This window comes from Planotetraspora silvatica, assembly GCF_016863315.1.
In the GTDB taxonomy this organism is placed as follows: domain Bacteria; phylum Actinomycetota; class Actinomycetes; order Streptosporangiales; family Streptosporangiaceae; genus Planotetraspora; species Planotetraspora silvatica.
On the sequence record NZ_BOOQ01000048.1, the window covers coordinates 54,960 to 111,159 of the forward strand.

Annotated in this window: 51 protein-coding genes and 1 pseudogene (1 of these 52 running past the window's edge); 18 read left to right on the plus strand and 34 right to left on the minus strand. The window is 69.5% G+C overall.

The features are described from left to right. Nucleotides 1–37, minus strand: partial view of a carboxymuconolactone decarboxylase family protein gene (locus Psi02_RS32015; RefSeq protein ID WP_203979573.1) — the start only. The gene continues 554 nt to the left of window position 1, outside the view; the window shows 37 of its 591 coding nt (coding positions 1–37); it begins with the start codon at nucleotides 35–37; its stop codon lies off the left edge, out of view. A gap of 40 nt (nucleotides 38–77) precedes the next feature. Continuing rightward, nucleotides 78–887 carry a class I SAM-dependent methyltransferase gene (locus tag Psi02_RS32020; RefSeq protein WP_203979574.1) on the minus strand — a complete coding sequence of 270 codons (810 nt, stop codon included), beginning with the start codon at nucleotides 885–887 and terminating at the stop codon, nucleotides 78–80. Nucleotides 888–1,031: 144 nt separating this feature from the next. Between Psi02_RS32020 and Psi02_RS32025 the strand changes: the two genes are divergently transcribed. Further along, a complete protein-coding gene (locus Psi02_RS32025) occupies nucleotides 1,032–3,500 on the plus strand; it encodes an ATP-binding protein (RefSeq protein ID WP_203979575.1) in 2,469 nt (822 codons plus the stop codon). A 19-nt stretch (nucleotides 3,501–3,519) separates the two neighbouring features. Here the strand turns inward: Psi02_RS32025 and Psi02_RS32030 are convergent, their stop codons facing one another. From Psi02_RS32030 to Psi02_RS32055, 6 genes and pseudogenes are all read right to left on the minus strand, one after another. Further along, entirely contained in the window at nucleotides 3,520–4,053 is a 534-nt protein-coding gene (locus Psi02_RS32030; protein ID WP_239095336.1) for a GNAT family N-acetyltransferase, read from the minus strand. Next, nucleotides 4,050–4,640: a helix-turn-helix domain-containing protein gene (locus Psi02_RS32035; protein WP_203979576.1), complete on the minus strand. Its 591-nt coding sequence runs from the start codon at nucleotides 4,638–4,640 to the stop codon at nucleotides 4,050–4,052. Before Psi02_RS32035 ends, Psi02_RS32030 begins: the two co-directional genes overlap by 4 nt. Before the next feature lie 443 nt (nucleotides 4,641–5,083). After that, nucleotides 5,084–5,814 (minus strand): annotated as a pseudogene (locus Psi02_RS32040) (DUF7873 family protein). A gap of 521 nt (nucleotides 5,815–6,335) precedes the next feature. Continuing rightward, a complete protein-coding gene (locus tag Psi02_RS32045; RefSeq protein WP_203979577.1) occupies nucleotides 6,336–9,401 on the minus strand; it encodes an AfsR/SARP family transcriptional regulator in 3,066 nt (1,021 codons plus the stop codon). Between the two features lie 230 nt (nucleotides 9,402–9,631). Further along, nucleotides 9,632–10,495, minus strand: coding sequence for a TIGR04222 domain-containing membrane protein (locus Psi02_RS32050; protein WP_203979578.1), 864 nt, complete (start codon nucleotides 10,493–10,495; stop codon nucleotides 9,632–9,634). 100 nt (nucleotides 10,496–10,595) lie between these two features. Then, on the minus strand, nucleotides 10,596–11,696 hold the full coding sequence (locus Psi02_RS32055) for a hypothetical protein (RefSeq protein WP_203979579.1): 1,101 nt from the start codon (nucleotides 11,694–11,696) through the stop codon (nucleotides 10,596–10,598). 185 nt (nucleotides 11,697–11,881) lie between these two features. Between Psi02_RS32055 and Psi02_RS32060 the strand changes: the two genes are divergently transcribed. Further along, nucleotides 11,882–12,598 carry a DsbA family protein gene (locus Psi02_RS32060; RefSeq protein ID WP_203979580.1) on the plus strand — a complete coding sequence of 239 codons (717 nt, stop codon included), beginning with the start codon at nucleotides 11,882–11,884 and terminating at the stop codon, nucleotides 12,596–12,598. A gap of 22 nt (nucleotides 12,599–12,620) precedes the next feature. On the opposite strand, the gene Psi02_RS32065 is transcribed toward Psi02_RS32060, so the two are convergent. The 3 genes from Psi02_RS32065 to Psi02_RS32075 all read right to left on the minus strand — a co-directional run bounded on the left by Psi02_RS32065 (nucleotide 12,621) and on the right by Psi02_RS32075 (nucleotide 14,373). Next, nucleotides 12,621–13,130 (minus strand): DinB family protein, encoded by a 510-nt coding sequence (locus Psi02_RS32065; protein WP_203979581.1) that lies wholly within the window; start codon nucleotides 13,128–13,130, stop codon nucleotides 12,621–12,623. A 155-nt stretch (nucleotides 13,131–13,285) separates the two neighbouring features. Continuing rightward, on the minus strand, nucleotides 13,286–13,861 hold the full coding sequence (locus Psi02_RS32070; protein ID WP_203979582.1) for an LLM class oxidoreductase: 576 nt from the start codon (nucleotides 13,859–13,861) through the stop codon (nucleotides 13,286–13,288). After that, complete coding sequence (locus Psi02_RS32075; RefSeq protein WP_203979583.1) at nucleotides 13,852–14,373, minus strand: hemerythrin domain-containing protein; 522 nt, start codon at nucleotides 14,371–14,373, stop codon at nucleotides 13,852–13,854. Before Psi02_RS32075 ends, Psi02_RS32070 begins: the two co-directional genes overlap by 10 nt. A gap of 80 nt (nucleotides 14,374–14,453) precedes the next feature. On the opposite strand from Psi02_RS32075, the gene Psi02_RS32080 reads away from it, so the two are divergent. Continuing rightward, nucleotides 14,454–14,921, plus strand: a complete 468-nt coding sequence (locus tag Psi02_RS32080) for a MarR family winged helix-turn-helix transcriptional regulator (protein ID WP_203979584.1) — start codon at nucleotides 14,454–14,456, stop codon at nucleotides 14,919–14,921. 229 nt (nucleotides 14,922–15,150) lie between these two features. Further along, nucleotides 15,151–17,475 (plus strand): SulP family inorganic anion transporter, encoded by a 2,325-nt coding sequence (locus Psi02_RS32085; RefSeq protein WP_239095339.1) that lies wholly within the window; start codon nucleotides 15,151–15,153, stop codon nucleotides 17,473–17,475. Nucleotides 17,476–17,557: 82 nt separating this feature from the next. On the opposite strand, the gene Psi02_RS32090 is transcribed toward Psi02_RS32085, so the two are convergent. Continuing rightward, a complete protein-coding gene (locus tag Psi02_RS32090; RefSeq protein ID WP_203979586.1) occupies nucleotides 17,558–19,117 on the minus strand; it encodes a M28 family metallopeptidase in 1,560 nt (519 codons plus the stop codon). A 147-nt stretch (nucleotides 19,118–19,264) separates the two neighbouring features. Between Psi02_RS32090 and Psi02_RS32095 the strand changes: the two genes are divergently transcribed. Together Psi02_RS32095 and Psi02_RS32100 are read left to right on the plus strand one after the other, a co-directional pair. Then, the gene (locus Psi02_RS32095; protein ID WP_239095340.1) at nucleotides 19,265–19,630 is read left to right on the plus strand and encodes an ArsR/SmtB family transcription factor; all 366 of its coding nucleotides are present in this window, start codon (nucleotides 19,265–19,267) and stop codon (nucleotides 19,628–19,630) included. Continuing rightward, nucleotides 19,627–20,322 (plus strand): cation efflux transmembrane domain-containing protein, encoded by a 696-nt coding sequence (locus Psi02_RS32100; protein WP_203979587.1) that lies wholly within the window; start codon nucleotides 19,627–19,629, stop codon nucleotides 20,320–20,322. The genes Psi02_RS32095 and Psi02_RS32100 overlap by 4 nt, the downstream gene beginning before the upstream one ends. A 49-nt stretch (nucleotides 20,323–20,371) precedes the next feature. Here Psi02_RS32100 and Psi02_RS32105 read toward each other — a convergent pair whose 3' ends face one another. From Psi02_RS32105 to Psi02_RS32165, 13 genes are all read right to left on the minus strand, one after another. Further along, nucleotides 20,372–21,211 (minus strand): SMP-30/gluconolactonase/LRE family protein, encoded by an 840-nt coding sequence (locus Psi02_RS32105; RefSeq protein ID WP_203979588.1) that lies wholly within the window; start codon nucleotides 21,209–21,211, stop codon nucleotides 20,372–20,374. A 12-nt stretch (nucleotides 21,212–21,223) separates the two neighbouring features. Further along, entirely contained in the window at nucleotides 21,224–22,171 is a 948-nt protein-coding gene (locus Psi02_RS32110; RefSeq protein WP_239095341.1) for a sugar kinase, read from the minus strand. Next, complete coding sequence (locus Psi02_RS32115; RefSeq protein WP_239095342.1) at nucleotides 22,168–22,791, minus strand: bifunctional 4-hydroxy-2-oxoglutarate aldolase/2-dehydro-3-deoxy-phosphogluconate aldolase; 624 nt, start codon at nucleotides 22,789–22,791, stop codon at nucleotides 22,168–22,170. Before Psi02_RS32115 ends, Psi02_RS32110 begins: the two co-directional genes overlap by 4 nt. A 47-nt stretch (nucleotides 22,792–22,838) precedes the next feature. Further along, nucleotides 22,839–23,984: a galactonate dehydratase gene (gene dgoD / locus Psi02_RS32120; protein ID WP_203979590.1), complete on the minus strand. Its 1,146-nt coding sequence runs from the start codon at nucleotides 23,982–23,984 to the stop codon at nucleotides 22,839–22,841. A 2-nt stretch (nucleotides 23,985–23,986) separates the two neighbouring features. Continuing rightward, a complete protein-coding gene (locus Psi02_RS32125; RefSeq protein WP_203979591.1) occupies nucleotides 23,987–24,685 on the minus strand; it encodes a FadR/GntR family transcriptional regulator in 699 nt (232 codons plus the stop codon). 87 nt (nucleotides 24,686–24,772) lie between these two features. Continuing rightward, the gene (locus Psi02_RS32130) at nucleotides 24,773–25,603 is read right to left on the minus strand and encodes a carbohydrate ABC transporter permease (protein ID WP_203979592.1); all 831 of its coding nucleotides are present in this window, start codon (nucleotides 25,601–25,603) and stop codon (nucleotides 24,773–24,775) included. Further along, a complete protein-coding gene (locus Psi02_RS32135) occupies nucleotides 25,600–26,532 on the minus strand; it encodes a carbohydrate ABC transporter permease (protein WP_203979593.1) in 933 nt (310 codons plus the stop codon). The genes Psi02_RS32130 and Psi02_RS32135 overlap by 4 nt, the downstream gene beginning before the upstream one ends. Before the next feature lie 2 nt (nucleotides 26,533–26,534). Further along, a complete protein-coding gene (locus Psi02_RS32140) occupies nucleotides 26,535–27,824 on the minus strand; it encodes an ABC transporter substrate-binding protein (protein WP_203979594.1) in 1,290 nt (429 codons plus the stop codon). Between the two features lie 227 nt (nucleotides 27,825–28,051). Next, nucleotides 28,052–29,050, minus strand: coding sequence for a LacI family DNA-binding transcriptional regulator (locus Psi02_RS32145; protein WP_203979595.1), 999 nt, complete (start codon nucleotides 29,048–29,050; stop codon nucleotides 28,052–28,054). 67 nt (nucleotides 29,051–29,117) lie between these two features. Then, on the minus strand, nucleotides 29,118–30,503 hold the full coding sequence (locus Psi02_RS32150) for a GH1 family beta-glucosidase (protein ID WP_203979596.1): 1,386 nt from the start codon (nucleotides 30,501–30,503) through the stop codon (nucleotides 29,118–29,120). Continuing rightward, a complete protein-coding gene (locus Psi02_RS32155) occupies nucleotides 30,500–31,333 on the minus strand; it encodes a carbohydrate ABC transporter permease (protein ID WP_203979597.1) in 834 nt (277 codons plus the stop codon). The genes Psi02_RS32150 and Psi02_RS32155 overlap by 4 nt, the downstream gene beginning before the upstream one ends. Further along, nucleotides 31,330–32,289, minus strand: a complete 960-nt coding sequence (locus Psi02_RS32160) for a carbohydrate ABC transporter permease (RefSeq protein ID WP_203979598.1) — start codon at nucleotides 32,287–32,289, stop codon at nucleotides 31,330–31,332. The genes Psi02_RS32155 and Psi02_RS32160 overlap by 4 nt, the downstream gene beginning before the upstream one ends. A 73-nt stretch (nucleotides 32,290–32,362) precedes the next feature. Continuing rightward, nucleotides 32,363–33,655, minus strand: a complete 1,293-nt coding sequence (locus Psi02_RS32165) for an ABC transporter substrate-binding protein (protein ID WP_203979599.1) — start codon at nucleotides 33,653–33,655, stop codon at nucleotides 32,363–32,365. A gap of 357 nt (nucleotides 33,656–34,012) precedes the next feature. Between Psi02_RS32165 and Psi02_RS32170 the strand changes: the two genes are divergently transcribed. The 4 genes from Psi02_RS32170 to Psi02_RS32185 all read left to right on the plus strand — a co-directional run bounded on the left by Psi02_RS32170 (nucleotide 34,013) and on the right by Psi02_RS32185 (nucleotide 39,558). Continuing rightward, complete coding sequence (locus tag Psi02_RS32170; protein ID WP_239095343.1) at nucleotides 34,013–36,187, plus strand: discoidin domain-containing protein; 2,175 nt, start codon at nucleotides 34,013–34,015, stop codon at nucleotides 36,185–36,187. Between the two features lie 101 nt (nucleotides 36,188–36,288). Beyond that, the gene (locus Psi02_RS32175) at nucleotides 36,289–37,602 is read left to right on the plus strand and encodes a DUF1996 domain-containing protein (protein WP_203979600.1); all 1,314 of its coding nucleotides are present in this window, start codon (nucleotides 36,289–36,291) and stop codon (nucleotides 37,600–37,602) included. Nucleotides 37,603–37,787: 185 nt separating this feature from the next. Further along, a complete protein-coding gene (locus Psi02_RS32180) occupies nucleotides 37,788–38,801 on the plus strand; it encodes a sulfite exporter TauE/SafE family protein (protein ID WP_203979601.1) in 1,014 nt (337 codons plus the stop codon). Continuing rightward, a complete protein-coding gene (locus Psi02_RS32185; RefSeq protein WP_203979602.1) occupies nucleotides 38,773–39,558 on the plus strand; it encodes an aminotransferase class IV family protein in 786 nt (261 codons plus the stop codon). Before Psi02_RS32180 ends, Psi02_RS32185 begins: the two co-directional genes overlap by 29 nt. A gap of 112 nt (nucleotides 39,559–39,670) precedes the next feature. On the opposite strand, the gene Psi02_RS32190 is transcribed toward Psi02_RS32185, so the two are convergent. Continuing rightward, nucleotides 39,671–40,267, minus strand: coding sequence for a DUF4142 domain-containing protein (locus Psi02_RS32190; RefSeq protein ID WP_203979603.1), 597 nt, complete (start codon nucleotides 40,265–40,267; stop codon nucleotides 39,671–39,673). A 133-nt stretch (nucleotides 40,268–40,400) separates the two neighbouring features. Between Psi02_RS32190 and Psi02_RS32195 the strand changes: the two genes are divergently transcribed. Both Psi02_RS32195 and Psi02_RS32200 read left to right on the plus strand, forming a co-directional pair. After that, nucleotides 40,401–40,544, plus strand: a complete 144-nt coding sequence (locus Psi02_RS32195) for a hypothetical protein (RefSeq protein WP_203979604.1) — start codon at nucleotides 40,401–40,403, stop codon at nucleotides 40,542–40,544. Nucleotides 40,545–40,660: 116 nt separating this feature from the next. Further along, a complete protein-coding gene (locus tag Psi02_RS32200; RefSeq protein ID WP_239095344.1) occupies nucleotides 40,661–41,476 on the plus strand; it encodes an SAM-dependent methyltransferase in 816 nt (271 codons plus the stop codon). Between the two features lie 12 nt (nucleotides 41,477–41,488). Here Psi02_RS32200 and Psi02_RS32205 read toward each other — a convergent pair whose 3' ends face one another. Further along, a complete protein-coding gene (locus Psi02_RS32205; RefSeq protein ID WP_203979605.1) occupies nucleotides 41,489–41,863 on the minus strand; it encodes a luciferase domain-containing protein in 375 nt (124 codons plus the stop codon). A 239-nt stretch (nucleotides 41,864–42,102) separates the two neighbouring features. Between Psi02_RS32205 and Psi02_RS32210 the strand changes: the two genes are divergently transcribed. Next, on the plus strand, nucleotides 42,103–42,378 hold the full coding sequence (locus Psi02_RS32210) for an isoamylase early set domain-containing protein (RefSeq protein WP_203957554.1): 276 nt from the start codon (nucleotides 42,103–42,105) through the stop codon (nucleotides 42,376–42,378). Nucleotides 42,379–42,414: 36 nt separating this feature from the next. On the opposite strand, the gene Psi02_RS32215 is transcribed toward Psi02_RS32210, so the two are convergent. From Psi02_RS32215 to Psi02_RS32235, 5 genes are all read right to left on the minus strand, one after another. Continuing rightward, a complete protein-coding gene (locus Psi02_RS32215) occupies nucleotides 42,415–43,275 on the minus strand; it encodes a metal ABC transporter permease (protein WP_203979606.1) in 861 nt (286 codons plus the stop codon). Then, nucleotides 43,272–44,159 (minus strand): metal ABC transporter permease, encoded by an 888-nt coding sequence (locus tag Psi02_RS32220; RefSeq protein ID WP_203979607.1) that lies wholly within the window; start codon nucleotides 44,157–44,159, stop codon nucleotides 43,272–43,274. The genes Psi02_RS32215 and Psi02_RS32220 overlap by 4 nt, the downstream gene beginning before the upstream one ends. Continuing rightward, entirely contained in the window at nucleotides 44,156–44,926 is a 771-nt protein-coding gene (locus Psi02_RS32225) for a metal ABC transporter ATP-binding protein (RefSeq protein ID WP_203979608.1), read from the minus strand. The genes Psi02_RS32220 and Psi02_RS32225 overlap by 4 nt, the downstream gene beginning before the upstream one ends. Further along, on the minus strand, nucleotides 44,923–45,885 hold the full coding sequence (locus tag Psi02_RS32230; RefSeq protein WP_203979609.1) for a metal ABC transporter substrate-binding protein: 963 nt from the start codon (nucleotides 45,883–45,885) through the stop codon (nucleotides 44,923–44,925). Before Psi02_RS32230 ends, Psi02_RS32225 begins: the two co-directional genes overlap by 4 nt. A gap of 188 nt (nucleotides 45,886–46,073) precedes the next feature. Further along, on the minus strand, nucleotides 46,074–47,183 hold the full coding sequence (locus tag Psi02_RS32235) for a glycerophosphodiester phosphodiesterase (protein ID WP_203979610.1): 1,110 nt from the start codon (nucleotides 47,181–47,183) through the stop codon (nucleotides 46,074–46,076). Between the two features lie 185 nt (nucleotides 47,184–47,368). Here Psi02_RS32235 and Psi02_RS32240 point away from each other — a divergent pair, with 185 nt between their 5' ends. Further along, nucleotides 47,369–47,923: a hypothetical protein gene (locus Psi02_RS32240; RefSeq protein ID WP_203979611.1), complete on the plus strand. Its 555-nt coding sequence runs from the start codon at nucleotides 47,369–47,371 to the stop codon at nucleotides 47,921–47,923. Between the two features lie 140 nt (nucleotides 47,924–48,063). Here the strand turns inward: Psi02_RS32240 and Psi02_RS32245 are convergent, their stop codons facing one another. Continuing rightward, nucleotides 48,064–48,855, minus strand: coding sequence for a DUF72 domain-containing protein (locus Psi02_RS32245; RefSeq protein WP_203979612.1), 792 nt, complete (start codon nucleotides 48,853–48,855; stop codon nucleotides 48,064–48,066). 108 nt (nucleotides 48,856–48,963) lie between these two features. On the opposite strand from Psi02_RS32245, the gene Psi02_RS32250 reads away from it, so the two are divergent. Together Psi02_RS32250 and Psi02_RS32255 are read left to right on the plus strand one after the other, a co-directional pair. After that, nucleotides 48,964–49,509 carry a type 1 glutamine amidotransferase domain-containing protein gene (locus Psi02_RS32250; protein WP_203979628.1) on the plus strand — a complete coding sequence of 182 codons (546 nt, stop codon included), beginning with the start codon at nucleotides 48,964–48,966 and terminating at the stop codon, nucleotides 49,507–49,509. 120 nt (nucleotides 49,510–49,629) lie between these two features. After that, the gene (locus Psi02_RS32255; protein WP_203979613.1) at nucleotides 49,630–50,508 is read left to right on the plus strand and encodes a sugar kinase; all 879 of its coding nucleotides are present in this window, start codon (nucleotides 49,630–49,632) and stop codon (nucleotides 50,506–50,508) included. A 96-nt stretch (nucleotides 50,509–50,604) separates the two neighbouring features. Here Psi02_RS32255 and Psi02_RS32260 read toward each other — a convergent pair whose 3' ends face one another. Next, nucleotides 50,605–53,289 (minus strand): GcvT family protein, encoded by a 2,685-nt coding sequence (locus Psi02_RS32260; RefSeq protein ID WP_203979614.1) that lies wholly within the window; start codon nucleotides 53,287–53,289, stop codon nucleotides 50,605–50,607. Between the two features lie 72 nt (nucleotides 53,290–53,361). On the opposite strand from Psi02_RS32260, the gene Psi02_RS32265 reads away from it, so the two are divergent. Both Psi02_RS32265 and Psi02_RS32270 read left to right on the plus strand, forming a co-directional pair. Further along, nucleotides 53,362–54,282, plus strand: a complete 921-nt coding sequence (locus tag Psi02_RS32265) for a phosphotransferase (RefSeq protein WP_203979615.1) — start codon at nucleotides 53,362–53,364, stop codon at nucleotides 54,280–54,282. A 10-nt stretch (nucleotides 54,283–54,292) separates the two neighbouring features. Then, nucleotides 54,293–55,843, plus strand: coding sequence for an amino acid permease (locus tag Psi02_RS32270; RefSeq protein ID WP_203979616.1), 1,551 nt, complete (start codon nucleotides 54,293–54,295; stop codon nucleotides 55,841–55,843). Nucleotides 55,844–56,200: the final 357 nt, after the last annotated feature.

Here is a 56,200-nt window from a genome sequence, read left to right on the forward strand (position 1 = left end):
TAGGGTCCGGAGGCCGGAGAAAGCCGCTTCTGTCCATGGCCGTAGGTTCCCCTCGGGTCGAGGCCCGTGCAACCATCTCAGGCTCGCCGGACACCGACCGCTTCCAGGTACTCGGCCTGAGCGACGACCGTGCCGTCATCGGCCCGGTTGTACTCCCGGGCCACCTCGGCGAGTTCTTCGGAGAAACGGTCCAGGTCCTGGCCCGGCAGGGCGCCGGCCAATCTGGTGATGGGTCCGTAATACCGACGGAACCATTGGGAGTAGTGCTCGGGCGAGTGGTACCGGAACGCGTACTCCCGCGTGGTGAGGCCGGTCCACTCCACCCGATCCCCGAAGAGTTCGGCCAGGTGATCCGGGGAGCCCCACAACGTCGCCGGTCGCACTCCGGCCGGCGGCGGCGCCCATCCGCCCACCGTTCTGAACAGCCGGCCGATCATGCCGCCCGGCGTCCAGCTGGCCAGCGCGATCTTCCCTCCCCCGGCCGTCACGCGGACCAACTCGTCGGCGGCCCTCTGGTGATCCGGCGCGAACATGACCCCCACCGTGCTGAGCACCAGGTCGAAGGACTCGTCGGGGAACGGCAGCCGTTCGGCGTCGCCTTCGGTGAACGTCACCGTGAGGTGCTCGACCGCCGCCCGTTCCCGGCCCTGGGCCAGGAGGTTGGCGGCGTAGTCGACGCCGGTGGCCTCGGCGAACCTGCGGGCCGCCGCGATCGCCGCGTTGCCCTGGCCGCAGGCCACATCCAGCACCCGCTGTCCGGCGCGTACGTCCGCCGCCTCCACCAGTTGTTCGGCGATGATCTGAAGGGTGTTGCCGACGCGCGGGTAGTCACCCGTCTCCCAGCCCGCCCGTTGTGTCTTCTTGATCGACTCGAAGTCGACGTCCATGCGTTCCTCCTCGGGTGGCGCCACCGGCGGCGGCGCTCTCTCCGCATTCGATCCCGAGTCCGCGCCCGGCACATCCGTGCTCAGTACGGAAGTCAGGTCCGTGGAATTCGGGAGGACTCGTCCGTACGGAGTGATACTCACTCCATGGGGCCAGATGTCTTGCCGGATCCGCTGCGCGCGGCCGGAGTGACGCCACGAGAGCTCGAGGTCTTCTGGCTCGTCGGGGACCGCCTGCACAACAGGGAGATCGCCGACAGTCTGCGGGTGTCGGAGCGGACCGTGGAGAGCCATGTGTCGTCCCTGCTGCGCAAACTCGGCGGCGCCGACCGCCGGGCCCTGGTCGGCGCGGCGGCCCGGCTTCAGACGCGACGGAATTCCGGCGACGTGCTGCCGCGACCCCTGTCGTCCTTCGTCGGCCGGATCCGGGAGACCGCGGACCTGTTCCGGCTCGTCGGCGACCACCGGCTGCTGACGTTGACCGGTCCCGCGGGAGCGGGCAAGACGCGGCTGGCACTGCACGTGGCCCATTCGCTGACCACGCTGCCGCCCGCGATCCTGGTCGATCTGGCGGCCGTGCCGCCCGGTGACGCCGTGGAACGAGCCTTCGCGGACGCCCTCCAGGTCTCCGGCGACGAACGCCGGCTTCACGTCCTGCTCCGCGAGACGCTCTCCGGCCAACAGCGCTGGCTGGTCGTGGACAACTGCGAGCACGTGGCCGCCAACGCGGCGTCGTTGCTCGCCGACCTGCTGGCCACCACCGACCTCCGGGTGCTGGCGACCAGCCACGGGCCCCTGGGCATCGCCGGGGAGGTCGTGTACGAGACCTCGCCCCTTCCGCTCCCCGAGGAGTCGGACGATCCGTCGGCCGTGCTGGACGCGGCCTCCGTGCGGCTGTTCGCCGATCGCGCGGCCGCGGTCTCCCCCGACTTCCGGATCACTCCGGAGAACGCCCGGCATGTCGCGATGATCTGCCGTCGGCTGGACGGCCTTCCGCTGGCCATCGAACTCGCCGCCGCCCGGATCCGCTTCTTCTCGCCGGTCGAACTGCTCGCGCGCCTGCACGACCGGTTCGCCCTCCTGACCGATGGCGCCCAGGGCGCTCCGAGCAGGCATCGCACGCTGGAGGAGGCCCTGCGGTGGAGCTACGAACTCCTCGGCGACGACGAACGGCTGTTGTTCGAGCGCTGTTCGGTGTTCCCCGGCGAGTTCGACTACGACACCGCCGTGGAGATCCTCGCCTATCCCCCGTTGGACTCCTCCGACCTCGTACGGCTCTTCCCGCGCCTCCTGGATCGTTCCCTCATCTCCCGCCGCCGCGGGGATCAGGTCACCGAATACCGCCTGCTCGACAGCGTCCGCCAGTTCGCACACCGCCAACTGGCGGCACGCGGCGCCGCCGACACCGCACACGAGCGGCATGCCCGCCACCATCTCGACCACGGCGTGGCCGTGCTGGCCGATCTGCGCGGGCGGGACCAGACCGCCGCGTTGCGCTGGTTCGACCGGCACTGGGCGGATGTGCGTACCGGGATGAGGTGGGCCCTCGAGCAGGGGGACACCACAGCCGCGTGGAGGTTCCTCGCTGGAGTCGGCACGGGATGGGAGATCCTGGGCGCACGCGGCGAGCTGTTCGACTGGCTCGAAAGGCTGCTCGAGCATCCCCTGCCGCCGGACATCCTGGGCATCCGGGCCGCCGTCACCTGCTCCATCCTGCTGGCCTATCAGGACACGGGCCGGGCACGGGAGTTCGCCGACCACGCGTGCGAACAGGCCGAGCACGGCACCGAGCGGGATCAGGCCCTCGCTCTGCTCGCGCTCGGCTGGGCGACGGTGCACGGCGTCCCCCGCTCGGCCGCGCTCGGGCCCCTGGAACAGGCGACCTCACGTTTCGAGCGACTGGGCGACGGATGGCATCGCGCTCTGGCGATGTCCTGCCTGGGGCTGGCCACTCCGGACATCACCACCGGCCTGCAACAGATGTCGGACGCCGCCGCCCTGTTCGGCCGGCTCCACGACCGCGTCAAACGCGCCAACTGCCTCAACCAGATGGCCATCCGCGCGATCGAGAACGGAACCCGTCTCGACGACGCGGCGGCCTGGCTGACCGAGGCGCGACAATTGGCCCGGTTGAGTGGAAACGATCATGAACGGCTTCACGCCGAGGTCTTCCAGGCCAGTCTCGAGCAGCACCGGGGGGACCACGCGGCCGCGCGGACCCGGTTCGACGGCCTCGTCTCCGAGTTCCGCCGTATCGGCGACCGCCGCTGCACGGCCCGGTGCCTTCTCGGCCTCGGCCGCGCCGCGGCGTACGACGGCGACCACGAGCGGGCCCGGTCCCATCTCGCGGACGGTGTCGAGATCGCCGTCGGCCTCGGCGACCACCGCGCCACCGTGACCGGCCTGCGCCTGCTCTCCGGCGCCGAACATGCGACCGGCGACTCCAGACGCGCCGCCGTCCTGCTCGGCGCCGTCGAACGCCTCGATCCCGGCCACCGGGATGAACGCATGACCACCCTGCGGACGACTCTGCGCGGCGAGCTCGGTTCCGCCGGTTTCGCCGCGGCCCTCGAGTCGGGACACCGGACGCCGCTCACCAGCCTGCTTCTCCACTGACCGCGTCGGCCAGGAGGACTCAGGTGAGCTGCTTGTAGAAGAAGCTGCAGTCTTCGAGGACGCCGTCCGGGCTGGTGGCGTAGTCGGGGACGACGCCGAACCGCGTCCAGCCGGCGGAGTCGTAGAGGTGGTCCGCCGGGCTGCCGGTCACGGTGTCCAGGAGCAGGAGGGTCGCTCCCGCCTGCGAGGCGGCCTGTTCGGCGGTGGCGAGGAGCTCTCGGGCGAGTCCCCGTCCACGGGCGTCGCGGTGGACCATGAGCTTGATGATCTCGGCACGATGCCGGCCGTTCGGCTTGGGTTCCAGGGCGAGGCTGATGGTCCCGGCGACGCCGTCGGGACCGTGGGCGGCCCAGATGATGAGGCTGCCCTCGGTCACGGCGGGCCGCCGCGCCCGCCACCAGGCCGCCGCCGCGTCCTGGTCGAACGGGATGAGGAAGCCGAGGGAGGCTCCCCCGGCGACGACGTCCACGAGGAGGTCGGCCAGGCTCTTCACACTGCGATCGAAGTCATCGGCGGACAACCGGGTGATGGTGTGCAACGGGATTCCTTTCATGGCAGGACGATCATCAGGGCGTAGCGGACCGGATCAGGGCCGGGACAGCGGAACCGCGACCGGTCCCACAGCCGGAATCGCAGGCAGTCCCCCGCCCGGATCTCGTGCACGCCGCCGCCCGCGGTGATCTCCAGCACGCCCTCCAGCACCCAGACGTGCTGCTCCAGACCCGGCACGGGCGGGCGGTCGTACGAGATGTCCGCGCCGGGCCGCAGCAGCGCCTCGACCAGCTCACCGCGTAGTCCGGGGTGCGGCGGGGAGACCGACCGCCGGGTGAAACCCGAGCCCTCATCCCGCCACACCATCTGCTGTCCGGCACGCACCAGTTGCGGCGGCTCCTCCTCGACCTCGGCCAGCAGTTGCGACATCGTGCGCCCGTAGGCCGCGCACAACCTGTTCAGCAGGGCCGCGGTCGGGCTGATCTCCGTGCGCTCCAGCCGCGACAACGTCGAACGGCTCACGCCCGTCCGCTGTGCCAGCTCATCCAGGGACCAGCCGCGCTCCTCACGCAACTGCGCGAGCCGGCCGGCCAGGCGGGCCTCCACCTGGCCGTCGACGGCGCTCCGCGATGCGGCTTCATCTCTCACATCAGAGACGATATCCCATATCTGAGACACCGCTCAGTTGGGGGCACCCGCGGAAAAGGAGCGACCCCCGGGAACCTGTCCATGTCCCGGGGGTCTGTCGATGCCGCCACATCACGGTGCCGGCGGCGTTTAAGAGAGTGGATCAGTCCTCACGATGTGCGCTCTGCCATTGAGCTACCGCGGCATGCGTGGAGCCGCGCGCCGGACTCGAACCGGCATCTCAACAATCACAGTCCACTCCCGGTCGATCCGGCACTCGACGGCGATGCTGAATCTGGAGCGAGAGTCTGAGTTTGACCGGCTGCCTCTACCAATTGGGCTACCCGGGCCCGCGTGCCCGGGGGAGGAATCGAACCTCCGCTGAAACCGTCGTTCAGGCTGAGCTTCATCTTCAGTTTGCGCTCCTTGCGCACCCATCCACACAGGGATGGGGGTCTGTGGGGCTACCCCAGCAGGTAGCCGAACACGGCGTCACCGATCCGGCGGTCGACGACCTCCGTGCCGTTGGCCTCCTCACGGGCGTACTTCACCGCGTCCTGGAGCTTCTGCACCCTGCCCAGAAGCTCGTTGACACGCCGCTGCGGCAACGCGCCGGAAAAGGTGACCTTGGTCCAGTAACCGACGACGACGTCCTCGTTGTAGACCTGCACCTGGGCCGGGTGCTTGTCGGTCGCCTCGGCGAGCACGTGGTTGCGCGGAACCTTCTTCGTCCGCGTCGTCTTCACCGGCTCCGTGCGCCAGGTGTCGGTGTTCTCATCGAGCGTCCACGTCTCGGACGGGTCCAGTGTGGGCAGCTTGCTGATGAACGTGTGCAGGTCGACCAACTGCTTCTCCAGGAACAGCAGGTACGTGACCGGGACATCGTTCAGGAGGGTCTCGCCGTCCACCGTGACGCTGGCCCTGGCCGAGCAGTTCGCCCAGTCCTTTGTCGCCGTCACGTCGAACAACCGCGTCAGCGCGACCCCTACGTCCTTCAGGACGTTGCCACCTGCACCTGCACCCTGGTCGACTCGGGCGGAAGCTGCTCGCCCTCGTCGTCGATCGGTTGGTACGACCGCGAGATGCCCGACAGAAGGGGGCTCTTCTGGATGGTGTGGTAGGCGTCGGTCACCTTGCGCTGGGCGTCGGCCTTGACGCCTTTCTCCACGGCGAGGATCTGGTTGAGCTTGGTCACGGGGGTTTCCCTTCCGTCGAGACACGGCGGGCGACGCCGGCCGACGGATCAGTTGCGGCATTTCGAGCCGCCAGTACAGCCGACCAGCGGATCTTGCGTCAACACATATACGCCGGACCGGAGCCGAGGCCGAACTCCGGAGCCTCACGCCGCGCCCAACGCAAGCGAACCGCCCGTGTCGGCCAACGGCTGACCCAGGCGCCACAGACGGGAACCTTATCGACGGCTTGATCGATAAGAAGACCCGGCGCCTTCGCAGGCGACGGCATCCGCTCCGCCGTACGGCCCGGCAGTCGTCAGTCAGCGGCCGTGGATCAAGCCACAGGGCCTGCGGGTCGGATCAGACGGCCGTGGTCGATGCCCCTTAGCCGCTGCGTTCACGTTTCTCACGGAAGTCGTCCGAGATTCCATGAGAAACGAAAACGCGGCCCCTTGCCCCCTCATCCGCAGGCCCTGGCGCCAGACTCCGGTCTCCTGCGAGATGAGGGCACGAGCCCGCCCCATCAGCCGGCCCGGCCGCCTCATCGCGTGGCGTCGGCGGCGGCGGCGTTGGCCGGGGCGTCGGCGGCGGCGTTGGCGTTGGCCGGGGCGTTGGCGTTGGCGTTGGCGTTGGCGTTGGCGTTGGCGTTGGCGAGCATGGCCAGAGCCCTCGACTCGAACAGCCGCGAGTCCACCGCCCGGAACAGGTCGAGGGCGCGGTGCAGATGCAGCATCGCCTGCGGCGTCCCTCCCTTCGCGAGGAAGTACTCGCCGAACGCGAGCGACACCCGCCCCTCGATCAACCGGTCGCCCGCGGACTGGGCCGACCGCAGCGCGCTGTCGAGCGTGGTTCCGGCCTCCTCCAGACGCCCCGTCCGCGTCCACGCGATCCCGAGACCCCACAGCGCGTACGCCTCACCGATCGGATCGCCGATGTCCTGGACCTTGGACAGCGTCTCGGCGAAGGTGTCGGCGGCGACCAACGGCTGGTCGAGCTGGAGATACGCCTCGCCGAGGCGATGCAGGACCTGCGCCTGGACCCGGTTGTCCCCCATGCGCCCGCCCAATTCGCGCGCCTCGGCGAGCATCGTCAGGGCGGCCCCGGCGTCACCGCGCTCCAGGCTGATGTGCGCCAGGCCGTGCAGCACGTAGGCGACGGCGACGAGTTCGCCCTGCCGGCGGAAGACGTCGAGCACCTTCTCGTAACGGGCCGCGGACGCGTCCAGATCGCCTCTCAGCCTGTCGATGTAGGCGAGATTCCGGACCGCGCGGGCCTCGTTGTTCTCGTCACCGACGCCGCGGAACAGGTCGGCGGACGATTTCAGTGCCCGGCGGGCCTCCTCGTGCCGATGTTCGCCTATGTGCAGCCCACCGATCGAATAGAGGATCGTCGCCAGACCACGGTCGTCACCTGCCGCCCGGACGGCCTCGAGCGCGACCTGGTGCGTCTCCCGCCAGTCGCCGAAGTAGGCCCGCGCCTCGTACCACGTCGCCGCGGTGTCGGCGAGGTCCCAGCAGGCCGCGCTGAAGCCCTCTCGTGCCGCCTGGCCGATGGCCGCGGCGAGGGTCTGACGCTCCCGTTCGAACCATTCCCACGGCGAGGACACCAGCCGGGCGGTCACCCGCGAGGGCAGTGACCACCGCAGTGCGTCGCTTCTGACCCCCTCGTAGTCGCCGCCGTACGCCCGGCGACGCGCGTCGTCGGCCAGGAACAGCAGTGCGCCAAGAGCCCTTTCCAGCGCGGCGGCACGGTCGGCGGCGTCCTCCTCCGCCGTGACCCGCTCGCGGGCGAACACCCGGATCAGGTCGTGGAGCCGGTAGTGGCTGGGAGCACCCTGCCCGACCGCGACGGTGTCCACCAGGTGCGCCTCGGCGAGATCGTCGAGCAGATCCTGTCCCGTGGCGTACGGCTGGTCGATCAGCGCGGCGGCGACCCAGCCGGAGAAATGGGAGAAGTCGAGCAGGGCCAACCGGCGGAAGAGCCGCCGGGCGTCGTCGCCCAGGCCGTCGTACGTCAGCGAGATGCTGGGCCGGATGCCGAGCCCTCCGTGGTCGAGTTCGTCGAGTCGGCGAGCCTCGTCCTCCAATCGCTCGACCAACTGCGCCACCTGCCAATGCGGCCGCGCGCCCAACCGCGCGCCGGCGATGCGCAGGGCGAGCGGCAGATGACCGCACAGCTCGGCGAGCTCGGCCGCGCCGCGCTCCTCCGCCCTCATCCGTTCGGCTCCCGCGATCCGGGCCAGCAGTTCGACCGATTGCGCGGAATCGAGGACGTCGAGCTCGACGTGCTCCGCGCCCGCAAGCCCGGCGAGACGGTTGCGGCCGGTGACGAGCACCGCGGCCGGCGGGGCTCCCGGAAGCAGCGGGCGGACCTGGCTCTCGTCTCCCGCATTGTCGAGCACGACCAGGACCTTGCGATCGGAGAGCAGGTCCCGGTACATCTCGGCGCGCGCCTCGAGCCCGTCGGGCACTCCGCTTCCGGGAACGCCCAGAATGCGCAGGAAGCGTTCCAGGATCTGCGCGGGATCGGCCCGGGTGCGCGCCTGCCCGTGCAGGTCGGCGAAGAGCTGGCCGTCGGGGAACCGGCCGGCCAGGCGGTGCGCGACGTGCACGGCCAGAGCGGTCTTGCCCACGCCGGGTTTGCCGCTCACAACGGTGATCGGTACGGCCGGCCCCTCTCGGCTCTCACCCGTCCGGGAGAACCTCCGCTCCATCGCGCGGACCTGGGCGGCCCGGCCGGTGAAGTCGGCGATGTCCGTGGGCAGCAACCGCGGTACGGCGACGGACGGGGGGCGGCGGCCCGCCCCGGTGAAGCCGGGCTGCGTCGCCGGGAGCTGCAGCCGGGCGTCGCCGACGAGGATCGCCCGCTCGAGCTGCTGGAGCCACGTGTTGGGCTCGATCCCCAGCTCGTCGACCAGGAGGCGCCGGGCCCGCCGGTAGACCTCCAGCGCCTCCGCCTGACGCCCGGACCGGTAGAGCGCGAGCATCAGCTGCCCGTGGAGCCGCTCGCGCAGCGGATGAAGCGCGACGAGCTCGGCCAGCTCGGCCAGCAGATCGTAGTGACGGCCCTGGGCCAGCTCCAGCTCGACGCAGTCCTCGATGACGCTGACGCGCTGCTCGTCCAGCCTGGTCGCGGCCGAGCGCACGATGTCTCCGTCCAGACCGTCGAGAGCCGGTCCGGACCACATCGCCAGCCCCTCCCGGTAGCAACCGGCCGCCTCGTCGTACCGGCGGTCGTCGCGTAAACGGCGGCCCCGCGCCACCAGGTTCTCGTAGCGCCGCAGGTCGATGTCGTCGTCGCCGGCCTCGATCACGTAGCCATGGGAGCGGGTGGCGATCAGGTCGGACAGTCCGTACGCGCCGAGCAGACGGCGCAGGGCGGAGATGCAGATCTGCACCTGGCCGCGGGAGGTGGGGGGCGGGTCGTCGCCGTAGAGGGCGGTCATCAGCCGCTCGACGGAGACCGAACGGCCGGCCTCGATCGCGAGCGTCGCGAGCACGATCCGCCGCCGCCGGCCGCCCAGGTCCACACGTTCGCCGTCGACGCGGACCTCGAACGGGCCCAGAACGCTGAACTCGATCCGAGAGACCCCTGATGCGGCACTCATGACATCCAATTCCGGCGACGTGAGTTCAAGCTCCAAACATAGCCCGGCCGGATGCCGGCGTGAACGCGAGCGGGGGATTCCCACTTCCATTCATGAGAATGAGGAGGGCCGGCCCACGCAATTTCCGGCTCGCGAATTGCGCATTCAGCGGGATGCGCATTCGCGGCGCGGCGAAACGTCAGCCGTGGAGTTTCCGCAGGCCGACGATCGTTAACGCGGACGCGATCCGGTCAATACGATCCCGTTCCGTACGGAAGCCCGCCGGTGTGATCGCCACTTCCACCGTCGTGGCCGTCCGGGGGAAGCCGCGTCGGCTTCCAGGCCCAGGAGCCGTCCGCGTCCAGAGGGATCACGTCCACCGTGCCGAGCCCTCGCCGTACCTCGAGTTCGTCCGCTGCCGAGCCGCCCTGCAGGGCCACCGCGACGTCCGGCATCCCCCGGAGGTTCCCCTCCCTGTACCGGGTCAGTGCGCGTACCAGCACGAACTGCCCCGCGTCGGTCAACGGGACCCTGCCCTTCGCGCGGGCGACCCGCCACGCGACCTCGCCGGCGACCACGGCGACGAGGGCGATCACCGCGCTCAACGGCTGCCGCTCGAAGGCGGCGAGCACCACGACGCCGCAGGCGATCCCCGTGGAGAGCCTCAGGAGCCGCCGGCTCCAGCCGGGGGCGCTGTAGCCGGGGGGCAGCAGCAGTCTCTGGCGGGTGAGCCGGTCCGGCAGATCGGCGATCGCGGCGCCGCCGTACATCCCGGCGCACAACTCGCCGACGGTGAGGCGGCCGTCGCGGGACGCCAGGATGGTCACCGCGGCGTCCTCGACCGCGTTCGTCCTTCCTCCGGCCGAGGCGAGTTCGATGTCCCCGTCGGCGCCGAGCCGTACGGCATCAGTCCGGACCAGGGCCGTCAGCGCCGTCAACACGACGCGTCGCGGGCCGCCCGCGAGATAGGCCAGTTCGTAGAGACCCGGATGACGTTCGACGGCGCCGCGCGGCACCTGGCGTGAACGGCGGCGCGCTTCACGATCCGTCAGCACGAAGAGGACGACCGTGAAAGCGGAGCCGAGGGACAACAATTCGACTGACAGCTGCGACATCCGGTCACCTCGCGCCCGCTGCGAATACACCCCCACAACGCGCGCAGAATGCCGATCGGTTCCAGCTCCGGCGAAGCGCCGATTTCCGGGCGGAACCCTCTCAGTCGTGGCGCTGTGGGGCCGGGATCGCCTCGCCGGTGTCCTTCCAGACGTTTCCGCTGTTCTGCGACAGGAACGACTTGGTGCTCAGCAGGATCGGGCACTGGTAGAACGAGTGCCGGCCGAACCGGTTGCCCACCACGCGGATCCCCGAGATCGAGGTGCCGGCGTCCTTGTGGCTGAAGTTCAGGGTGCAGCCGCCGCCGTCGAGGAAGTTGCCCTCGATGAGCGAGTCCCGCGCCGAACTCTGGTAGGCCGCGTTGGCGTCCTTCAACCCCGACATGTCGATCGTGTTGTGCCGGAGCGTCACCCGGGCGATGTCGCCGAACGACTGCACACCGTCGTTGTGCGTGGCGCCGCCGCCCTGGTTGGGGTCGCTGCCGAACCGTTTCATGTCGTGGATGTAGGAGTCCTGGACGAGCGTGTCGCTGAAGGCCTTGACGCCGTCGACGCTGCCGTGGATGTCGGAGCGGTAGATCTTGGTGTTCTTCGCCCAGATGCCGTCGATGGTCGCCGACGGGTTCGACGGCACGAACTCGGAGTCCTCGACGATCGTGCCGCTCCCGTCCTCGGTGTCGAGCAGTGCGGCGTTTCTGCTCGTGGCGCGTCCTCTGAACACGCAGTTCCTGAAGGTGATGTCGTTTCCCGTCACCTTCACGAATCCGTGGAAGTCCTTCCCGACGACGGTCTGCCCGTTGCCGGAGAAGACCTGGTCACCGGTGACGACCGTCAGCGGCGTCCCGTCTGGCACGCCCGTGGTGGCCGCGCTCGGCAGGCCGGACGGGGACCTTCGGGCGAGAGCGCGCCGGGCATCGGGGGTGGGCTTGACCTTCGGCTTCCTGGTCCGCGCGTGCCGAACCGAGGACGTGGCCCGGGGCAAGGGCGTGGCCTCGCCGGAGGTCTCCGCTTCCGGGACGGCGTTTCCGCCGCCGAACGTCGCCTGGTCCCTGGTCTCGGCCGTGGAGGCGCCACAGCCGGAGAGCAGGATCGCGGTGATCACGATCGCCACGCCCGTCGCGCTCGCCGACCTGACGGACGCGCCCTTCCGCCGTGTACGGCTGAACGCTCCGGGGCGGCGGCCGGGCATCACAGATCCGTACATCAACGCACTCCCGGCATTAGGCAACCGAACGATCGTAACCATCTGGTAGCGCTACGAAAGCGGAATCACGGATACCCGGCCGGGCCACGGACAGCACGAGCGGCCGACGCCGAGCCGGGCGCGGACGACGGCGGATATCCCATTAGGGTGCTTTCCGAACGAACATTATGGAGAGGCAGCCGGTCGTGAACTCTGTGGATGTCCCGTCGAGCCGGAGTAGAACACGCAGGTACTCGGCCATGCTCGTCGCCCTGGCGGTGATCGTGGTGTCCCTGGCGGCCAACCTGTCCCCGCAGCAGCCCGCCGCCCCGGCACGCGCCGACGCGATCGAGCAGTTGGTCACCCTGCGCCCGGACGGCAGCGTCATGGTGGCCCGGCCCGGCGTGGTGCGCCCTGTTCTCGAGGTCTACGAGGACTTCCAGTGCCCCGTGTGCCAGGAGTTCGAGCGGGGGAACGGCAAGGTGGCCAGGCAGGCCGTGCTCCGCGGAGAGATCGCGCTGCTCATCCATCCCATGACGATCTTCAGCGACTCGCCGATGCACGAGAACTCGCATCGGGCGCTGTCGGCCTCGTTGTGCGTCACCGACCCGGAGAAGTGGCTGGCCTACCACGACGCCCTCTACGCCGGTCAGCCGGAGGAGACGCAGGACGGCGGGTTCGCCATCCCCGATCTGGTGGCCCTCGCGGAGAAGACCGGCGTCCCCTCGGCCGGCTTCGCGGAATGTCTCACGTCCGAGGACACCTCCGACAAGGCCGACGAGATGTCCAGGGCGGCCTTGCGGGACGCGGTGCAGGGCACTCCGACGGTCCGGATCGACGGACAGGACATCGACTGGAGCGCCCCGTGGGGCGGCGCGGAGCCCGAGGGTGGCGCGAAGCCCGAGCAGGCCACCACCGTCTGAGCCGTGCGGCCCCGGCGCTCCCCTACGCCGTGGCGGTCTCAGGATGATCGCCGGTGGCTCCGTCGATCAACTCCCGCAGGATGTCCATGTGGCCGGCGTGCCGGGCCGTCTCCTCGATCATGTGGATGAGCACCCAGCGCATCGACACCGCGGCGCCGTGCCACGCCGTGCCGACGCCGTCGATCTCGACCTCCTCGATGACCTTGTCCGCCGCCGCCCGCGCCCGTTCGTAGAACGCCAGGATCTGCTCGGTCGTCTCATGCGGCAGCACGCGTATGTCGGCGTCTCCGTCCTCCTCGTCGAACGGGAGCGGCTCGGTCTCACGGCCGAAGGTCTCGCAGAGCCAGCCGTACTCCACACTGGCCAGGTGTTTGACGAGTCCGAGCAGGTTCGTCCCCGACGGGGTCATCGGCCGCCGCAACTGCTCGTCATCGAGGCCCCGTAACTTCCAGACCACCACGTCGCGGTGTCGGTCGAGGCTGACGTGCATGCTCTGCTTCTCGTCAGCGTTGTACGGCACGTGTCGCGTCATGGGGCCGGACGCTAACAGCCCCCGCCGACAGCCTTCCACCCGATACCCCGCCGGCTCGCCGGCTCGCCGGAGTTCACTCGGGAGCGGACCCACACGGGGGTGTCTCAGCGGTCGGCACGAGATCTCCCGATGGATCGACATGTCACCGGCCGGCCTCAGTCCTCGTCGAGCAGGGCGCGGACCCTCGGCACGACCTCCTCGGCGTACACGCGGAACTGCGTGGCCGACGCGGCCGACACGGCCGTGGGCCAGAAGACGAACGTGTCGAAGCGCAGCCGGGCGGCCCAGTCGGCCAGGGTCTCGGCCCACATCTCGACGGGGCCGTTCAGCCCCTGACCGCCGGTCTCGGGCCCGATCCTGCCGAGCACGTTGTAGATCCGGCGGATCCGGTTCGGATCGCGACCGGCGTCCGACGCCGCCCCGTCGATGATCTCCTGCAGCGGCGGCACCTCGTCGGGCGAGATGTAGATGTTCAGCGGGCACACCCATCCGTCGGCCAGGTGACCGATGAGCCGGAGCATCCGCGGCTTCTGCGCGCCCACCCACAGGCCGATCTCACGGGTCGGCGGGGGTCCGGGCTGGTAGCCCCGGATCCGGTGGTGGTCGCCGAGGAGGGCGAGCCCGGCGGCGTCCGCGATCCGGGTGAGGTTCGTGATCTCGTCGATGGCCGCGGCGTCGGGCGTGACCGACACGCCGAACAGGACAGGCGGGCGGGAACCGTTCACTGCCATGGCCACTTTCTCCACTTCCGCAAGGTCGGGTTGATCGACTTCTCCTCGAAGTCGAGATGCTCCAGCAGGTGTGTGCCGAGGTCGGTGAGCGCGTCGACCAGCCGCCGGCGGGTGCCGGCGTTCTGACCGTCGCCGAGCGCCTTCGTGAGGTCCTCGACCGTGTCCAGGAGGACGGCCACCTTCTTGTGGTCGGATTCCAGGCGGTCCACCGTCCGCCCGAGCGACGGGTCGGCCCGGCGCAGGGCGGGGAACAACATCGCGCTCTCGGAACCGTGGTGCTGGTGGACGAACTGGCAGTACTGCAGGCAGTTGGCGCGCAACTGCCACAGCGGCCCCCGCGTCTGCAGGGAACGGATCGTCGTGGTGATGTGCGCGGACGTGGCGCCCGAGGCGACCCGGGCGGCGAGCGCCTGCACGGTCCGGAGATCTTGCCGGACCATGCCGTGAACCCAGGCGAGCTCGCGCACCAGATGCTCCCCGGGCGCCCCCGGCGAGACCTTGCGTTGAGTCATACCGCGGACCGTACCAGATAGTTGAACCTCCTCAACTATTTGCATTCTATCGATCATTGATCGTCTGTTACCATACGGGCATGGCACTCGAGGACGCCCCGACGGCGACGAGCGGCACCGACCGGCTCGGGTTGCTGCTGGCCCGGCACGGAGCGATCACCAACCTCCGCATCCGTGACGCACTCGGCGCCAACGGGCTCACGTCACGCCAGGGGATCGTGCTGATGAACCTGGCGAGCGCGGGACAGATGAGCCAGCAGGCCCTCCTGGAGGCCCTCGAGGTCGATCCCAGCGTCCTCGTCGCGATCCTCAACGAACTCGAGCGCGACGGGCTCGTCGAACGCCGTCGCGATCCCGCCGACCGGCGGCGTCACATCGTGGAGATCACACCGGCAGGAAGAACGGCCATGACCGTGGCCGAGGACGCGATCGCGGCCGTGGAGCGCGACCTGTTCGCCGATCTCGACGACGAACAGGTCGCCCAGCTGCGCCGGCTCCTCTCACGGGTCAGGACCTCGCCCAACGATCCGGCGTGCACGGAGGCCTGACCACCTGGCGGGCGGGACGTCGCGAAGACCACCGGAGAGGGCGGGCGGACGCGTCCGGACGGGCCCACAGGCCGCACCGTCGACACCGGCGGCCCCGCTGGCCGGGGAGCCGAAGCCGATCTCTTACCTGTCCCTTCTCCGTGGCTTGCGAAATTCCTGGTGATCTGTGTCGTAAGTTCATTCAGTGACCTACTGTGTCGGAGTAAATCCAAAGAGTTACTGGTTGTCCGTGGTGCGGAATGACGTTCCCGCGTCGCTTGTGGTGTTCCTCGTCGCGGTTCCGTTGTCGCTGGGCATCTCGGTCGCGTCCGGAGCACCCATCGCGGCCGGCCTCGTGGCCGCGGTCATCGGCGGAGTGGTCGCGGGTGCCATGGGTGGATCGGTCGTCCAGGTCAGCGGGCCCGCGGCGGGGCTCGCGCTGGTCGTTGCCGAACTGGTCCACAAGTTCGGCTGGCGGGCGACCTGCATGATCACGTTGCTCGCCGGACTGCTGCAACTGCTGCTCGGCCTGGCCCGCGTCGCGAGGGCGGCGCTGGGCGTCTCCCCGGCGGTCGTCCACGGCATGCTCGCCGGAGTGGGCATCGTGATCGCGTTGTCCCAGGTGCACATCGTGCTGGGCGGCAAACCCCAGGGCTCCGCCATGGAGAACGTCCTCGCCCTGCCCGCGCAGATCGTCGACCACCACGGGCACGCCGTCCTGATCGGCCTGCTCACCGTGGGGGTCCTGCTGGTGTGGAGACGGCTGCCGAAGGTCAGTGTCGTGCCCGCACCGCTGGCGGCGCTGCTGATAGCCGCGGTGCCCGCCGCCCTGCTCGGCTGCCTGACCAAGATCGACCTCTCCGGCGGCTTCTCCTCGCTCCAGCATCCGCTGCTGCCGCAGGGCGAGTGGTTCGCCGTCGTCTCGGCCGTCCTGCTCGTCGCCCTCCTCGCGGGCGTGGAGTCGTTGCTCACCTGTGTCGCGTCCGACCGGATGCACTCCGGACCGCGGGCGAACCTCGACCGGGAGCTCACCGCGCAGGGCGTGGCCAACGTCATCTCCGGCGCGTGCGGCGGGCTCCCCGTTGCCGGCGTGGTCGTGCGGACGACCACCAACGTCCGGGCGGGAGCGCGCAGTCGCTGGTCGGCGGTCTTGCACGGCGTCTGGATCCTGGTGTTCGTCGTGGCATTCGGCTGGATGATCGGGCTCATCCCGTTGGAGGCCCTCGCCGCGCTGCTGATGTTCATCGGCGTTCAGATGGTCAACCTCGGCCACGTGCGCAACCTCCGCACCCATCGGGAGATGCCGATCTACTTCGTGACGATGGCCGGCGTCGTGGTGATCGGGCTGGCGGAAGGCGTCGCCATCGGCCTCGCACTGGCGGCGCTGCTCGCACTCCTGCGGCTCACGAGGGTCTCGGTGCGGGTGCGGGCCGCCGACGAGCGCTGGAGGGTCGCCGTCGACGGCTCGCTCACATTCCTCGCCGTCCCCCGGCTGACCAGGTCGCTGGCCGCGGTCCCCGCCGGAGCGGCCGTCGACCTCGACCTCAACATCGACTACATGGACAACGCCGCCTTCGAGGCGCTACAGGCCTGGCGGCTGGAGCACGAGCGCGGCGGCGGCACCGTCGACGTCGACGAGGTGCACAGCGAGTGGTACGTCAACGCGGTCAGCGGCACGCGGACGTCTCGGGGAAAGACGCACATGCGCCACGACCAGTGGTGGCTGCCCTGGGCCTACCGTCGTGGCGGCCTCGACCCCGCTTCGCCGTCCGGCGCTCCGCTGGAGCCCGGACACGCGGCCGGCAGGGGTGTCCACGATGCGGCGCCGCTGACCGACGACAAACGGGCCGACGACAAACGGGCGGACGACAAACGGGCGGACGAGCGGGCAGACGACGACGCGGCGCTGCCCGGCCTGATTGAAGGCGCGCGCGAGTTCCAGCGGCGGACGGCGCCGCTCATGCGCCCGCTGCTGCACGGGATGGCCCGCGACCAGGCGCCCTCTCACCTGTTCATCACCTGCGCGGATTCGCGGATCGTGCCGAATCTCATCACCTCCAGCGGACCCGGAGACCTGTTCACCGCGCGCAACATCGGGAACCTGGTGCCCCGCGCCGCGAGCGCGCCGCCCGACGAGTCGGTCACCGCCGCGATCGAGTACGCCGTGGGCGTGCTGGAGGTGCAGACGATCACCGTGTGCGGCCACTCGGGATGCGGCGCGATGGCCGCCCTGCTGGGGAAGACGCCCGACCTGCCCGGGCTCCGCGGCTGGCTGCGCCATGGCAGCCTCAGCCTGGACCGTTTCCGGTCCTTCGAGGAGTCAGAGGCGGCAGGAGAGCCAGCGGCGGCAGGAGAGCCGGAAGGCGCGCCCGACGGGAACCGGCTCGACATGCTCTGCCGGATCAACGTGATCCAGCAGCTGGACAACCTGCGCACCCATCCACTGGTCGACGACCTCGTCCGATCGGGACGGCTCGAGCTGACCGGCCTCTACTTCGACATCGGGACGGCACGCGTGCACGTGCTCGACGACGACGGCTTCACTCCGGTTCCCGAACGGTCCGCCACGGAGTGAGCGACGCGAACGTGGTCATGCGCTCGGGGAAAACGCATGACCACGTGATGCGCAGAGACTACCGAATCGGTTATCGAGTGGATTACCGGGCGATCCCTCCGGCCACCTGCACGCCGGACACCTGAGCGCCCTTGGCGCGCGCCGCCGCCGCGGCGGGCCGTACGTCAGGTCCGGGCAGGTTGCCACTGAACGCGTAGACGACCGCCGCCGTGACGATGGCGCCGGTGTTCAGCGCGAGCGCCTTGTCGTTGATGTTGGCGATGGTGTCGCACGCCTGGTGGTAGCAGGCGTCGTAGGCCGCGCCCGCCGTCCCGCCGAACAGCGCCTGCTCCTCGGGCGTCTTGATCCCCTCGGCTCCCGTGAACAGGCCGCCCGAGGGAATGCCCACGGCGATGAACGGCCCGTAGTCGGAGCGTCCGTCGAAGTCGGTGCCCACGTGGCCCTGCCGGAGGGTGTTGAAGTACTTCTCGAAGAGCTTCTCGATCTCGTCGGAGCCGGCGGGACCCGCGGGCGAACCCGTCGCGTCCGAGTCGTCCCCGTCGTAGATCTTGAGCGCGTAGTTCGGCGAGGCGACCATGTCGAAGTTGAGGTACAGCTTGATCTTGGCCGCGTCGGCGGGCGACAGGCTCGCGACGTAGTGGTCGGAGCCGAGCAGGCCCAGCTCCTCCGCACTCCAGAACGAGAAGCGCAGCTTGTTCCTGGTCGGGATCTTGCCGAGGGTCTCGGCCACCTCGAGGATCGCCGCGCTGCCCGAACCGTTGTCGTTGATCCCTGGGCCGGCGAGGACGCTGTCCAGGTGGGCGCCGAGCTGGACCACCTTGTTCGGGTCGCCCCACTTGGAGTCCGCGATGACGTTCTGGGTGGTGCGGATCTCACTCGTGGTGTCGGTCTTGATGCGCACCACGGTTCCGGCCGGGCTCGCGAGGTCCTCTCCGATGGTGAAGCCGACGCCGACCACCGGGATCGTGACCGTGGGCGCGCTCAGCGTTCCCTGGAGGGTCTCCGTGCGGCCCGGCTGGCCCTCGTTGAAGATGATCGCTCCCGCGGCGCCCGCGGCCTGCGCGTTCTCCGCCTTCACCTGGAAGTTGCAGGTGCCGCGCTGCAGCAGGGCGATGTTGCCGGGCGCGAACGAGGCGAAGTCCGCCGGCTCGCACCCCGAGGTGCTGCTCGGCACGGGGGCCGGCGGCAGCACCAGGTCGACGTTCTGCAGGGTTCCCGTCACGTCGCCGGACCCGGAATAGGTCATGGTCGCGAACTCCCCGACCGCGCTCCCGTCAGGAGGGGTGGGGGCGTAGGTCCTGGCGTCCGGCGCTATCTGCTGCAGCGTCGCGGTCGAGTGCTCCTCGTAGAAGGGGAACTCGAAGGGCTGCACCGTCACCTTGTAGCCGGCCTTCTTCAGCTGACCCGCCACATAATCACGGGAGGCGGCGAATCCCGGCGTTCCCGCGGCGCGGGTTCCGTTGTTGGCGTTGGCTATCGCCTGCAGCTTCTGCAGGTGCTGCTTCACTCCGGGGGCAGAGATCGATCGCGCCAGCAGCGCGGGGTCCGGATCGGCACTGGCCGGTCCGGCGAGCGCCAGAGGGAGCAGGAGCGCGGCGGTCGCGGCGGCGATACCGGCCCTGCGGCTTACGGGGATGCGCATTGGTCCTCCTTTGGATCCAATGACGGGATATCCACCTACCTTGTCCAAGGGAACCTAACCTCAGTCATGACTCCCGTGAAGGGCCCCCGGCCACCCGATCGACGATTCAGCTTGCACTGAATTCAGTGGCTGGTTTATCGTTAAAGAGTGCCTGCCACTTCTCCCGGTCCCCGCGTCGCCGTGGACGCGGACGCGCTGGCCCGTGTCGGCGTCGCCCTCGCCGACGCCACCCGGCGCCGTCTCCTCCTCACGCTGCTCGAAGGCCCGGCGTTCCCCGCCGACCTGGCCGAACGGCTCGAGCTGACCCGCGGCAACGTCTCCAATCATCTGTCCTGCCTGCGCGGTTGCGGGCTCGTCACGACCACGCCGGTCGGCCGGCGCGTGCGCTACGAACTCGCCGATCCCCGTCTCGCCGGCGCGCTGGCCGACCTGGCCTCGCTCGTGCTGGTGGTCGAGCACGACGAATGCCCGCCCGGCTCGCAATGTTGCGACGACGTGAGGCCGTCGCCATGACGGCGGCCTCGATCGGCCCCTCGCCGGCCCGGCGCCTGGCGCTGGCGCGGCGGATCCGCCTGCTCGTCGCGGCGACGATCACCTACAACGTGGCCGAGGCCGCGGTCGCGCTCACCGCCGGGACCGCCGCCTCCTCGGCCGCGCTGGTCGGGTTCGGGCTCGACTCGACCATCGAGGTCGCCTCGGCCCTCGCCGTGGCCTGGCAGTTCTCCGGCGCCGACCACGAGCGCCGGGAACAGGCCGCCCTGCGGATCATCGCCCTGTCGTTCTTCGCCCTGGCCGCATACGTGTCCTTCGACGCCGTCCGCGCGTTGCTCGGAGCGGGAGAGGCCGGGCACTCCACGACGGGGATGGTCCTCGCGGCGCTGTCCCTCGTGGTCATGCCGGTGCTCTCCCGGGCACAGCGCCTGGCCGGGCGTGAACTGGGCTCCGCGAGCGCGGTGGCCGACTCCAAGCAGACCCTGTTGTGCACCTACCTGTCCGCAGTGCTGCTCGTCGGGCTGGCACTGAACAGCCTGTTCGGCTGGTCGTGGGCCGACCCCGTGGCCGCCCTCGTCATCGCGGCCGTCGCGGTCAAGGAAGGCCGCGAGGCGTGGCGCGGCGACGCCTGCTGTGCCGTACCGGGTACCGCGGGAGCGGAGCCGCAGGAGGCCTGCGCCGGAGGATGCGCCTGCTGCGGGGAGCCCGCGTGAGGCGCTGATCTTTCCCAGGTCCGGCGTGGGTGCCGGAGCCGGGGAAAGGTCAGCCGAGCAGAAAGCGGCTCGCCGGCCGGCCCTGCGTGACGCCGTCCGTCGCGTAGACCGCGCCCGCCCCCTGCTGGAGCGGGTCGAGCCCGTACGCGGCGGTGGTGACGAGCAGCCGGCCGTCCACGAGGCAGACGCTGGTCGACTGCGGGGTGGGCACGGGCACGACACGGTCGAGGCGGCCGTCGGGCGCGTACCGGTGCACGGCGGATCCGCCCCACACCGCGACCCACAGATGGCCGTCCTCGTCCACCGTCATCCCGTCGGGGCTGCCGTCCGCGATCGTGGCGAAGATGGACGGTTCGCCGAGGTCGCCGGTGATCGGGTCGACCGTGTGGCGGTAGATGCAGCCCTCGGCGCTGTCGGCGAGGTACATGGTCCGGCCGTCCGTCGTGAAGGCCGGGCCGTTGGGGATCGTCAGGCCGGTGCGGACGGTGGTCACGCTCAGGTCGGCGTCGACGCGGTAGAGCGCCCCCGCCCCCGGGGTTTCGTCGTACGGCATGCCGCCCGCCCAGAACCGGCCCGCCGGGTCGCAGACGGCGTCGTTCACGCGGTTGCCCGCGGGCATCGGCTGATCGATCCAGTCCAGCGCGCCCGTCGCCTGATCGAGCAGCGCGAATCCCCGGCCGGCCGCCGCGATCCAGGTGCCTGGACGGCCCGCGACCGGTGCGACGGCGCCGAGCGGCACATCGAGCCTGAGCAGTTCCTCCGCCGGTCCCGGCCGGTCGGCCGGGGCGCTCAGCAGCCTCCCGGCGAGGATGTCGACGAAGACGAGCCGTCCGTCGACCCATCTCGCCCCCTCGCCCAGCTCACAGGAGGTCGGGCACCAGACGTCCATGTCTCACCTCGTTCAGCGCAGCGTGGATCCGGGCAGAGCGTCGAGCAGCCCGAGTTCGGCCCGGGTGGGCAGTCCCTCCCAGTCGCCGGGAGAGGCGACGGCGAAGGCTCCGGCGGTGACGGCCCGTTCGAGGCGTCCGGCCAGGTCCAAGCCGTCGAGCAGGCCGGACAGGTGGCCGGCGACGAAGGCGTCCCCCGCGCCGACGAGGTCCGTGACGGGCACCCGCCGGGCCTTCGCGTGGAGGGTCTCCGCGAGGGTGTGGCCGGTCGCGCCGTCGGCTCCGCGTTTGACCACGACCTCGGACACCCCCGCGTCCAGGAGCGCCGCAACCCGCTCGTGCTCCGTCGCGGCCGAGGCGGGGGCGACCAGTTCGAGCTCGTCGTCGGACGCGATCACCACCGACAGCAGGGACGCCAGCGGGCGCAGGACCTCGGCGGCCGCGTCGCGTGTCCACAGGCGCGAGCGATGGTTCACGTCGAGGCAGACGCGCACGCCCGCGGCCGCCGCCGTGCGCACCGCCGTACAGACGGCGTCGGCGGGCCCGGGGCCGAGCGCCGGCGTGATGCCCGTGACGTGCAGCAACCTGGGGGGCGGGTCGAGCGCGGGCAGCACGTCGGCGGCGTCCAGGAACGAGCCGGCCGATCCCGCCCGGTGATAGATGACCCGGGTCAGGTCACCGATCCGCCGCTCGAACAGGATCAGCCCTGTGGGCCCCCGGCCGTCCGCGCGTGCGTGGGAGACGTCGACCCCTTCCGCTCGGAGCGTGCGGAGCACGAGCTCGCCCGTCTCGTCCGTTCCGACGAGACCGGTCCACCGGACCCGGTGGCCGAGGCGGGCGAGGCCGATCGCGACGTTGGACTCGGCCCCCGCGACCGACAGGCGCATCGTCCCGCCGAGCCTGATGGGATCGCGGGCCCGCAGAGCGGCCATCGTCTCGCCGAAGGTGGCGACGTCGATCACAGCGTGTCCAGGAAGCTCTTGATCCGTTCCTTGAGCGCGCCGAGGTCGCCTCCGGCCGCGGCGTCGCCGACGAGCGGAGAGCCGACGCCGACCGCGACCGCTCCCGCATCCAGGTATTCGCGGGCCTCCGCGACGCCGACGCCGCCGACCGGCACGAACGGGACCTGTGGGAAGGGATCACGCAGTGCGCGCAGGTGACGCGTTCCCCCCAGGGAGGCCGGGAACAGCTTGATGGCGGTGGCTCCCTCGCTGAGCGCGGTCACCACCTCGGTCGGGGTCAGCGCGCCCGCGAGCACGGGCAGCCCCAGCTCGCGGCCGGTGCGCACGGCCTCGCTCACCGCCGGGGTGACGAGGTAGGACGCGCCCGCGTCAGCCGCCGCGCGGACGTCGCCGGCGGTGACCACCGTCCCCGCGCCGAGGCCCGCCGACTCCCCGAGCGCCGCCCGCGCGTCACGGATCACCCGCACCGCGCCGGGAGTCACGAGAGAGACCTCGATCAGCTCGACGCCCTCCTCGGCGAGCGTGATCACCGTGCGCAGCGCGGCGTCCGCGTCCGTCCCGCGGACGATCGCGAGCAGGCGCCGCTCGGTCAGCGTCGCCAGAAAGCTCTGTTCCTTCACCGTTCCATCCGTTCCGCGGCCGATAGGAGCCGCCAGGTCCGCACCCGTCACCATTCGGCGAGCCCGCCGTCCTCGTGCCGCCAGACCGGGTTGCGCCACGCGTGCCCGGTCTCGTCCGCCCGGCGTACGGCGGCCTCGTCGATCTCCACACCCAGCCCCGGCGCCTCCGGCCGCGCGGCATGGCCGTCCACGAAGCGGAAGACGGCGGGGTCGACGACGTAGTCGAGCAGGTCGGCGCCCTCGTTGTAGTGGATGCCGATCGAGTGCTCCTGGATCAGGAAGTTCGGCGTCGCGAAGGCGACCTGCAGGCTGGCCGCCAGGGCGATCGGCCCCAGCGGGCAGTGCGGAGCGAGCTTGGCGTCCCACACCTCGGCGAGCGCGGCGATTCTGCGGGTCTCGGAGATGCCGCCCGCGTGGGAGAGGTCGGGCTGCACCACGGCGACCCCGGCCTCCAGAGCGGGCCGGAAGTCCCACCGCGAGTAGAGCCGCTCCCCCGTGGCGACGGGGACGCTGCTCGCGGTCACCACGTCGCGCAGCAGGTGCGGCCGGTCGGGCAGGATCGGCTCCTCGGCGAACATCGGGTGGTATTCCGCGAGGAGCGGCAGGATCCGGCGCGCGTCCGCCGCGGACACCCGGCCGTGGAAGTCGACGGCCACGTCCCGCGCCGGGCCGAGCACCTGCCTGGCCAGCGCCAGCCGGTCCACCACCGCCGCGACGTCGGCCGCGGTCGCGAGGACGGACATCCGGCCGGCGGCGTTCATCTTCACCGCGGTGAAGCCTGCCTCGATCCTCTCGGTGATGCTCTCGGCCAGTTCGGCGGGCTCGTCGCCGCCGACCCAGGCGTACATGCGGACCCGGTCGCGGACCGGGCCGCCGAGCAGCGCGTGGACCGGGGCGCCGTAGGCCTTGCCCGCGATGTCCCACAACGCCTGGTCGAGGCCGGCCAGCGCGCTGGACAACACCGGTCCTCCCCGGTAGAAGCCGCCGTTCGCCATCACCTGCCAGTGGTCCTCGATGCGCAGCGGATCCTGCCCGACCAGGTATTCCGCCAGCACGTGCACGGCCGCGCGCACCGCCTCCGCACGGCCTTCCACGACGGGCTCACCCCAGCCGACGACGCCCTCGTCCGTCTCCACGCGGCAGAACAGCCAGCGCGGCGGAACGAGGAACGTCTCGATCCTGACGATTTTCATCGTCACCCCCGATTCTTGATCTCTTGTTCGTCCTTGGCCGCCTGCTCCAGCAGGACCCGCATCGCACGCTCGGCGCCGTCGGCGTCGGCGTCGCGGACCGCGTCGAGCACGGCCTGGTGCGGCGGCAGGAAGTCGTCCTGATGCCCTTCCGCGTGGACGAGCAGGTCACGGGCTCGCAGCCCGATCTCGATGATGTACTCCATCCGGATCAGGAGTTCGTTGTGCGAGGCCTCCAGAAGCTGGCGGTGGAAGGCCAGGTCGGCCTCGACGATCTCCTTGGCCCCCGCCCCCGGGCTGACCGCCGCGAGCGTGGCCGTCAGCCGGGCGACGTCCTCCTCCGTACGGCGGGACGCCGCGAGCCTGGCCCCGGCAGGCTCCACGATGATCCGCACCTCGTACAGGTCGTCGAGCAGCCCGGAGCCCGCGGGGTCCTCGAACTGCCAGCGCAGCAGGTCGGGGTCGAGCAGGCTCCACTCGGAGCGGGGGCGCACGAAGGTGCCGCGCTTGGGCCTGGCGTCCACCAGTCCCTTCGCGGCGAGCACCTTCAGCGCCTCGCGCACGACCGTCTTGCTCACGTCGTAGGTGATCTCCAGCGCCTCCATGTCGAGGGTCGAGCCGGGGGCCTCCTGGCCCGTGACGATTCGCCGGCCGATCGCCTCGACGACCTGCCCATGTACGCCACGGCCCGGATAGACGCTCAATTTCGCCGTCCTCGTATGGGGGAATCTGTGATCATGCGGAATCTTCCACCGCGCTCCAGCCGCCGTCCACCAGGACGGCGGGCGGTGTCATTTGGAGGATCCGATCAGCAGTCCCGAGATGAAGTAGCGCTGGAAGCGCAGGAACACGATCACGGTCGGGATCGCGGCGATCACGGTGGCCGCCGCGATGACGTTCCAGGAGGAGACGAACTGCCCCTGCATGCCGAGGATCGCCGGGGTGACCGGCAGCTTCTGCTCGTCGCGCAGCAGGGTGATGGACCACAGGAGGTCGTTGAACGTCCAGGTGAAGGCCAGCGAGCCGAGCGCCGCCATCGCGGGCTTCGTCAGCGGCAGCACGATCCGCAGGTAGACGCCGAACGTGGTGGCGCCGTCGATCTTCGCGGCGTGCGTGACCTCCTCCGGGATCCCCCGCATGAAGCCGTGCAGGACGAACGTGTAGAAGCCCAGGCCCACCGCGGTCAACACGACGATCATGCCGATCCGTGAGTCGAACAGCCCGAACTGCTCGGTCAGCTTCAGCACCGGGATCAGCAGCAGCTGGGCGGGCAACAGGTTGCCGGCGAGCATCAGCAGCAGCAACGTCCGGCGGAACGGGATGCGATGCCGGGCCAGGCCGTAAGCCGCCATCGACGCGAGCAGCAGCGTCACGACGACGACGGGGACGGTGATGATCAGGCTGTTCACGATCGAGTGCCATTCGCCCGACGCCAGCGCCTGCCGGTAGGGGTCGAGAGTCAGGCCCTTGGGCACACTCGCGAGCCCCGCGTCGGCGAGGTCGTCGAAGGTCCGCAGCGAGGTGACGACCACCAGCGCGAGCGGGACCACCCACAGGGCCGCCAGGATCGACATCCCCCCGTGGAACAACCACGGCCTGACCCGGGAGTTCGTGGCCGTCATGCGGTCTCCTCATCACGCAGGCTCCGGACGAGATAGACGACGATCGTCCCCACGGTGAGCAAGAAGATCACCACAGCGAGGGCCGAGCCGTAGCCGAGCTGCGATCCGAGCAGTCCGGTCGAGAACTGGTAGGTGCTCAGCAGCTCGGACGAGTGGTACGGGCCGCCCTTGGTCAGCGCCCAGACGATGTCGAAGGAACGCAGCGCGTCGATCACGGTGACCGCCAGCACGACGGTGGTGATCGGGCGGAGCTGCGGCAGCGTGACATGGCGGAACCGCTCGAAGGCGGTGGCACCGTCCACCTTGGCCGCCTCGTGCAGCAGGGGGTCGACGGTCTTCAGCCCCGCGAGGAACAACACCATGATGTAGCCGATCTGCCGCCAGAGCGCCGGGACGATCAGGGCGTACAGCGCCGTCTCCGGCTCGCCGAGCCAGATCCGCGCCTGATCCTCCAGCCCCACCGCGGAGAGGATGCCGTTGACCACGCCCTCCGGCTGGAAGATCATCCGCCAGACCAGGGCGGTGACCACCATGGAGAACACCACGGGCAGGAAGAAGATCGCCCGGTAGACCCCGATCCCCTTGCGCGGCTTGTCGAGCAGCAGCGCCAGTCCCAGGCCGCCCAGCACGGAGAGCCCGCCGAACAGCACGAGCCACAGGACCGTGTTGCGCAACGCCAGGCGGAACGTCTCGTCCGACCACATCCTGGTGTAGTTGTCCAGGCCGACGAACTCCGGCGGCGCGATGCCGTCCCACCGGGTCAGCGAGATGTAGACGCTGTTGAGCGCCGGCCAGAAGGTCCAGAGCATCTCCAGCGTGAACGGGATGAGCACGAACGCGAGGAGGACGACCGCGTCACGGGACCCACGGCGGGCACCCTTGGAAAGGGTGCCCGCCCTCGTGGGAACGGCCTTGGGAACGGCGGCCATCGTCAGTTACCGCGCGCCTTCGCGGAGTCGCTCTGCCACTGCTTGAGGATGTCTCCCGCCTCGGCGGGCTTGTCGATGAACCGCACGAGCGCCGTGGTGAGCGCGTTCAACTGGTCGTCGTTGGAGTCGCGGTTGAAGAACTGGGTGACGTCGGCGGCCGAGGCCACCATGGCCCGGCCCTTCTCCAGCAGCGGCGTCGACACGGGGGACTTGGCGTTGCTGTTGGCAGGGATGAGGGTGCTGCCGGAGGTCTTGAGGTAGAGCTCCTGGGCCTGCGGGGTGGCGACGTACTTCAGGAACGCCGCGGCGCCCTCCGGGTTCGCGGTGCGGGCGCTGGCGATGAAGCCGTCCAGCGGAGCCTCCTCCGCGACGGGCACGGCGGCGTCGATGATCGGGAACTGGAAGAAGTTGACGTCGGCCTTGACGTCCGCGGGCGTCGCGTCGCCGAGGAACGTGCCGGCCAGGAACATCGCGTCCTTGCCCTGCTGCCACTTCGCCGACCCCTCCTGGAAGGCGAGGCCCTTGCCCGCCGGGTCGAGGTACGGCAGGACCTCGCGCCAGGTGTCGAGCACCTTGGCGACGCGGGGGTCGGTGTAGGACTCCTGGCCGGCGAGCAGCGCCCGGTGGAAGGTCGCGCCGTTGATGCGCAGGTTGAGGTAGTCGAACCACGACGCGGTCAGCCAGGCGGAGTCGGCCAGCGGGAGCGCGATCGGGCTGACGCCCTTGCCCTTCAGGGTCTTGCACAGGGCGATGAACTCGTCCCAGGTCTTCGGCTCAGCGACGTCCCACTTCTCGAACTGGGACGTGCGGTAGAACATGCCCCACCAGTAGTAGTTGGTCGGGACGAAGATCTTCTTGCCGGAGGCGTCCGTCGAAAGGTCCGCGAACTGCTTGCTGTAACCGTCCGCGGGGAAGGCCGACGTCGCGTCGAGCAGCAGGTCCTGCTTGGCGAAGTTGCTCGCGATCTCACCGGCGAACCAGGTGAGCACGTCAGGCGGCGTGGCCAGGGTGAGGTCGGCGCGGATCTGCTGCTGGAAGGCGGCCGGCTCCATCGTGTTGAGCGTCGGCTTGTACTGCGGATTCACCTTGACGAACTCGTCCAGCAACGCCTGCATGGCCTTGCGGCCGCCGTCGCTGGTCTCGCGGGACTTCAGCTGCAGCGCGGTGGACTTCGCGCCGGATCCCGCGGCCGGCGAGGGGGTGCTGGTCGCGCACGCGCTCAGGGCGGACGCGACGCCGAGCGCGCCGACACCGGCGAGGAAACCGCGTCGGCTCACGATGGGGTGACTCACAGGTGACCTCCGTAGGGGCCGGTTGAGGGGGGCAGGGGGTCCGGCCGGGACAGAGCAAACCCTGGCACTCCAGCTCGAGCATCGTCAATAACTATTCATAAGAAATGAAAATTGAGACCTCTCACGGGCGCGCATGAGTTCGCCGCGTGATGCCGATCACAGGCAGGGAGAAGCCGGTGAGGCGCACACAGCGCACACCGCGCACACAGCGCACACAGCGCACGGCCCTAGGTGGACTCTCTGACCACGAGTTCGGTGGGGAGGATGACCGGGACGGCGGGCTGCCCCTTGAGCAGGGCGAGCAACAGCGTGACCATGGCCGCGGCCTGCTCGGGGAACGGGTGACGCATGGTGGTGAGCGGCGGCTCGGCATAGCTCGCCGCCTCGATGTCGTCGAAGCCCACGACCGCGACGTCGTCGGGGACCCGGCGGCCCGTCTCACGCAACGTGCGCAGGGCGCCGATCGCCATCAGGTCGTTGGCGGCGAACACCGCGTCGAGCCCCGGATCGTCGCGCAGGAGTTGCCGCATCGCGGTCGCGCCCGACTCCCTGGTGAAGTCGCCCACGGCCACGATGGAACGGCGGTCGGAGTCGCGCAGGACCGTGCGGTAGCCGGTCAGGCGGTCCTGCCCGGCGATCATGTCCGGCGGGCCGGCGATGGTGGCGATGCGCCTGCGGCCCCGTTCGAGCAGGTGCCGGACGGCCGCCTCCGCCCCTCCGACGTTGTCGTTGTCCACGTACGGCAGGGCGATGTTGACGGCCGGCCTGCCGTACGACACGACGGGGACGCGCATCCGCGCGAGGGCGGCCGGGATGGGGTCGGCGCCGTGCATCGAGATCAGCATGACGCCGTCCACGTGCCCGCCGGTGAGGTAGCGCTCGACCCTGCCGTGGCTCGTGCGGTCGCCGACCAGCATCAGCACGACCTGCTTGTCCGCCGCCTCGAGCTCGGCGCTAGCCGAGCGGATGACCGTGGAGAACATCGGGTCGTCGGAGAAGACCCTGGTGGGCGGCTCGGAAACGACGAGGGCGACCGAGTCGGTCCGCTGCGTGACGAGGCTGCGTGCCGCCAGGTTGGGAACGTAACCCAGCTCGTTGACGGCACGCAGCACCGCGTCGCGGATCCCCGGCGTGACCGTGGTCTCTCCGTTGACGACCCTGGAGACCGTGGCGCGGGAGACACCCGCCCGCGCGGCCACGGCCTCCAGCGTGGGCCGCTTCGTCATGCCCTCTCACGGGTCACGGGCTCGTCGAGCATGCTCACCGTCTCCCTCGGCGTCCAGAGTGGGTGGCTCAGGCCAGCCCGTTGCGTTCGATGACCCCCCGGTACCACAGCGCGCTGTCCTTCAGCAGGCGGCGCTGGGTGCCGAAGTCGACCCGCACCAGGCCGAACCTACGGTGGTACCCGTCGTGCCACTCGAAGTTGTCCAGCAGCGACCACACGAGGTAGCCGCGGAGGTCGGCCCCGGCCTCGATCGCGGCGTGCGCGGCGCGCATGTGCCCGTCCAGGTACGCCACACGGTCGGCGTCGTGGACCTGGTCGCCGACGACGACGTCGTCGAAGGCCGCGCCGTTCTCCGTGACGATCAGCCCGACCTCGGGGTAGTCGTGCGAGAGCCGTACCAGCAGTGATGACAGGCCGTCAGGACTGATCGGCCAGCCCATCGCGGTGGTCGGCTCGTCGGAGCCGTCGAACCCGATGCCCTCGCTGCCGGGCCAGGCCGGGTCGGCCGGCTCACCCGGCTTCGCGATGACGTAGGTGGGGTTGTAGTAGTTGATGCCCAGCAGTTCGATCGGCTGGTGGATCACGTCCAGGTCGTCGTCGTGGATGTGCCCGAGGCCGGCGCGGCGCTCCATGATCTCGAGCAGTTCCGTGGGGTAGACGCCGCGCAGCGCCGGGTCGAGGAACTGGCGGTTGAGCAGGATGTCGGCCCGGTTCACGGCCTCGGCGTCCGCCTCCCCCGCTCCGTGCGTGATGACCGGCGACAGGTTGAGCGTGAGAGCGATCTCCTCGACGCCCGCCGAACGCAGGGCCGACGTGGACAACCCGTGGGCGAGCAGCAGGTGGTGCGCGGCCCGCAGTGCGTCCGCGGCGTCCGTACGGCCGGGCGCGTGCACGCCGTTGCCGTATCCCAGGAAGGCCGCCACCCACGGCTCGTTCAGCGTGGTCCAGGTCTTCACCCGGTCGCCCAGCCGGGCGTGTACGGCCAGGGCGTAGTCGGCGAAACGGTAGGCCGTGTCCCGGTTGGGCCACCCGCCGTGGTCTTCCAGGCTCTGCGGCAGGTCCCAGTGGTAGAGCGTGACATAGGGGTCGATCCCGGCATCCAGCAGCCGGTCGACGAGCCGGTCGTAGAAGTCCAGCCCTCGCGTGTTGGTCGGCCCTGAGCCGTCGGGCTGCACCCGCGGCCAGGAGACGGAGAACCGGTAGACCCCGAGGCCGAGGTCGGCCATCAGCCGCACGTCGTCGGCGTAGCGGTGGTAGTGGTCGCAGGCCACGTCGCCCGTGTGGCCCGTGGCGACCCTGCCGGGAGTGTGCGAGAAGGTGTCCCAGATCGACGGCCCCCGGCCGTCGTCCCGTGCTGCGCCTTCGATCTGGTAGGACGCGGTGGCCGCGCCCCAGAGGAAACCATCAGGGAAGACCAGCGTCTGCCCCCGAGTCTCGACGGTGGTGATCGTCATCCCTTGACAGCTCCTTGCATGATTCCTCCGATGATCTGCTTGCCGAGCAGGGCGAAAACGATGACGAGCGGCAGCGTGCCGAGCGTGGTGCCGGTCAGGCTGAGCGCGTAGTCGCTGACGTAACCCGCGGCCAGCGTGGACAGGGCGACCTGGACGGTGGGGTTCTCGGGGGTGAGCACGACCAGCGGCCAGAAGTAGTCGTTCCACGCCGACATGAACGTCAGCATGCCCAGCACCGCCGCCGCCGGACGGGCCACCGGCAGCACCACGTGCCAGAACAGGCCCCAGGTCGTGCAGCCGTCCACGCGGCCCGCCTCCAGGAGCTCGGTCGGCAACGCCCGGGACAGGAACTGCGTCATGAAGAACACGCCGAACGCGTTGACCAGGGCGGGGACGATGAGCGCGTACATCGATCCGGTCCACTCCAGCTTCACCATGATCAGGTAGAGCGGGATGATGCCGAGCTGCGTGGGGACCATCATCGTGGCCACGGTGATCAGCAGGAGCGCGTTGCGCCCCCGGAAGCGCAGCTTGGCGAAGGCGAACCCGGCGAGCGTGGAGAAGAACATGACCGCGATCGCGATCGACCCCGCCACCAGGACGGAGTTCAGCAGCGCCAGCGCGAACGGGACGGTGTCGAAGACCTTCTCCACGTTGGCGACGAAGTTGCCTCCGGGCCAGAGCGGCGGCGGCACGTCGGCCAGCGCCGAGTTGTCGCGGGAGGCGACGACCACGCTGTAGTAGAGCGGGAGCGCCGAGAAGAACACCACGGCGATCAGCGTGAGGTAGGTGAGCGTACGGGCCTTGCCCGAACCCAACCGCGGGATCATGTCAGGTTCCCCCCCGAGCGGCGGGTGAGCAGGTAGTTGATGCCGGCGGCGATGACGATGAAGACGAACATCATCCAGGAGATCGCCGAGGCGTAGCCGAAGTCGAGCTTCGCGAAGTTCTCATAGATGAACAGCGAGAGCGTCTGGTACTGGCGGTCGGGGCCGCCGGTGGGACTGTAGGTGCCGAACAGCAGCGGCTCCGCGACGACCTGCATCGCCCCGATGGTGGAGGTGACGACCACGAAGACGATCGTGGGCTTGATCATCGGAATGGTGATCTTCCGCAGCTGCGTGAATCCGGAGGCGCCGTCGATGGTGGCGGCCTCGTAGAGGTCGCGCGGCACGGCCTGCATGGCCGCCAGGAAGATCAGTGCGTTGTAGCCGGTCCAGCGCCACATGATCATGGTGGAGATGGCCACGTGCGAGCTCGCGGTCCCGGCGTTCCAGTCGATGGCGCCGACGCCGAACCACGACAACACCCAGTTGATCAGCCCGTAGTCCCGGCCGAAGAGCTGGCTGAAGATGACCACGACGGCGACGACGCTGGTGACGTTCGGGAGCAGCAGCGTGACCCGGAAGAGCGTCTGGGCCCGGAGCGGGCGGTTCAGCAGGTGCGCCAGCCAGATCGCCAGCAGCAACTGCGGGACCGTCGACACCAGCCCGATGGACACGGTGTTGAAGGTCGCGTTCCAGAAGTACTCGTCGCCGAGCAGGAAGGCGAAGTTGTCCAGGCCGACGAACTTGTGGACGTCGGACAGCAGCGTCCAGTCGTGCAGGCTCACCCAGGCCGTGTAGACCAGGGGGAACAGCCCGAACGCGCAGAACACCAGCAGGAACGGCATGACATACGCGTACGGCGAGGCCTTGACGTCGAGCCGGTACGCGAGTTGCCGGCTGAACCGTTCAGACCTGTGGCGCGGGACCGCCGTCGGACGGTCGGGGGCGCGGGTGGCCACGGCGGGTCCTCTCTTGGTTCGTGAGACCGTTGGGGTGGCCGGCTCGCTTGGTCCGAGCCGGCCACCCGGCGAGCTACTTGATCCGGTCGAGGTCCTGCAGGGCCTGCTGCCACGCCGCGTCGGGCTGCTGCTTGCCCTGTTCGACGCGTTGCAGGGCGTTGCCGAACGCGGTGAGCACGTCACCGGCCTTCGGCCCCACGTGCTGGGGCTTCAGCGCCTTGGCGGCGTCGGTGAAGATCTTGCCCGTCGGCGCGTCGCTGAAGAACGGGTTGGTGAAGCCCGTGATCGTCGGGTCGTCGTACAACGCGGGGATCGACGGCAGAGCGCCGGCGTCGGTGAAGAGCTTGAGCTGGTTGTCCTTGCTGGTGAGCAGGTCGATCAGCTCGGCGGCCTCCTTGGGGTGCTTGCCCTGCTTCGGCGCCATGAGGTGGGTCCCACCCTGGTTGCCGCCGCCACCGCCGGGCACCGCCGCGACGTCCCACTTGCCGGCCGTGGTCGGGGCCGCGTCCTTGATGCTGCCGGTCTTCCACGACGGGCAGATGATCGTGGCGAAGGAGCCCTTGGTCAGGCCGGTGTTCCACGGCGGGCTGAAGGCCAGCAGCTTGGCGGACTCGTCCGCCTGGAGCATCTGGACCGACAGGTCCCACGCCTTCTTCACATCGGGGTTGGTCCCGGCGACGAGGTTGTTCTGCTCGTCGTAGTACCCGACCGGGGCCTGGTCGACCATGGCGCGGAAGTTCTCACCCGGGCCGTCGAACCACTTGGCGCCCTTCACCTTGGCCGCGACGAACTGCTGGCCGACCCTGGAGTAGTCCTCCCACGTGGGCCAGAGCTTGGACACCTCGTCGCGGTCGGTCGGCAGGCCCGCCTCCTTGAACAGGTCGGTCCGGTAGCACATGGCCAGCCCGCCGATGTCGGTGCCGAGGCCCAACAGCTTGCCGTCGGGCGACAGGCCCTGGCTCCACTTCCAGTCCAGGTAGTCGGCCTGCCTCTTGCCCAGGCCGTACTGGCCGAGGTCGTAGAACTTGTCGGCGAGCGGAGTGAACGTGGCGATGTATCCGGCCTCGACGGCCACCACGTCCGCGGCGCCCGCGCCGGTCGCGAGCTGCGTGGTGAGGTTCTTGTGGTGGTCGTTGAACTGCGCCCGACGCTCGACGATCTCGACGTTCGGGTGGGTCTTCTTGAACTCCTCGTACAGCGGCGCGTAGTGGAAGTCGCTGAACAGTCCAACGGTGAGCTTGATCTTCTCGGCCGGCTGGCCGGAGGCCGCCGGTTCGTCCGAGCCGCCACCACAGGCGGCCACACTGGCGGCCAGTAAAGCTGCGGCGAACATCGGGGCGATGCGTCCGGGGCGAAGCTTGCCCATAGAACCCTCCTTGGGCCCCTTAAGTGATCTTGTAGGGAGCGCTCCCTCACACCGTGGATTCCGGCGGCATTTCGTGTCAAGGGCCTCCCTGTAACAATGGTGGATACCTGGGGGACGGCGTCCGGAACAAAGCGAGAGAGCGGTTTCTTGTAACGCCTCCCATATATGCAGCTCAGAGCGCAATTACTCGATCGGGACGCCGGTTTTGAGAGCGCTCTCTACTTGTAACTCGAAGGATATTTCGGGTGTGCGTTGCATTTCGGTTTGGTTAACGGGGTTCTTGACAGCCCTTCCTAACAGGTAGCACGCTCCTGTCCGGGAGCGCTCCCTGAACCCCCCGCCCGCCAAGGAGACCCCGTGAGTCCATCCCGCAGTCCAGGACGTCACCGCCTGGGCCTACTGGTCGCAACGGCGATCATCCTCATCACGTCCTGCTTCGTCCTGGTCCCCGCCGCCGCGGCCGACACCCTCATCTCCCAGGGGAAGACGGTTACCGCGTCCTCAGTGGAGAACGCGGCGTTCCCCGCCGCCAACGTCGTCGACGGCAGCCTGACCACCCGCTGGTCCAGCGCGTTCAGCGATCCCCAGTGGATCCAGATCGACCTGGGCTCCGTCCAGACCGTCAGCCAGGTCGTGCTCAACTGGGAGGCCTCCTACGCCAGGGCCTTCCAGATCCAGACCTCCGCCGACGGGACGAACTGGACGAACGTCTACTCCACCACCACGGGGACGGGCGGCAACCAGACGCTCGCCGTGACCGGCTCCGGCCGCTACGTCCGCATGTACGGCACGCAGCGCGCCCTCCCCTACGGCTACTCACTGCTCGAGTTCCAGGTCTACGGTCCCGGCGGCACCTCGCCGGGTTGCGGCACGGCCGACGCCGCACGCGGCCGCCCCGCCACCGCCTCCTCCACGGAGAACGCCGTCTTCCCGGCCGCCAACGCCGTCGACGGCGACGGCGGGACCCGCTGGGCCAGCGCGTTCAGCGACCCGCAGTGGATCCAGGTCGACCTCGGATCCGCCCAGCAGATCTGCGGCGTCACGCTCATCTGGGAGGCGGCCTACGCCAGGGCCTTCCAGATCCAGACCTCCGCCGACGGCACGACCTGGACGAACGTCTACTCCACCACGACCGGCGCCGGGGGCACCCAGGCCCTCGACGTGAGCGGCACCGGCCGCTACGTCCGCATGTACGGCACGCAGCGGGCCACGGCCTTCGGTTACTCGCTGTTCACGTTCTCCGTCCGCACCGGTTCCGGCACCACGCCGACGCCCACGCCGACCCCCACCCCCACGCCGACCCCCACGCCGACTCCCCCTGACCCGGGCGGCGACAAACTGCTGTCGTACGGCAAGCCCGGCGTGGCCTCCACCTCCCAGAGCGACGTCAACTGCTACGAGTGCGTCCCCGCCCGCGCCTTCGACCGTGACCCGGCGTCGCGCTGGGCGACGAGCAGCACCACCGGCTGGGTCGACCCCGGCTGGATCTACGTCGACCTCGGCGCGACCGCGCAGATCCACAAGGTCGTGCTCCAGTGGGACCCGGCCTACGCCAGGGCGTTCCAGATCCAGGTGTCACCGGACGCCGCCAACTGGACCCCGATCTACTCCACCACCACGGGCACCGGGTTCAAGCAGACCTTGACCGTCAACGGCACCGGCCGCTACGTCCGCATGTACGGCACGCAGCGCGCCACGGCCTACGGCTACTCCCTGTGGGAATTCCAGGTCTGGGGAACCGGTGGCGCCCCCACCACCCCGCCCCCGCTCCCGTCCGACCCGCGCACCCCGCCGCAACTGGTGTGGAGCGACGAGTTCAACGGCGCCGCCGGCACCAAGCCCGACGCGGCCAAGTGGACCGTCGACACCGGCACCGGCCCGAACAACGAGCTGGAGTACTACACCAACAACAACAACGCCTCGATGGACGGAGCCGGCAGCCTCGTGATGGAGGCGCGCAGGGAGACCACTCCCGGCTCGGCCTGTCCCGGCGGCACCTGCCAGTACACCTCGGCCCGGCTGAACACCTCCAACAAGTTCCACTTCACCTACGGCCGCGTCGAGGCCCGGATCAAGGTGCCCAAGGGCAACGGCTTCTGGCCCGCGTTCTGGATGATGGGCGCGGACTACCTGACCGGCCGGCCCTGGCCGTACAACGGCGAGGTGGACATCATGGAGGTCCTCGGCAAGGACGTGAAGACGTCCTACTCCACGATCCACGCCCCCGCCTACAACGGCGGCGCCGGGATCGGCTCGCCGTACACGCTCCCGGGGAACGCGGACTTCTCCGCGGACTACCACGTCTGGGCCGCGAACTGGGACAGCAAGGGCATCGTCTACACGCTGGACGGCCAGACGGTGTTCACCCTCAGCAAGGACCAGGTCGAGGCGACGCGGGGACCGTGGGTCTACGACCACCCGTTCTACATCATCCTCAACCTGGCGGTGGGCGGCGACTGGCCCGGCCCGCCGGACGCGAGCACGCCGTTCCCGTCGAAGATGCTCGTCGACTACGTGCGCGTCTACCAGTGATCGGCACTGATCCAGAACTGATCGAGCACTGATCCGGCACTGATCAGCCGGTGGCCCGGGAGTCCTCCCGGGCCACCCACCCCCCACCCCTGGAGTCCGCCATGTCACCACCCAGCCATGTCCCCCGCCATGTCCCCCGCCATGTCCCCCGCCTGAGACTGGCGGCGCTCGCCGCCGCCCTGTTCGCGCTCCTCGGCGCCTCCGCGGTGTTCCTCCCGCGTGCCGAGGCCGCCGCGCCCCCGCTCTCCCAGGGGCACCCGGTCACCGCCTCCTCCGCGGAGAACGGCGGCTCCCCCGCCTCCTCCGCGGTCGACGGCAACCTGGGCACCCGCTGGTCCAGCGCGTTCGCCGATCCGCAGTGGCTGCAGGTCGACCTGGGCGCCACCGCGACCCTCAACCAGGTCGTGCTCAACTGGGAGGCGGCCTACGCCAGGGCCTTCCAGATCCAGACCTCCGCCAACGGCACGAGCTGGACCACCGTCTACTCCACCACGACGGGGACCGGCGGCAACCAGACGCTCAACGTCTCGGGCAGCGGCCGCTACGTCCGGCTGTACGCCACCGCCCGCGCCACCCAGTACGGCGTGTCCCTGTGGGAGTTCCAGGTCTTCGGCAGTGGCGGAACGACGCCTCCGCCGACCGGCGGCGGCGGAAACATCGTGCGCGTCGCGGAGTTCCTCGCCGACTGTCCCTTCAGTCACCGGCTCCCCGACGACCCGATCATCTACCCGGGCCTGCCCGGCGCCTCCCACATGCACAGCTTCTTCGGGAGCACCACCACCAACGCGAGCTCGACCCTGACGAGCCTGCAGAACGCCAACAGCAACTGCAACCCGGCCGTCGACAAGTCGGCCTACTGGGTGCCGACGTTGTACAAGGACGACGTGCCGGTCGAGCCGGTCATCACCACGTTCTACTACCTGGGCGAGGGCGTCCGTGACGACGTCATCGCGCAGACGCAGCCCATGCCCCTGGGCCTGCGCATCGTGGCCGGCAACGCCAAGGCGACCGCGCCGGACGCCACGACCATCTCCCGCTGGTCGTGCCTGCACGCCGGTGAGGTGAACCCCGGAAAGGACTTCGTCAACTGCCCGGCGGGCACGATGCTCGAGTCGTACCTCGACTTCCCGCAGTGCTGGAACGGCAGGGACCTCGACTCGGCCGATCACAAGAGTCACATGGCCTACCCGGTGAACGGGCAGTGCCCGGCGACCCATCCCGTGCCGGTGCCGAAGCTGCGCCAGGTCCTGCGCTATCCGGTGACCGGCGACCCGTCGCACTTCCGGCTGGCGTCGGGAGCCGGGTTCACGATGCACGGCGACTTCTTCAACGCCTGGCCCGCGGCGGAGATGGCGCGGCGCGTCAACGACTGCATCCGCCCCATCATCAAGTGCGGGGCGGACGGTCACCCTTGACAGGCCCTTGACTGCCCCTGGCGGCGGTCGCGGAAGCCCTCGGGGCGGGACCTGGATCACAGGGCCCGCCCCGAGGTTCAGCCCATCGGCTTGGTCGCCGGATCCGCTCGCAGTAACGCCTCGATCCCCCCGGAATTCTCGGATGATGTACTCGATTATTCCGATGGTTTTGGTAGGATTTCCCGATGCATTTCGACTACGTCATGGCGATCGGCTCTTTCCTGGTCGCGGTCGTCGTCGGACTGACCGGCATGGGCGGCGGCGCGCTCATGACACCCATGCTGGTGACCTTCTTCGGCGTTCCGCCCCTCGCCGCCGTCTCCAGCGACCTCGTCGCCGCGGCCGTCATGAAGCCCGTCGGCGGCTTCGTCCATCTGCGACGCGGCACCGTCGACCTCAGGCTCGTCGGGTGGCTCTGCGCCGGTTCCGTTCCCGCCGCGTTCTGCGGGGTGCTGCTCGCGCGGGCGCTCGGCACCGGCGAGGACGTCCAGGGTGTGATCCAGGCGGCTCTGGGTGTCGCTCTGCTCATCGCGGCGGCGGGCCTGGCCGTACGCGGCTATCTCGCCATGCGCGACCGGGCCGAGGGGCGCACCTCGGAGACGGGACGCCGGACGGCGACTCCGGGCGAGCCGGCCGCGACCGGCCTGCCCAAGGTGACCGTACGGCGACTGCCGACCGTGCTGGTCGGAGTCGTGGGCGGACTGGTGGTCGGCATGACGTCGGTGGGGTCGGGCTCACTGATCATCGTCGCGCTGCTGGCCCTGTATCCCGCGCTCAAGGCCAACCAGCTCGTCGGCACCGACCTGGTCCAGGCCGTGCCGCTCGTCATGTCGGCGGCCCTCGGCCACGTGCTCTTCGGCGACTTCCAGTTGTCGGTGACCGTCGCGCTGCTCGCCGGATCCGTCCCCGGCGTCTATCTCGGCTCGCGCATCTCCTCCCGCGCTCCCGGCGGGCTCGTGCGCCGGATTCTGGCGTTCGTGCTGCTCGCCTCGGCGCTGAAGATGTTCGGCGTGGGCAACACCGCCACGGTCTGGGTGCTGCTCGGCGTGCTGCTGGCCGCGCCCGCCGTCTGGGCCCTCCTGCGAATCCGGCACGGCCTGCCCGCGATCCCCTGGAGGCGCGTTCACGTCCCTGTTCGCAACGACAGCCCGGAAACCCCCAAAATGGGGCATGAGACTTCTGGCTCAGCCGCGAATTGAGGTCAACGGCCGTCCGCCGTCCGCCGAGCAGTTCCCGCTCCCGCTCGTCAACCACGGGCACTTCACCGCCATGCAGGTCAGAGGTGGAAGGACGCGGGGCCTCGATCTCCATCTCGCGCGACTCGACGGCGCCACCCGGGAGTTGTTCGGCGACGCCCTGGACGGCGACCAGGTACGCAACCACATCCGGCACGCCCTCGGAGACGACACCCCCGACGCGTCGGTGCGCGTCTATGTCTATTGGCCGGACGGCGACGACGCGGCGTCCATCGTGGTGACCGTGCGCCCGCCGGCACCCTCGCCCAAGAGTCCGCAGAGCCTCAGGTCTGTCGGCTACCAGCGGCCGGCCGCCCACATCAAGCACCTCGGCGGATTCGGGCAGGCCTACTACGGCCGCCAGGCCGTACGCGAGGGCTTCGACGACGCGCTGCTGACCGGCCACGGCGGCGTCATCGCGGAGAGCGGCATCGCCAACATCGGTTTCTTCGACGGGACGTCCGTCGTCTGGCCCGACGAACCGTCCCTGCACGGCATCACGATGCAGTTGCTCGAGCCGCGACTCCCGGACATCGGGATCGAGTCCCGGCGCGGGCCGGTGCGGCTGGCCGACGTGACCGGCTTCGAGGCGGTCTTCATCACCAACTCCCACGGGGTCGCCGCGGTGGGACGCATCGACGACATGACGCTTCCCACCGGGCACGACGTCGTCGAAGCCGCGGCGCGCCTGTACGAGTCCGTCCCCTGGGACGTCATCTGAGCATCGTGTCCGGCACCGCCGCTCACCCGCTCACCCGCTGACCGTGCGGCCACCGTCCCCGAGCCCCCCGAACTCCCCGGGCCCACGGGCTTCTGGGGGCGGTGGTCCCGGTTCAGTGGCCGGGCATCCCGGCGTCGGGGATCTCTCCGCCCGCCTGGCTCAGCAGGGCCAGATGCGCCCGTACGGCCGGCCTCGCCTCGGCGGCGAGCTTCTTCACCTCGAGAGACGAACCCATGCGCAACTCCTGGGCGATGGCCTGGAGAAGGTGGTGGTGATGATCGGCCTCGTGAGACAGCCAGGCCCGGTCGAACGCCGCCCCCTTGTTCCGCGCCATCCGGCGCAAGTCCGCCATCCCCGCGGCCCCCGCCGTACCGGGTAGCGGGACCGCGACCTGCCCGGCCACCCTCTTGACGTCCTCGTCGAGCGCGAGGTGATCCTTCACGAGCCGCTTCGCCAGATCGCGTACGGCAGGCGCGCTCGCCGTCCTCTCGACCATCGGGCCGTGTTCGATCATGTCCAGGTTCGCCTGATGGGTCTCGGTCAGAAACGTGCGGTCCTGCTGGTTCACGCCTTCTTGCTGATTCAGCCTTTCCTGCTGGTTCACGCCTTCCTGCGCGACGGCGACGCCGGCCGTCCCGCCCAGCACGACGGCGGACACGCCCAGCACGACGGCGGACACGCCCAGCACGGCGGCGATTCTCGACAGCATGCGATCCCCCGGTTCGGCCGTTGTCTTCCCGTTCCCTGTTGTCGGAGTTGATATTTCGGATATAAGGCCTATACCCGGACAAAGTTGCCGGTCACGCGGTCTCTCGACGGGCCACGAGGAGAGGGCGGCACCGATGACCGAACAGCACACCGCCACGCGGGCCCTCACCACGCGCGAGGTGGTCAAACCGACTCCGGCGGGCCTGATGGAGGACACCGGCACCGGGCTGGACTACTGCCAGAACGCGGTCCTCGCGCACCCCGTCCTGGTCGGGTGAGCGCGCCTTCCCTCGTCTCACCTGCCCGCGAAATTGCCGGCTCGTGCCAGCAATTGATTTGAATTCCTGCTAATGCCTCATATGCTCGCAATAGATCCCCATAAAGGAGCGAATGTTTGGCTGAGGACGAACCCCTGCCGCACGGAATCGATGTGCACATCCCGAACGCCGCACGGATGTACAACTACTTCCTGGGCGGAAAGGACAACTTCCCCGTCGACAGGGAGGCCGCCGAACACGTTCTCGCGGTCGCGCCCGAGGCCAGGCGACTGGCGTGGCAGAACCGACTGTTCCTGCGCAGGGCCGTACGCCATCTCGCGGCGGACGCCGGGATCCGCCAGTTCGTGGACATCGGCACGGGGCTGCCGACCCAGGGGAACGTCCATGAGGTGGCCGGCGAGGTCGACCCCGGGACCCGGGTCGTCTACGTGGACAACGACCCCGTCGTCCTCGGGCACGCCCGCGCCCTGCTGTCCAACGCCACCAACACGATCACCATCCCCGGCGATCTCCGGGAGCCGGAGCCCATCTTCGACAGCCCCGAACTCCTGTCGCTGATCGACTTCGCCGAGCCGGTGGCGGTGCTGCTCGTCGCCGTGCTGCACTTCCTGCCCGACAGCGACAAGCCCGCCGAGGTGGTCGCCCGGCTCCGTGACACCCTGCCGCCCGGCAGCTATGTCGTGTTGTCGCACGTCACCGGGGAAGAGCGCACGACATCCGCGCGCCAGGGCGCCGCCGTCTACCAGCGGGCCAGTTCGAGCGTGACGTTGCGCGGGCGCGCCGAGATCTGCGGCTTCTTCGAGGGATTCGATCTCCTCGACCCCGGAGTGGTACGGCTCGACGAGTGGCGGCCGGACCACGACGCCCCCCTGGCGAGCCGGGGGCTCGATCTGCCGACGTGGTTCCTGTGTGGCGTCGGCCGGGTGCCCTGACCTGAGGGTCTGTCAGCCGGCGAGACACTCCGACATCTCAGGCTCGGGCTCCGCCTCGTCATGGGTCCTGATCGCCAGACTGAACAACGCGACGAGCAGGTCCGCGTCGTCCTCGGTGTCCAACCGGATGCCGATCCAGTCGCGGTGCGGCTCCAGCGCCACCTGCTGCGCCGATTCGAGAGCCGGGCGCATCCGCTCGATGAGCGGGACGGTCAGCCACAACTCCGCCTCGTTGCCGGTGTGCAGGTGGAGGATCTGCCTCGCGCCCACCGACACCCCCGCCCCGCTGCCGCATACGGCCGTACCGGTCCGGCATTCCGGCCAGGTCTCCAGCTGCTTCAGGACTCGCGAGGCCATCGACTGCCTGGCGATTCCAGACACGCTCATGCACCCATCGTGACCGCCGGGGAGATCGGCTGGAAGCGGGTAACGGCAATCGTTATTCACCGGACGTACACCCGCATCTCACCCAACGCGGCGAACCCCCCGCCAGGAAGCCGAAACGAACTTCCGGCTAGTCCTCAAAATACGGTGAATATTGTGTTACGCGCCGCGTGTCCCATTTCTCCGGAACGGTGACCGCACGGAATGCTGTGCTCATCCCGGCCACAAGGGAGGATCTTCACATGCTTCGGCGGACCCGCCTTTTCGGACAGAAGACCCGCGTCACGTTCACCCTTCCCCTTGATCAGCCCTCCGGCGCCGTCAGCGTCGTCGGCGACTTCAACGAATGGCGGCCGGGCGACCACGTGCTGCTGCGCCGCCGCGACGGCACACGGACCGTGTCCGTGATCCTGCCGGCCGGCGTCCACCGTTTCCGCTACCTCGCGACCGGCGGAGTGTGGTTCGACGACGAGACCGCGGACAAGATCGACCACCTGGGCAGCGTGGTCTACCTCTGACACCGTCCTCCTGGACGTCCAGGCGTCCCAGGCGTCCTAGGCGCGTGCCTCTTCCGGCACCGCGGCCGGCGGCGCGAGCACGCCCGCCGCGGGCCGCAGCCGGCCCCGCAGAACCGAGGCGAGGAAGGCCACGCCGAACGCGGCGCCGCAGAACAGCGCGATGGACGCTCCGGCCGCGACGTTCCACTGCGTGGAGACCCAGACGCCGGCGAGGGCGCACGAGACGCCGACCGCCACGGCGATGGGGAACAGCAGGACGAGCCGGTCGGTGATCAGCCGTGCCGTCGCGGCCGGGCCCACCAGGAGGGCGACGGTGAGGATCGCGCCGAGGGCGGGCACAGTGGCCACCACGGTCACCTCGATGATCGCCAGGAGGGCGAAGTCGAGCACCGCGGTGGGCAGCCCGACGGCCGACGCCCCGTCCCTGTCGAAGGCCACGAGCAGCAGTTCCTTGCCCAGCGCGGCCATCACGACGAGCACGACGACGGCCACGCCGGCCGTGATCACCAGATCCGTGGTGCTCACCGCGAGCACGTCGCCCACCGTGTAGGCGGTCAGGTCCTTGCTGAAGCCGTCCTGCGCCGACACCAGGACGACGCCGAGCGCGAACCCGCCGGACAGCGCGATCCCGGTCGCGGCGGTGAAGTCCTGTCCGCGCGCCCGCGAGAAGACCACGACGGCGAGGACCACGAGCAGGCCGAAGACGCCGCCGCCGAGATAGAGGTCGACGCCCAGCAGCGCGGCGATGACGATGCCGGGGAAGGTCCCGTGCGTCAGCGCCATCGTGAAGAACGGCAGCCTCCGCGCGATGACGAACACGCCCACCACGCCGCCGAGGACGCCGACCAGCGCCGCCTCGATCATGGCCCGGTGGACGGTGGAATCGAGCCAGCTCACCGCGTCATCTCCAGTTCAGGGGTGCTCAGCCGGGCACGGCCGAGCCCCACGCGTCTCCGTACGGCTCCCGCCAGGGTGGCCACGCCGTACAGGACGACGAGGACCAGGACCACGGTGCCGCCCGAGGCGAGCCGCAGCCCGTGGTAGACGGAGGCCTCGTAGCTGGCCGCGAGCCCGAGCCAGCCGCCGAGGGCGCCGATGAGACAGGCGAGCGGCACGATGAGCACGAGGCGGTCGGACAGGGCGCGCGCCGCCGCAGCCGGGACGATCAATAGCGCGATGACCAGGATCGTCCCCACGGCCTGCACCGCGGCGACCACCACCAGGGCCACGGCGACGTTCATGACCAGGTCGAGCAGGCCGACGCGGATGCCCGACGCCGCCGCGCCCTCGGGGTCGAAGGTGCGCAACATGAGCTGTCGCCGCAACACCGCCAGCAACCCGGCCACGAGGACGGTCACCACGGCGGTCTGGACGAGCTGCTCCTGGGTGACGGTGAGGATCCGCCCGAACAGGAACTGCGTCAGATCGGAGGTGAAGGCGGTCCGCCGGGAGACGAGCACGACACCGACCGCGAACAGCGAGGTCAGCACCATGGCGAGCGCGGCGTCCTCGCTCACCCGCCTCCGATGGGCGAGCACGGTGAGCAGCACCGCCGTCAGCACGCCGGCGGCCAGCGCCCCCCAGAAGACGCCGTCCTGGCCGGCCATCAGGTAACCGATGACCACGCCGGGGAAGACGGTGTGGGTCAGGGTGTCGCTCACGAACGCGAGACGGCGCAGCAGCACCAGGACCCCGACCGTGCCGGCGAGCACTCCGAGGATGACCAGCTCGACCAGCGCCCGTGCCATGAACGGCAGGTGGAACGGCTCGAACAAGCTCATGTCTGGGTCACGATCACCCGGTCACCGCGCAGCTCCAGCGCGTGCCCTCCGTACGTCGCCCGGAGGCGCTCGGGGGTCAGGATCGCGTCGGTCGGCCCGAAACCGAACTGGTGGCGGTTGAGCAGGCACACCTCGTCGCAGGCGAGATGCGCGATGGCCAGGTCGTGCGTGCTGACGACCACCGCGGCCCCCTGCTGCTTGAGCAGGGCTATCGCTTCGAGCAGTGCGTGCTGGCTCACCGCGTCCACCCCGTTGAAGGGCTCGTCGAGCAGCAACAGCCGCGGCTGGGCGGCGATCGCCCGGGCGAGGAGCACCCGCTGCCGCTGGCCGCCGGACAACGTGCCGAACCTGTTCTTGGCGCGGTCGCTGAGCCCGACGCGCTCCAGCGCCTCGGCCGCGAGGGTGCGGTCGGTCGCGGACGGACGGCGGAGCCAGCCGATCTTCCGGTAGCGGCCCATCATCACCACCTGCTCGACCGACACCGGGAAGTCGGGGTCGAGGGTGTCGGCCTGCGGCACGTACGCGACGTCGCGGCGCGCCTGCGCGGGCGTGACGCCGAGCACCTCGATCCGGCCGCGGACCGTGGGGACCAGGCCGAGGACGGCTTTGATCAGTGTGGATTTGCCGGCGCCGTTGGGGCCGATGAGCGCGACGGCCTCGCCGGAACGGACGGTGCCGTGCAACTCCTCCAGCACCGGTACATGCCCGTAGGCGACACTGGCCTTTTCGAGGACCAGCGCCGCCGTACGGTCTTGCTGCTGTGTCATGTGGCGGAACCCTTGAGGGCGGTGACGATCGTGTCGGTGTTGTGCTCTTCCATCTGGAGGTAGGTGGCTCCCGCCGACCCCTCCGGACCGAGGGTATCGCCGTACAGCGAGTCCTCTCCCGCCTCCACCTTCACACCGGCCTCGCGGCCGATCGCGTCCGCCGTCTTCGGCGGCAGGGACGACTCGGAGAAGATCGCGGTGACACCGGTCGACTTGATCTTCGCGACGAGATCGGCGATCTGCTTGCCGGACAACTCCGCCGAGGTGTCGAAGCTCGGGATGATCGAGCCCACGAAGGTCAGCTTGTAGCGGTCGATGTAGTAGCCGAAGGCGTCGTGGTTGGTGACGAGCTTGCGGCTGTCCACCGGAATCGAGTCGATCTTCTTGGCGATGTCGGCGTCGAGAGCGTCGACCTTGGCGCTGTAGGCGGCCAGGTTGGCCTGGTAGGCCGACGCGTCGGCGGCGTCCTCGGCGGCGAACGCCTTCTCGATGTTGGTCGCCATGATCTTGGCGTTCATCGGGTTGTGCCAGATGTGCGGGTCCCCGGCGGCCTCCTCCTCGGACCCGTCGCCCTGACGGATCGCGACGCCCTGGCTGGCGTCGACGATCGTGCCGTTGAAGCCGGCGGACGTGATCACCTGATCGAGCCACTTCTCCAGGCCCACGCCGTTCTTGACCACGACGTCGGCCTCGGCGATGGCCTGGATGTCCGCGGGGGACGGCTCATAGTCGTGCGGGTCGACGTTGGGCTTGAGGATCTGCTGGACCACGACCTTGTCGCCGCCCACGTTCCGGGCGAAGTCGCCGACCTGGGTGGTGGTGGCGACGACCTTGAGAGGCTGGGGAGCCCCCGGGCTTCCGCTGGACTGTGACGAAGACGACGAGCCGGAGCCACAGGCAGCCGCGAACATCACGACAAGGGCGGCGACCGGCAGGGATCGGGCAAGAGGGGAGCGCACGACAGTCCTGTTCGATTCGACGTATGTAAGCGTATCGGGGGATACAACCGAATCGTGGCTCAAATGAAAATGATTGTCAACTTCGTTTCGAGGGGTCAACCCCGGAACGACGACGTGCCGATGACACCGGTCATCGGCACGTCGGGTTGGTTCAGGTGGTTCGGGTGGTTCTGTTGCGGTTACGGCCCCTAGTGAAGCGCGCGGGCTCCCAGCACCGCGCGGGCGATACCGGGGTCGTCGGAGAAGACACCGTCGATGTTCTGGTCGAACAGCTTGTTGAAGTAGCCCGTGACGTCACCGGTCGCCCGGGCGTACACGGGGCTCGCCGGGTCGCCGCGCCGATAGTCCACCGGGAGCTGCGAGTTCTCGGGACGCACCGTCCAGGTGTGCACGTCGAGGTGCGCCCAGTGCGCGTCCCTGACCAGCGTGGTCGGGGCGACCGTACGGCCGTCCGCGCCCACGGGCAGGATGCGGGTGGTCGCCACACCCACGCCGTACGCGTAGGACGCCACGTCCTTGAGGCCCGCCGGGGTGACCATCTGGTCGTAGGTGAAGCCGTCGCCCTTGGCAACGTGGTCGTAGGGCGCGCCGGACCCGTTGACCAGCTGGATCAGCCGTAGCTTGGTCTTCTTGTGCAGGTCACGGATGTTCGCCGTCTCGAACGACTGGATGAACACCGGGTCGCTCGCCTTCCGCCAGCCGTGCCTGGCCAGCGTGGCGAGCAGCGGCTCCTCGAGAGACAGCCCGATGGAGTCGAAGTAGGTCGGGTGCTTCGTCTCGGGATAGACGCCCACGCCGTGACGCTGGGCGAGGTCGATCACCTCGTCGAAGGTCGGGATCGGCACCAGGCCGTTGAAGGCCGTGCTCTCCGGGCGCAGGTCGGGGATGCGCTCCTTGGCCCGGAGGGTGCGCAGCTCGGCGAGCGTGAAGTCTTCGGTGAACCATCCTGTCACCGCCACGCCGTCGATGGTCTTGGTGGTGCGCCGGCTCGCGAACTCGGGGTGGTCGGCCACGTCGGTGGTCCCCCCGATCTCGTTCTCGTGCCTGGCGACGAGGATGTGATCCTTGGTCGAGACGAGGTCGGGCTCGATGAAGTCGGCACCCAGGCCGATGGCCGTCTCGTAGGACAGGAGAGTGTGCTCCGGCCGCCAGGCGCTCGCGCCACGGTGGCCGATGACGATGGGCTCACGGTCACGCTTGTCGGCGGTCGCCGAGCCGGGCTGAATCAGCACAGCGGCCACGGTACCGCCCGCGATGACGGCCAGGGCTCCGGCCACGAACTTACGGATCATGGTCATGGCCGGACCATAAACGCTGTAAACGACCCCCGCATTAAGGCGAGGTGCCCACTCGGCGCCGATTCGCGGACATGAACCTGGATTTCCAGGGCAGTCGGTGGTCGCCCGTGAATCAGAACCGCAGCGTGAGGTGAGGTCACATGGTCCTCCTGGGCCTTCTCTTTATCATTGTCGCGGCGGCGGCCATGATCGAGATATCGATCGACGACACCGCCGGCACGATGCCGATCACCATCTGGGATCGGACGTTCAATCTCAGCCCGTTCGAGCTCTTCCTCGCCGGCGCGGCGACGGCAGTGGTGTTCCTGATCGGACTTCTCATGGTCAGCGGCGGCATGCGCCGGTCGACCGCGAAGCGCCGCAAGCTCCGCGCGGCCCGGCTGGCCGAGCGGCAGCGCCTGTCCCAGCTTGAGGCCGAGAAGCGCGACCTGGAACGGCGACTGGAGGGAACCGGCCCCGCGGCCGATCCCGCCTCCCCTGTTGTCACCGACCCCGCCCCCGGTGCTGGCACCGATCCCGTCGCCGCCCGTGCGGCCGAACGGGAGCGGGAGCAGGCGGCCCGCGAAGCCGACATCCGCGAAGCCGACACGCGTGAGATGGCCCGTCCCGGCCGGACGGAACGCGACCGCACCACCGAACCGGCCGATCATCACATCTCGGTCCCGGCCCAGCCGTCCGATCAGCTCGTGGCCGGCCGCCGTGGCACGGCCCGCTCCGAGGACCCCGGCGACCGGGCCTGACCAGGTCTCCCGCGAACCGTGAACCTCATGCCGCACATATCGCTTCTGCCGCTCATACCGCTATGTGGTTCATGCCGCTCATAGCGCTCATGCCGTCCCGCGTCCCACCGGAACGCGGGACGGCTTGAGGTTCGCGTATGTCAGGGCTTCCCACCCGCGTGCATGGACTCGAGTTCGTCGAGTTGCCTGACGCGGCTCACGTCCCACCCTGCGTCCTCCGCCAGGACGGCGAGCGTGAGGGCGTTCCGTACGGCGGCGCCGCCCAGATCGTTGTTGAAGTAGACGTACACGTCCCGCACATCACCCGCGTCACCGAGCCGGTCGAGCCAGGTCTTCAGCGCCTGATCGCCATAGCCGGGCCAGGGCCGGGCCCGTCCCTCATGGAACCGCAGGTACGCCCAGTCGGCCGTGCTCCACAGAGGCGACTGGGGTTTGCCCCGTCTGTCGGCCCAGCACAGGGCCGCGCCGCTTTCACCACTTCCGGCGAGGACCTCCCGGATCTCGTCCGTCCACCACGACTCGTGTCTCGGCTCGACCGCGACCCTGACACCCTTCGGGAAGCGCGCGAGGCACCGGCGGAGCCGCTCCGCGTCGGCCTGCAGGGTGGGTGGCAGCTGCAGCAGGATCGGACCGAGCTTGCCGCCGAGCCCTTCCGCCACGCCCATGAGCCGCTCAACCGGCTCCTCCGGGTCCTTCAGCCGCTTGATGTGCGTGAGGAACCTGCTGGCCTTAACCGCCATGACGAAATCGTCCGGCGTGCGCTCCCGCCAGCTCTCGAACGTCTCCCTCGTGGGCAGGCGGTAGAAGGCGTTGTTGTTCTCGACGGTGGCGAAGGCCTCGCCGTACCTCTCCAGCCAGAGCCGCTGGGGCACGCCGGAGTAGATCATGTCCCGCCAGTCGGCGTACTGCCAGCCGGAGGTTCCGACGAACATCGGCATATAACTCCCCTACCCCACATTCGGCATAGATCGCCCATAGCTGGGCAGGCGAATTTCGGACATGCCACATCGCAAAGAAGTAACGCAGGAGAGGGGCGAATGATGATCCAGGGTAAGACGATCGCGTTTCTGGTCGCTCCTGAGGGAGTCGAGCAGATCGAGCTCACCGAACCGTGGAGGGCCGTCGAGCAGGCGGGTGGAACGCCGCGGCTGGTGTCCATCAGGCCTGGCCGCGTCCAGGGGTTCAACCACCTGGACAAGGCCGACACCTTCCCGGTCGACCTGACGGTCGACGACGTGTCCGCCGCCGAGTTCGACGGGCTGGTCCTGCCCGGTGGCGTGGCCAACCCGGACATGCTGCGCACCGTTCCGAAGGCCGTCCAGTTCGCCAAGAGTTTCTTCGACGCGGGCAAGCCGGTGGCGACCGTCTGTCACGCGCCGTGGACGCTCATCGAGGCCGACGTCGTCCGAGGCCGAACGCTCACGTCCTGGCCGAGCCTGCAGACGGATCTGCGCAACGCCGGGGCGGAATGGGTCGACCAGGAGGTCATGATCGACACGGCCGGGCCGAACACGCTGGTGACCAGTCGCAAGCCCGACGACCTCAAGGCGTTCTGCCAGGCGTTCCTGGACGCGTTCGGCAGCTGATCTGCAACTGATCTGCACTTGATCGGCACCTGATCTGCATACGCCTTACGCGTGGGGAACGGCCTCTGCCATGCTTTCACGCGGCACGATCGCGGCACGAGAGCGCGGAGAAATACTGGCATGACCGAGGTGTTCACGCTCGGAGAGGCGCTCGGCGTCGTCTCGGCCGACCGGATACGACATGACATGACGGCCCGTCTGGACGTCGAAGGTCCCGAGCTGACGATGGCCGTCGGCCTCGCACGGCTCGGGCACCGGGTGGCCTGGCTCGGCCGGGTGAGCATCGACGAACTGGGCGCGCGCACGCTGAGCGTTCTCCGCGGCGAGGGCGTGGACGTCTCCCATGCCCGGGTCGACGAGACCGCCCCCACCGGCATCGTGGTCCGCCAGCGGCGGATCGGCCGCTTGTCGCACGAGGTCTACTACCAGAGCGGCTCCGCGGGGTCACGCCTGTCCACCGGTGACGTCCCCGCCGAGGCCGTCCAGTCCGCGCGGATCCTGCACATCACCGGCATCACTCTGGCGCTGAGCGGATATGCCTGGAGCGCGGTGCACCATGCGGTCAAACTGGCACACGATGCCGGTGTGCTGGTCTCCGTCGACGTCAATCACCGGCCCCACCTGTGGGACAGCGTCGACGAGGCACGGCAGGCGCTGGCCGAGCTGGCCACCTTCGCCGACATCCTGTTCGCCAACCAGGACGAGCTTCCGCTCGTCGAGCCGGCGCTGGCAGGCGTGCCCGAGTTGGTCGTGACCCGCGGGGCGAAGGGTGCGAGCGCGACGGTCGACGGCCTGCGGTACGACACCCAGGCGGCACCGGTGACCGCCGTCGACGCTGCGGGTGTCGGCGGCGCCTTCGTCGCGGGTTATCTCAGCGCTCTCCTCGACGATCTCCATCCCTCCGACCGGCTGAAGCGGGGCATCTCGCTGGCCGCGTACGCCGTGGCCGGCCACGGCTCGTGGCAGGGACTGCCCACCCGGGGCGAGCTGCCCCCGTGACCAGCACCGCGACCAGCACCGCGACCAGCACTGTGACCATCCCCGCGATCGGCACTGTGATCGGGCCCGCGACCAGCACCGTGACCGGACCCGCGATCACACCGTCCAGGGCGCGCTTCTGACCCGGTCGTGACCGGGGTCGTAGAGGGGCTCCGCGACGATCTCCGCGCCGACCCAGGTGCCGTTCAGGCCGACTTCCACGCGCGTGCCCGCGGTGACGCCGGCGACACCGGTGCCTTCAGCGTCATCGGCGGCCCCGCCAGGCAGGTATGCGTAGGCGATCGAGCGGCCGACGCGACAGCCGTACCCACCGCTGGTGACGCGGGACACAGGCCGCCCGTTCAGCCGGACCGGCTCGCCGCCCAGGCAGATGTCACGTTCGTCGTCCACCACCAGGCAGCGCAACGTCTGGCGAGGCGCGGGAAGGGCGGCCCGCCGCTCGGGTCGTACGGCGAAGCCGAGTCCGGCTTCGAGCGGCGTCGTCTCGGGGGTGATGTCGAGTCCCCAGACCCGGTAGCCCTTTTCCAGTCGCATCGAGTCGAGGGCGCGATAGCCCGCGGGGCGCATGCCGTACGGCAGGCCGGCCTCCATGAGCGCGTCCCAGAGGGTCAGCCCGAACTCGGCCGGGCAGTACAGCTCCCACCCGAACTCGCCGACGAAGGTCACCCGCTGGGCCAGCACCGGGACATGACCGACGCTGATCTCTCTCGCCCGCATGTATCCGAAGGTCAGGTCGTCGTCGCTCAACGCGCTCAGGATGTCGTACGCCCTGGGTCCCCACAGGCAGTAACAGGCGTGAGCGGAGGTGACGTCCCTGACCTCCAGGCCGTGGCGGCGCAGGATCGCGGCGTCGTGGACGCCGAAGGCCGTCCCCGTGATCACCCGGAATCGGTCCTCGGCGAGTCGCGTCACGGTGACGTCGGCGTCGATGCCGCCGCGTTCGTTGAGCACCTGGGTGTAGACGACGGTGCCGACGGGCCGGTCGAGACGGTTGCCGCAGATGCGTTCCAGATCGGCCAGGGCGTTCTTCCCCGAGACCTCGAGCTTCGAGAACGACGTCTGGTCGAACAGCCCGGCAGCGCTCGCGGTGGCCAGGCACTCCTCGCGGATCGCCGGTGACCATGCTCTGCCCGCCCAGCCTCTCGGCTCGGCCCCGCGCGTGGCGCCGGGCGACGGGCTGGATGACGCCCGGGCTGAACCGGCGGGCGAACCGGCGGGCGAACCGAACCAGTTGACCCGTTCCCAGCCGGCCTTCTCCCCGAAGGTGGCGTCGAGCGCGGCATGCCGTACCCACGCGGGCGAGCGACGAAGCGGCCGGGCCGCGGTGCGCTCCTCACCGGGATACACGATGTCGTAGTACTTGCTGTAGGAGTCGAGCGCCTTCTCCCTCGCCCACCTGGCTGAGCGCGCGTGGGCGCCGAAACGGCGGACGTCCATTCCGAAGACGTCGTACTCGGGACCGCCGTCGACGATCCACTCGGCCATGACCTTGCCCACGCCACCGGCCGCGGCCAGGCCGTGAACGCAGAATCCCGCGGCGACCCAGAAGCCCTGAACGGCGGTCTCACCCAGCAGGAACTCGCCGTCGGGGGTGAACGCCTCCGGCCCGTGCACCACCTTCCGGAACACCTCCTCGGCGTTCTCGTGGTCGCCTGAGCCAGGCCGGGCGGTGAACTGGGCGGAGAACTGGGGGGTGGTCTGGGCGGCGATCTGGGCGTTGGTCTCGGCGAGATGCCCCGGCAGTCGGTGGACGGCCGACTCCCACGACTCCTGAAATTTCGCCATATCTGGGGCGAAGAGCGTGCGCGGCTCGGCCAACGGGTGTGCGACGTCCCAGACCTGCGGCGTACGGATGTAGCCCCCCACGAGGATCCCGCCGCCGTCCTCCCTGAAGTAGACGATGTTGTCCGGGTCGCGCACGGTCGGCGTGTCCGCCGGGACGCCCATGGGTTTCGTCACCACGTACTGGTGCTTGATCGGCACGATCGGCACGTCGACACCCGCGAGGCGCCCCACCACTCCGGCGGCCGCGCCCGCGGCGTTGACCACGGTCTCCGTGCGAACGACCCACTCGTCGCGTCGCCCGTCTTCTCGCCCGCCGTCCCGCCTGCCTACCCGCCCGTCTTCTCGCCTGCCCTCGCGCTCGCCTTCTCTTGCGCCTTCTTCTGCACGTTCTCCCGCACCTGCTCCTGCGGCCGTGGCGCGGAGCCGTACGGCATGCACCCGGCCGTCCTCGACCTCCACGCCGGTCACCTCGACGCCGGTGAAGATCTTGACCCCGAGCCTGCGGGCGCCTTCGGCGAGGGCCCGGCCCAGCCGCGCGGGGTCGAGCCAGCCGTCACCGGGGAGCCACAACGATCCCCGGACGTCTCCGACCTCCATCGAGGGAAATCGCTCCAAGGTCCCCGCGGCGTCGAGCATCTCCATGTCGAGGCCGTAGGTCTCCGCCGCACCGGCCTGACGCAGGAGTTCCTCCTGGCGTTCGGGAGTCGTCGCGAGCCGCAACCCGCCCACGCCGTGCCAGCCCGGGTCGAGCCCGGTGAGTTCACGCAACTCGGGGTAGAGGCCGGCCGAATACATGATCATGCGCGTCTGCGTCACCGTCGACCGGAGTTGCCCGACGAAACCGGCCGAGTGCCAGGTCGTCCCCTCGGTCAGGTCATGCCGCTCGACCAGGATCACGTCGGTCCAGCCGAGCCGGGCGAGGTGGTAGGCCACGCTGCATCCGGCCACGCCACCACCGATGACGACGACTTGGGCGTCGGCAGGAAGTTGCGACATTTAAACCGTCCTGTAACACCTGGCCCGCACAATCGGATCAATGGTCTGAAGGTAGACCAAAAGGAGCCGGGCATGCCAGATGCCGTCAAAGACGCGCTGGAGCTCGTCACGGCCTGGGCCGGTCGGCCGATCACCTCCACGACAATCAAGGGCGGCCTGAGCCACCACATCTCCCGGCTGGAGACCGAGGACGGAGAACGCTGGCTTCTCCGCGTCCTGGACCCCGCGATCGCGGCGGCCGGACTGGGCATCCCGCTCGACCAGGAGATCGCGAACACGCTGCGCGCCGCCTCCACAGGAATCGGTGCACGCGTCCTTCATGTCATGCCGGGCGCGTTGGTCCTCGAATACCTCGACGGCGTCACCCTCGACGCTCCCGCGGTGCGCACCCCCGCGATGATCGAGAAGGTGGCGGCCGCCTGCCGGCGACTCCACGCCGGGCCACCCTTCGTGAACGACTTCTCCATCTTCCGCAAGCTCGACGATCTGCTGGCGCGGTGCCGTACGCACGAGTTGCGGCTCCCCGCGGGATACGCGGACCTCCTGCCCGTCGTGGCCGACATCGAGGCGGCCGTCAACGCGCGCCCGCTGCCGACCGTTCCATGCCACAACGACCTGCTCGCCGAGAACCTGATCGCCACAGGACCGGACATCCGCATCATCGACTACCAGCTCTCCGGCAACAACGATCCCAGCTTCGAGCTCGGCGACATCGCCGCGGAGTCCGACCTCGACCCCGACCAGGTCGTACGGCTCACGCGCGCCTACTTCGGCGACGACGAGCAGGTCCCCCGGGTGCGGCTGAACCTGATCATGTCCAACCTCACCTGGACGTTGTGGTTCGTCGTCCACCAGGGCCTGGTCCGCGATCGGGCGCTTCCCGGCTTCGACTACAACGCGGAGGCCGCCGACAAGTTCGCGCAGGCCGTACGAGATATCGAAGATCCGAGCTTCGGCCATCTGATCGACGGCCGGACATCCCCCACCTGTTAGAGGAGGCCTCATGGCGCAAGCCCTCGACGACGACGCCCAACGACTAGCCGAGCTCGGTTACAAGCAGGAACTGTCCCGATCGTGGAGCGGTTTCTCCAACTTCGCGATCTCCTTCTCCATCATCTCAATCCTCGCGGGATGTTTCACCACCTTCGGCCAGGCGTGGAACAACGGCGGCCCCCTCGCCATCTCCGTGGGCTGGCCGTTGATCTCGATTTTCATCCTGATCATTGGTTTCTGCATGTCGGAGCTGGTCTCGGCCTACCCGACCGCCGGCGGGATCTACTGGTGGGCCACGAAGCTGGGCAAGCCGATCCACGGCTGGTTCACCGGCTGGCTCAACCTGGTGGGCCTGATCGCGGTGACCGCCTCGGTCGACTACGGCTGCGCCACTTTCCTCAACATCACCATCGGCCGGTTCAGCGACAGCTGGGCCGCCGGCAACGCGTTACACCAGACTTTCCTGCTGTTCGCCGTCATCCTGGTGCTGCACGCACTGATCAACATCTTCAGCCACCGGTTGATCTCCATCCTGCAGAACATCTCGGTCTGGTGGCACGTCTTCGGCGCCGCCGCCGTGGTCCTCATCCTGATCTTCGGCCCGTCCAAGCACCAGAGCGTCGGGTTCCTGTTCGAGCAGTTCAACAACTCTGGCTTCGGCGGTGGAGGCACCTCCGGACCGACCTTCTGGCTCTACGTCCTTCCGCTGGGCTTCCTGCTGACCCAGTACACGATCACCGGTTTCGACGCCTGCGCGCACGTCTCGGAGGAGACGCATGACGCGGCCAAGACCGCGGCCAAGGGGCTCTGGAAGTCGATCTTCTATTCGGCGATCGGCGGCTGGATCCTGCTCCTGGCGTTCCTGTTCGCAGCCACCGACGTCGACGCGATCAACAAGGAGTTCGGCTTCGTCGGGGCCATCTTCACCTCGGCGCTGTCGTCGCCTCTCGCTACGGCCATCTTCGGCATCTCCACCATCGGCCAGTTCTTCTGCGGCATGAGTTGCGTCACCTCCATGTCGCGGATGACCTACGCGTTCTCCCGTGACGGCGCCGTGCCCGGCTGGCGGCTCTGGTCACGCGTGGACCGCAACCGCACCCCGGTCAACGCCATCATCGGCGGCTGCGCCGTCGCCCTCCTGATCACGCTGCCCGCGCTGTACGCCCCTCCCGGAAGCGCCACCCCCGTGGCGTTCCTGGCCGTGGTCTCCATCGCGGTGATCGGGCTCTACCTGGCCTTCCTCATCCCCATCTGGCTCCGGCTCCGCGCCGGCGACTCCTTCCAGCCCGGCCCCTGGACGCTCGGGCGCAAGTACAAGGTCCTGGGCTGGATCGCCGTGGTCGAGATCATCATCATCTCGATCTACTTCATCCTCCCCATCGCACCCGCGGGCGTGCCAGGCAACAAGGACTTCGCCTGGACATCCGTCAACTACGCCCCCATCGCTGTCGGCGCCGTCCTGATCGGCATCGCCCTGTGGTGGAGCCTGTCTGCCAAGAAGTGGTTCACCGGCCCACGCCGGACGATCGACGAGGTCGAATCACCCGAGACGGTCGCCTGATCCTCCAGCCTTGATCATCCGAGATTGATCATCCGAAACCCCTGTCTTCGTACGGCCCGCCCCACCCGGCGGGCCGTACGAGTGTCAGCCGTCCCCGTCCCACCCAGCCCCAGCTGCCATCTCTCGGTCCCGGTCCTCCGAGCCACACCTCAGGCCCGGCATCCCGAGCCACACCTGGCCCAGCCCCTAGAACCGGCTCACTTGTCCGGACCGTTTTGGCCGTCTCGCCTGACCGGACCGCTTGGTGGATGACTCTGCCGGACCGCTCGGCCGAACCGCTCGGCCGAACCGCTCGGGCGCGTGCCCGTCGGGAGTCCCGCGCGTTCAGGGGACCCCACACCTTCGCTTCGTGCCTTC

What these genes read in the sequence shown, in the direction of transcription:
- Psi02_RS32105 (WP_203979588.1), bottom strand. Translation starts at nt 21,211, where the DNA reads ATGGACGTCTGGTGCCCGACCTCCTGTGAGCTGGGCGAGGGGGCGAGA.
- Psi02_RS32195 (WP_203979604.1), top strand. Translation starts at nt 40,401, where the DNA reads ATGACCGAACAGCACACCGCCACGCGGGCCCTCACCACGCGCGAGGTG.
- Psi02_RS32255 (WP_203979613.1), top strand. Translation starts at nt 49,630, where the DNA reads ATGACCGAGGTGTTCACGCTCGGAGAGGCGCTCGGCGTCGTCTCGGCC.
- Psi02_RS32245 (WP_203979612.1), bottom strand. Translation starts at nt 48,855, where the DNA reads ATGTTCGTCGGAACCTCCGGCTGGCAGTACGCCGACTGGCGGGACATG.
- Psi02_RS32220 (WP_203979607.1), bottom strand. Translation starts at nt 44,159, where the DNA reads ATGAGCTTGTTCGAGCCGTTCCACCTGCCGTTCATGGCACGGGCGCTG.
- Psi02_RS32175 (WP_203979600.1), top strand. Translation starts at nt 36,289, where the DNA reads ATGTCACCACCCAGCCATGTCCCCCGCCATGTCCCCCGCCATGTCCCC.
- Psi02_RS32065 (WP_203979581.1), bottom strand. Translation starts at nt 13,130, where the DNA reads ATGACGCGACACGTGCCGTACAACGCTGACGAGAAGCAGAGCATGCAC.
- Psi02_RS32135 (WP_203979593.1), bottom strand. Translation starts at nt 26,532, where the DNA reads ATGGCCGCCGTTCCCAAGGCCGTTCCCACGAGGGCGGGCACCCTTTCC.
- Psi02_RS32145 (WP_203979595.1), bottom strand. Translation starts at nt 29,050, where the DNA reads ATGACGAAGCGGCCCACGCTGGAGGCCGTGGCCGCGCGGGCGGGTGTC.
- Psi02_RS32225 (WP_203979608.1), bottom strand. Translation starts at nt 44,926, where the DNA reads ATGACACAGCAGCAAGACCGTACGGCGGCGCTGGTCCTCGAAAAGGCC.
- Psi02_RS32150 (WP_203979596.1), bottom strand. Translation starts at nt 30,503, where the DNA reads ATGACGATCACCACCGTCGAGACTCGGGGGCAGACGCTGGTCTTCCCT.
- Psi02_RS32075 (WP_203979583.1), bottom strand. Translation starts at nt 14,373, where the DNA reads ATGACTCAACGCAAGGTCTCGCCGGGGGCGCCCGGGGAGCATCTGGTG.
- Psi02_RS32185 (WP_203979602.1), top strand. Translation starts at nt 38,773, where the DNA reads ATGAGACTTCTGGCTCAGCCGCGAATTGAGGTCAACGGCCGTCCGCCG.
- Psi02_RS32055 (WP_203979579.1), bottom strand. Translation starts at nt 11,696, where the DNA reads ATGTACGGATCTGTGATGCCCGGCCGCCGCCCCGGAGCGTTCAGCCGT.
- Psi02_RS32045 (WP_203979577.1), bottom strand. Translation starts at nt 9,401, where the DNA reads ATGAGTGCCGCATCAGGGGTCTCTCGGATCGAGTTCAGCGTTCTGGGC.
- Psi02_RS32090 (WP_203979586.1), bottom strand. Translation starts at nt 19,117, where the DNA reads ATGCGCATCCCCGTAAGCCGCAGGGCCGGTATCGCCGCCGCGACCGCC.
- Psi02_RS32100 (WP_203979587.1), top strand. Translation starts at nt 19,627, where the DNA reads ATGACGGCGGCCTCGATCGGCCCCTCGCCGGCCCGGCGCCTGGCGCTG.
- Psi02_RS32070 (WP_203979582.1), bottom strand. Translation starts at nt 13,861, where the DNA reads ATGGCAGTGAACGGTTCCCGCCCGCCTGTCCTGTTCGGCGTGTCGGTC.
- Psi02_RS32080 (WP_203979584.1), top strand. Translation starts at nt 14,454, where the DNA reads ATGGCACTCGAGGACGCCCCGACGGCGACGAGCGGCACCGACCGGCTC.
- Psi02_RS32205 (WP_203979605.1), bottom strand. Translation starts at nt 41,863, where the DNA reads ATGAGCGTGTCTGGAATCGCCAGGCAGTCGATGGCCTCGCGAGTCCTG.
- Psi02_RS32130 (WP_203979592.1), bottom strand. Translation starts at nt 25,603, where the DNA reads ATGACGGCCACGAACTCCCGGGTCAGGCCGTGGTTGTTCCACGGGGGG.
- Psi02_RS32030 (WP_239095336.1), bottom strand. Translation starts at nt 4,053, where the DNA reads ATGAAAGGAATCCCGTTGCACACCATCACCCGGTTGTCCGCCGATGAC.
- Psi02_RS32210 (WP_203957554.1), top strand. Translation starts at nt 42,103, where the DNA reads ATGCTTCGGCGGACCCGCCTTTTCGGACAGAAGACCCGCGTCACGTTC.
- Psi02_RS32180 (WP_203979601.1), top strand. Translation starts at nt 37,788, where the DNA reads ATGCATTTCGACTACGTCATGGCGATCGGCTCTTTCCTGGTCGCGGTC.
- Psi02_RS32270 (WP_203979616.1), top strand. Translation starts at nt 54,293, where the DNA reads ATGGCGCAAGCCCTCGACGACGACGCCCAACGACTAGCCGAGCTCGGT.
- Psi02_RS32190 (WP_203979603.1), bottom strand. Translation starts at nt 40,267, where the DNA reads ATGCTGTCGAGAATCGCCGCCGTGCTGGGCGTGTCCGCCGTCGTGCTG.
- Psi02_RS32155 (WP_203979597.1), bottom strand. Translation starts at nt 31,333, where the DNA reads ATGATCCCGCGGTTGGGTTCGGGCAAGGCCCGTACGCTCACCTACCTC.
- Psi02_RS32250 (WP_203979628.1), top strand. Translation starts at nt 48,964, where the DNA reads ATGATCCAGGGTAAGACGATCGCGTTTCTGGTCGCTCCTGAGGGAGTC.
- Psi02_RS32020 (WP_203979574.1), bottom strand. Translation starts at nt 887, where the DNA reads ATGGACGTCGACTTCGAGTCGATCAAGAAGACACAACGGGCGGGCTGG.
- Psi02_RS32240 (WP_203979611.1), top strand. Translation starts at nt 47,369, where the DNA reads ATGATCGAGATATCGATCGACGACACCGCCGGCACGATGCCGATCACC.
- dgoD (WP_203979590.1), bottom strand. Translation starts at nt 23,984, where the DNA reads ATGAAAATCGTCAGGATCGAGACGTTCCTCGTTCCGCCGCGCTGGCTG.
- Psi02_RS32235 (WP_203979610.1), bottom strand. Translation starts at nt 47,183, where the DNA reads ATGACCATGATCCGTAAGTTCGTGGCCGGAGCCCTGGCCGTCATCGCG.
- Psi02_RS32265 (WP_203979615.1), top strand. Translation starts at nt 53,362, where the DNA reads ATGCCAGATGCCGTCAAAGACGCGCTGGAGCTCGTCACGGCCTGGGCC.
- Psi02_RS32165 (WP_203979599.1), bottom strand. Translation starts at nt 33,655, where the DNA reads ATGGGCAAGCTTCGCCCCGGACGCATCGCCCCGATGTTCGCCGCAGCT.
- Psi02_RS32050 (WP_203979578.1), bottom strand. Translation starts at nt 10,495, where the DNA reads ATGTCGCAGCTGTCAGTCGAATTGTTGTCCCTCGGCTCCGCTTTCACG.
- Psi02_RS32025 (WP_203979575.1), top strand. Translation starts at nt 1,032, where the DNA reads ATGGGGCCAGATGTCTTGCCGGATCCGCTGCGCGCGGCCGGAGTGACG.
- Psi02_RS32260 (WP_203979614.1), bottom strand. Translation starts at nt 53,289, where the DNA reads ATGTCGCAACTTCCTGCCGACGCCCAAGTCGTCGTCATCGGTGGTGGC.